The organism is Aliidiomarina sp. (assembly GCF_047920995.1).
GTDB lineage: Bacteria > Pseudomonadota > Gammaproteobacteria > Enterobacterales > Alteromonadaceae > Aliidiomarina.
The window spans coordinates 1-57671 of sequence record NZ_JBLRWZ010000011.1 but is presented as its reverse complement, the minus strand read 5'-3'; the positions used below and the strand labels follow the sequence as shown (position 1 = coordinate 57671).

The 57671-nt window shown below is 46.8% G+C and carries 56 protein-coding genes and 1 tRNA gene (1 of these 57 running past the window's edge); 14 read left to right on the top strand and 43 right to left on the bottom strand.

The window, feature by feature from the left end; genetic code table 11:
- The 15 genes from ACNA7P_RS04630 to dusA all read right to left on the bottom strand — a co-directional run.
- Positions 1-709 carry the 5' portion of a carbohydrate porin gene (locus ACNA7P_RS04630; protein ID WP_416257447.1) on the bottom strand. Its footprint begins 548 nt before the window's first position, so the window shows 709 of its 1257 coding nt (coding positions 1-709); its start codon is at positions 707-709; its stop codon lies off the left edge, out of view.
- Positions 710-829: 120 nt separating this feature from the next.
- Positions 830-1093: a 30S ribosomal protein S17 gene (rpsQ, locus tag ACNA7P_RS04625; RefSeq protein WP_416257446.1), complete on the bottom strand. Its 264-nt coding sequence runs from the start codon at positions 1091-1093 to the stop codon at positions 830-832.
- Positions 1093-1284, bottom strand: coding sequence for a 50S ribosomal protein L29 (rpmC, locus tag ACNA7P_RS04620; RefSeq protein ID WP_416257445.1), 192 nt, complete (start codon positions 1282-1284; stop codon positions 1093-1095). The genes rpsQ and rpmC overlap by 1 nt, the downstream gene beginning before the upstream one ends.
- The gene (gene rplP, locus ACNA7P_RS04615; RefSeq protein WP_416257444.1) at positions 1284-1697 is read right to left on the bottom strand and encodes a 50S ribosomal protein L16; all 414 of its coding nucleotides are present in this window, start codon (positions 1695-1697) and stop codon (positions 1284-1286) included. Before rplP ends, rpmC begins: the two co-directional genes overlap by 1 nt.
- Before the next feature lie 11 nt (positions 1698-1708).
- Positions 1709-2398, bottom strand: a complete 690-nt coding sequence (rpsC, locus tag ACNA7P_RS04610; RefSeq protein WP_416257443.1) for a 30S ribosomal protein S3 — start codon at positions 2396-2398, stop codon at positions 1709-1711.
- A 10-nt stretch (positions 2399-2408) separates the two neighbouring features.
- Entirely contained in the window at positions 2409-2741 is a 333-nt protein-coding gene (gene rplV / locus ACNA7P_RS04605) for a 50S ribosomal protein L22 (protein ID WP_416257442.1), read from the bottom strand.
- 12 nt (positions 2742-2753) lie between these two features.
- On the bottom strand, positions 2754-3032 hold the full coding sequence (rpsS, locus tag ACNA7P_RS04600) for a 30S ribosomal protein S19 (RefSeq protein WP_143236539.1): 279 nt from the start codon (positions 3030-3032) through the stop codon (positions 2754-2756).
- A gap of 18 nt (positions 3033-3050) precedes the next feature.
- A complete protein-coding gene (gene rplB / locus ACNA7P_RS04595; RefSeq protein WP_416257441.1) occupies positions 3051-3875 on the bottom strand; it encodes a 50S ribosomal protein L2 in 825 nt (274 codons plus the stop codon).
- 17 nt (positions 3876-3892) lie between these two features.
- A complete protein-coding gene (gene rplW, locus ACNA7P_RS04590; RefSeq protein WP_416257440.1) occupies positions 3893-4195 on the bottom strand; it encodes a 50S ribosomal protein L23 in 303 nt (100 codons plus the stop codon).
- Positions 4192-4797: a 50S ribosomal protein L4 gene (gene rplD, locus ACNA7P_RS04585; protein WP_416257439.1), complete on the bottom strand. Its 606-nt coding sequence runs from the start codon at positions 4795-4797 to the stop codon at positions 4192-4194. The genes rplW and rplD overlap by 4 nt, the downstream gene beginning before the upstream one ends.
- A gap of 18 nt (positions 4798-4815) precedes the next feature.
- Positions 4816-5454, bottom strand: a complete 639-nt coding sequence (gene rplC / locus ACNA7P_RS04580; RefSeq protein WP_416257438.1) for a 50S ribosomal protein L3 — start codon at positions 5452-5454, stop codon at positions 4816-4818.
- A gap of 36 nt (positions 5455-5490) precedes the next feature.
- The gene (gene rpsJ, locus ACNA7P_RS04575; protein WP_416257437.1) at positions 5491-5802 is read right to left on the bottom strand and encodes a 30S ribosomal protein S10; all 312 of its coding nucleotides are present in this window, start codon (positions 5800-5802) and stop codon (positions 5491-5493) included.
- 451 nt (positions 5803-6253) lie between these two features.
- Positions 6254-7462: a dipeptidase gene (locus ACNA7P_RS04570; protein WP_416257436.1), complete on the bottom strand. Its 1209-nt coding sequence runs from the start codon at positions 7460-7462 to the stop codon at positions 6254-6256.
- Between the two features lie 146 nt (positions 7463-7608).
- On the bottom strand, positions 7609-8028 hold the full coding sequence (locus ACNA7P_RS04565; protein ID WP_416257435.1) for a VOC family protein: 420 nt from the start codon (positions 8026-8028) through the stop codon (positions 7609-7611).
- 67 nt (positions 8029-8095) lie between these two features.
- Entirely contained in the window at positions 8096-9079 is a 984-nt protein-coding gene (gene dusA / locus ACNA7P_RS04560; RefSeq protein WP_416257434.1) for a tRNA dihydrouridine(20/20a) synthase DusA, read from the bottom strand.
- A gap of 143 nt (positions 9080-9222) precedes the next feature.
- Between dusA and zur the strand changes: the two genes are divergently transcribed.
- Positions 9223-9702, top strand: coding sequence for a zinc uptake transcriptional repressor Zur (gene zur / locus ACNA7P_RS04555; RefSeq protein WP_416257433.1), 480 nt, complete (start codon positions 9223-9225; stop codon positions 9700-9702).
- A 94-nt stretch (positions 9703-9796) separates the two neighbouring features.
- Here zur and alr read toward each other — a convergent pair whose 3' ends face one another.
- The 9 genes from alr to rnr form a co-directional block, all read right to left on the bottom strand.
- Positions 9797-10903 carry an alanine racemase gene (gene alr, locus ACNA7P_RS04550; RefSeq protein WP_416257432.1) on the bottom strand — a complete coding sequence of 369 codons (1107 nt, stop codon included), beginning with the start codon at positions 10901-10903 and terminating at the stop codon, positions 9797-9799.
- 60 nt (positions 10904-10963) lie between these two features.
- A complete protein-coding gene (gene dnaB / locus ACNA7P_RS04545) occupies positions 10964-12361 on the bottom strand; it encodes a replicative DNA helicase (protein ID WP_416257431.1) in 1398 nt (465 codons plus the stop codon).
- A gap of 104 nt (positions 12362-12465) precedes the next feature.
- Complete coding sequence (gene rplI / locus ACNA7P_RS04540; RefSeq protein ID WP_416257430.1) at positions 12466-12918, bottom strand: 50S ribosomal protein L9; 453 nt, start codon at positions 12916-12918, stop codon at positions 12466-12468.
- Positions 12919-12932: 14 nt separating this feature from the next.
- Positions 12933-13160, bottom strand: a complete 228-nt coding sequence (gene rpsR, locus ACNA7P_RS04535) for a 30S ribosomal protein S18 (RefSeq protein WP_007419241.1) — start codon at positions 13158-13160, stop codon at positions 12933-12935.
- A gap of 12 nt (positions 13161-13172) precedes the next feature.
- Positions 13173-13499 (bottom strand): primosomal replication protein N, encoded by a 327-nt coding sequence (gene priB, locus ACNA7P_RS04530; RefSeq protein ID WP_416257429.1) that lies wholly within the window; start codon positions 13497-13499, stop codon positions 13173-13175.
- Entirely contained in the window at positions 13499-13888 is a 390-nt protein-coding gene (rpsF, locus tag ACNA7P_RS04525) for a 30S ribosomal protein S6 (protein WP_416257428.1), read from the bottom strand. Before rpsF ends, priB begins: the two co-directional genes overlap by 1 nt.
- A gap of 134 nt (positions 13889-14022) precedes the next feature.
- On the bottom strand, positions 14023-14472 hold the full coding sequence (locus ACNA7P_RS04520; RefSeq protein ID WP_416257427.1) for a hypothetical protein: 450 nt from the start codon (positions 14470-14472) through the stop codon (positions 14023-14025).
- Positions 14469-15239, bottom strand: a complete 771-nt coding sequence (rlmB, locus tag ACNA7P_RS04515; protein ID WP_416257426.1) for a 23S rRNA (guanosine(2251)-2'-O)-methyltransferase RlmB — start codon at positions 15237-15239, stop codon at positions 14469-14471. Before rlmB ends, ACNA7P_RS04520 begins: the two co-directional genes overlap by 4 nt.
- Before the next feature lie 33 nt (positions 15240-15272).
- Positions 15273-17636 (bottom strand): ribonuclease R, encoded by a 2364-nt coding sequence (gene rnr, locus ACNA7P_RS04510; protein WP_416257425.1) that lies wholly within the window; start codon positions 17634-17636, stop codon positions 15273-15275.
- Between the two features lie 307 nt (positions 17637-17943).
- On the opposite strand from rnr, the gene ACNA7P_RS04505 reads away from it, so the two are divergent.
- Both ACNA7P_RS04505 and ACNA7P_RS04500 read left to right on the top strand, forming a co-directional pair.
- On the top strand, positions 17944-18198 hold the full coding sequence (locus tag ACNA7P_RS04505; RefSeq protein ID WP_416257424.1) for a TIGR03643 family protein: 255 nt from the start codon (positions 17944-17946) through the stop codon (positions 18196-18198).
- Complete coding sequence (locus ACNA7P_RS04500; protein WP_416257423.1) at positions 18198-19655, top strand: FAD-binding domain-containing protein; 1458 nt, start codon at positions 18198-18200, stop codon at positions 19653-19655. Before ACNA7P_RS04505 ends, ACNA7P_RS04500 begins: the two co-directional genes overlap by 1 nt.
- Positions 19656-19716: 61 nt before the next feature.
- On the opposite strand, the gene ACNA7P_RS04495 is transcribed toward ACNA7P_RS04500, so the two are convergent.
- A tRNA-Leu gene (locus tag ACNA7P_RS04495) sits at positions 19717-19803 on the bottom strand.
- A 136-nt stretch (positions 19804-19939) separates the two neighbouring features.
- On the opposite strand from ACNA7P_RS04495, the gene ACNA7P_RS04490 reads away from it, so the two are divergent.
- Positions 19940-20503, top strand: coding sequence for an RDD family protein (locus tag ACNA7P_RS04490; protein WP_416257422.1), 564 nt, complete (start codon positions 19940-19942; stop codon positions 20501-20503).
- 97 nt (positions 20504-20600) lie between these two features.
- On the opposite strand, the gene lptG is transcribed toward ACNA7P_RS04490, so the two are convergent.
- Both lptG and lptF read right to left on the bottom strand, forming a co-directional pair.
- Complete coding sequence (lptG, locus tag ACNA7P_RS04485; RefSeq protein ID WP_416257421.1) at positions 20601-21668, bottom strand: LPS export ABC transporter permease LptG; 1068 nt, start codon at positions 21666-21668, stop codon at positions 20601-20603.
- Complete coding sequence (gene lptF / locus ACNA7P_RS04480; RefSeq protein WP_416257420.1) at positions 21661-22794, bottom strand: LPS export ABC transporter permease LptF; 1134 nt, start codon at positions 22792-22794, stop codon at positions 21661-21663. The genes lptG and lptF overlap by 8 nt, the downstream gene beginning before the upstream one ends.
- A gap of 225 nt (positions 22795-23019) precedes the next feature.
- Between lptF and pepA the strand changes: the two genes are divergently transcribed.
- Genes pepA through ACNA7P_RS04465 form a run of 3 tightly spaced genes read left to right on the top strand, consistent with a single transcriptional unit; the run spans position 23020 to position 27820 of the window.
- Entirely contained in the window at positions 23020-24525 is a 1506-nt protein-coding gene (gene pepA, locus ACNA7P_RS04475; protein ID WP_416257419.1) for a leucyl aminopeptidase, read from the top strand.
- A complete protein-coding gene (locus ACNA7P_RS04470) occupies positions 24526-24987 on the top strand; it encodes a DNA polymerase III subunit chi (protein ID WP_416257418.1) in 462 nt (153 codons plus the stop codon). It abuts the gene before it with no gap.
- Complete coding sequence (locus ACNA7P_RS04465) at positions 24980-27820, top strand: valine--tRNA ligase (RefSeq protein WP_416257417.1); 2841 nt, start codon at positions 24980-24982, stop codon at positions 27818-27820. The genes ACNA7P_RS04470 and ACNA7P_RS04465 overlap by 8 nt, the downstream gene beginning before the upstream one ends.
- Before the next feature lie 99 nt (positions 27821-27919).
- Here ACNA7P_RS04465 and rraB read toward each other — a convergent pair whose 3' ends face one another.
- The 6 genes from rraB to nudF form a co-directional block, all read right to left on the bottom strand.
- The gene (gene rraB / locus ACNA7P_RS04460; RefSeq protein ID WP_416257416.1) at positions 27920-28315 is read right to left on the bottom strand and encodes a ribonuclease E inhibitor RraB; all 396 of its coding nucleotides are present in this window, start codon (positions 28313-28315) and stop codon (positions 27920-27922) included.
- A 20-nt stretch (positions 28316-28335) separates the two neighbouring features.
- Positions 28336-29067: a 1-acylglycerol-3-phosphate O-acyltransferase gene (locus ACNA7P_RS04455; RefSeq protein ID WP_416257415.1), complete on the bottom strand. Its 732-nt coding sequence runs from the start codon at positions 29065-29067 to the stop codon at positions 28336-28338.
- Positions 29068-29191: 124 nt separating this feature from the next.
- Positions 29192-31471 carry a DNA topoisomerase IV subunit A gene (gene parC / locus ACNA7P_RS04450; protein WP_416257414.1) on the bottom strand — a complete coding sequence of 760 codons (2280 nt, stop codon included), beginning with the start codon at positions 31469-31471 and terminating at the stop codon, positions 29192-29194.
- 47 nt (positions 31472-31518) lie between these two features.
- Positions 31519-33405, bottom strand: coding sequence for a DNA topoisomerase IV subunit B (gene parE, locus ACNA7P_RS04445; protein WP_416257413.1), 1887 nt, complete (start codon positions 33403-33405; stop codon positions 31519-31521).
- Positions 33406-33485: 80 nt separating this feature from the next.
- On the bottom strand, positions 33486-33938 hold the full coding sequence (locus tag ACNA7P_RS04440) for a DUF1249 domain-containing protein (RefSeq protein ID WP_416257412.1): 453 nt from the start codon (positions 33936-33938) through the stop codon (positions 33486-33488).
- Complete coding sequence (nudF, locus tag ACNA7P_RS04435) at positions 33935-34558, bottom strand: ADP-ribose diphosphatase (RefSeq protein ID WP_416257411.1); 624 nt, start codon at positions 34556-34558, stop codon at positions 33935-33937. Before nudF ends, ACNA7P_RS04440 begins: the two co-directional genes overlap by 4 nt.
- Before the next feature lie 271 nt (positions 34559-34829).
- Between nudF and tolC the strand changes: the two genes are divergently transcribed.
- Complete coding sequence (tolC, locus tag ACNA7P_RS04430) at positions 34830-36182, top strand: outer membrane channel protein TolC (RefSeq protein WP_416257410.1); 1353 nt, start codon at positions 34830-34832, stop codon at positions 36180-36182.
- Positions 36183-36300: 118 nt separating this feature from the next.
- Positions 36301-37266, top strand: a complete 966-nt coding sequence (lpxL, locus tag ACNA7P_RS04425; RefSeq protein WP_416257409.1) for an LpxL/LpxP family Kdo(2)-lipid IV(A) lauroyl/palmitoleoyl acyltransferase — start codon at positions 36301-36303, stop codon at positions 37264-37266.
- A 4-nt stretch (positions 37267-37270) separates the two neighbouring features.
- Here the strand turns inward: lpxL and glnE are convergent, their stop codons facing one another.
- Positions 37271-40153: a bifunctional [glutamate--ammonia ligase]-adenylyl-L-tyrosine phosphorylase/[glutamate--ammonia-ligase] adenylyltransferase gene (gene glnE, locus ACNA7P_RS04420; RefSeq protein ID WP_416257408.1), complete on the bottom strand. Its 2883-nt coding sequence runs from the start codon at positions 40151-40153 to the stop codon at positions 37271-37273.
- Positions 40153-40806, bottom strand: coding sequence for an inorganic triphosphatase (locus ACNA7P_RS04415; RefSeq protein ID WP_416257407.1), 654 nt, complete (start codon positions 40804-40806; stop codon positions 40153-40155). Before ACNA7P_RS04415 ends, glnE begins: the two co-directional genes overlap by 1 nt.
- 230 nt (positions 40807-41036) lie before the next feature.
- Between ACNA7P_RS04415 and putA the strand changes: the two genes are divergently transcribed.
- On the top strand, positions 41037-44201 hold the full coding sequence (gene putA, locus ACNA7P_RS04410; RefSeq protein ID WP_416257406.1) for a bifunctional proline dehydrogenase/L-glutamate gamma-semialdehyde dehydrogenase PutA: 3165 nt from the start codon (positions 41037-41039) through the stop codon (positions 44199-44201).
- Between the two features lie 67 nt (positions 44202-44268).
- Here the strand turns inward: putA and ACNA7P_RS04405 are convergent, their stop codons facing one another.
- Positions 44269-44448 carry a PLD nuclease N-terminal domain-containing protein gene (locus ACNA7P_RS04405; protein ID WP_416257405.1) on the bottom strand — a complete coding sequence of 60 codons (180 nt, stop codon included), beginning with the start codon at positions 44446-44448 and terminating at the stop codon, positions 44269-44271.
- Between the two features lie 128 nt (positions 44449-44576).
- Between ACNA7P_RS04405 and rlmD the strand changes: the two genes are divergently transcribed.
- Positions 44577-45968, top strand: a complete 1392-nt coding sequence (gene rlmD / locus ACNA7P_RS04400) for a 23S rRNA (uracil(1939)-C(5))-methyltransferase RlmD (protein WP_416257404.1) — start codon at positions 44577-44579, stop codon at positions 45966-45968.
- Between the two features lie 2 nt (positions 45969-45970).
- On the opposite strand, the gene ACNA7P_RS04395 is transcribed toward rlmD, so the two are convergent.
- From ACNA7P_RS04395 to ACNA7P_RS04385, 3 genes are all read right to left on the bottom strand, one after another.
- Positions 45971-47404 (bottom strand): diguanylate cyclase domain-containing protein, encoded by a 1434-nt coding sequence (locus tag ACNA7P_RS04395; protein WP_416257403.1) that lies wholly within the window; start codon positions 47402-47404, stop codon positions 45971-45973.
- A 122-nt stretch (positions 47405-47526) separates the two neighbouring features.
- Positions 47527-49305, bottom strand: coding sequence for an acyl-CoA dehydrogenase C-terminal domain-containing protein (locus tag ACNA7P_RS04390; protein ID WP_416257402.1), 1779 nt, complete (start codon positions 49303-49305; stop codon positions 47527-47529).
- 167 nt (positions 49306-49472) lie between these two features.
- Complete coding sequence (locus ACNA7P_RS04385) at positions 49473-51620, bottom strand: AAA family ATPase (protein WP_416257401.1); 2148 nt, start codon at positions 51618-51620, stop codon at positions 49473-49475.
- A gap of 110 nt (positions 51621-51730) precedes the next feature.
- On the opposite strand from ACNA7P_RS04385, the gene ACNA7P_RS04380 reads away from it, so the two are divergent.
- Positions 51731-52858: a multifunctional CCA tRNA nucleotidyl transferase/2'3'-cyclic phosphodiesterase/2'nucleotidase/phosphatase gene (locus ACNA7P_RS04380; RefSeq protein WP_416257400.1), complete on the top strand. Its 1128-nt coding sequence runs from the start codon at positions 51731-51733 to the stop codon at positions 52856-52858.
- A gap of 91 nt (positions 52859-52949) precedes the next feature.
- Here ACNA7P_RS04380 and folK read toward each other — a convergent pair whose 3' ends face one another.
- Complete coding sequence (gene folK / locus ACNA7P_RS04375) at positions 52950-53468, bottom strand: 2-amino-4-hydroxy-6-hydroxymethyldihydropteridine diphosphokinase (protein ID WP_416257399.1); 519 nt, start codon at positions 53466-53468, stop codon at positions 52950-52952.
- A gap of 25 nt (positions 53469-53493) precedes the next feature.
- Positions 53494-53859, bottom strand: coding sequence for a dihydroneopterin aldolase (gene folB, locus ACNA7P_RS04370; RefSeq protein WP_416257398.1), 366 nt, complete (start codon positions 53857-53859; stop codon positions 53494-53496).
- Between the two features lie 159 nt (positions 53860-54018).
- On the opposite strand from folB, the gene plsY reads away from it, so the two are divergent.
- On the top strand, positions 54019-54651 hold the full coding sequence (gene plsY / locus ACNA7P_RS04365; RefSeq protein ID WP_416257397.1) for a glycerol-3-phosphate 1-O-acyltransferase PlsY: 633 nt from the start codon (positions 54019-54021) through the stop codon (positions 54649-54651).
- A 35-nt stretch (positions 54652-54686) separates the two neighbouring features.
- On the opposite strand, the gene tsaD is transcribed toward plsY, so the two are convergent.
- Positions 54687-55700, bottom strand: a complete 1014-nt coding sequence (gene tsaD, locus ACNA7P_RS04360; RefSeq protein ID WP_416257396.1) for a tRNA (adenosine(37)-N6)-threonylcarbamoyltransferase complex transferase subunit TsaD — start codon at positions 55698-55700, stop codon at positions 54687-54689.
- A 66-nt stretch (positions 55701-55766) separates the two neighbouring features.
- Entirely contained in the window at positions 55767-56795 is a 1029-nt protein-coding gene (locus tag ACNA7P_RS04355) for a type IV pilus twitching motility protein PilT (protein ID WP_416257395.1), read from the bottom strand.
- Positions 56796-56840: 45 nt separating this feature from the next.
- Here ACNA7P_RS04355 and ACNA7P_RS04350 point away from each other — a divergent pair, with 45 nt between their 5' ends.
- The gene (locus tag ACNA7P_RS04350) at positions 56841-57584 is read left to right on the top strand and encodes a YggS family pyridoxal phosphate-dependent enzyme (RefSeq protein ID WP_416257394.1); all 744 of its coding nucleotides are present in this window, start codon (positions 56841-56843) and stop codon (positions 57582-57584) included.
- The last annotated feature ends 87 nt before the right edge of the window (positions 57585-57671 follow it).

Here is a 57671-nt window from a genome sequence, read left to right as displayed (position 1 = left end):
TCTCGCCCGCTACTGCCGTTGGCGCGTCGTAAGTTCCTTCTCCCGGCAAACGAATGCCCACTACATCATAGGCGTAACGATCTGCTGAACTTCTCACTCCCCCCGAGGCACCTCCGAGTTCGTCATTTTTTATGAACGCAAAATCAAAGTCCCAAGAATCAGTGCGTTGCAAAAAACGGACGCCCGCACCAGGGTTATCTTCTAGCCCAACATAAAAGTTCGTGCTGAAAAAATAATTGTGGGAATTATAAGGCATGATACCAAAAGGCTGAACTACAACACCTATTTGCCCCTGCCACTCATCGGTAAAATTGTATCCAAAATATGCATGGCGTAACGCTTCCATATAATTAAACCAGCGATACTGGGCCGATAAAATAACATCACCCATTTTGCCATTCAGGTCGAGCCTGAAAATATCAAAATCGAGGTCGCCGCCGCGGTCGCGTTGGTCGGAGTTATAATCCGTTATTTGGTATTGAAATCTTACGGCGCCACCAAGCGTGATGCCATCTTCATCTGCGGCACCAACATCACTTTCTACTACTTGTTTCAGATCCTGGTTTTGCTGTCGAACAACACGGATTTCACTTTCTAGAGCTTCAATTCTATCCTCTAATGACCGCTCTTCTGATTCTTGAGCAAGTCCTGAGAATGGGATCAAAGAGCTCACGATGGCTAAGCTCAATAAAGTTCTTTTTGTTCGCATAATTACTCCTCAGCTATGGAAACATTCATGTTTCTAAGAACTTAGTATAGTAACACATCTCGCAAAGGCAAAAAAAAACGACCCATAAGGGTCGTTTTTAACTAGCTTTTAAGCCGCGGTTTAAATTTCAGCGCCACGCTCAATAACTTCTACCAAGGCCCATGATTTAGTTTTCGATACCGGGCGAGTTTCCCGAATCGATACTAAATCACCTTCCCGGCACGTGTTATCTTCGTCGTGCGCATGAACTTTAGTGGTCCGCTTAATGTACTTACCGTATAAAGGGTGCTTAACCCGACGCTCGATAGCAACTACGATAGATTTATCCATCTTGTTGCTTACTACGCGCCCTTGTAAAGTACGGATAGTTTTTGCTTCACTCATTACGCGCCTGCCTTCTCATTAAGCAATGTTTTAACTCGTGCGATATCTCTACGCACTTGTCTCAACAGATGAGTTTGATTCAGTTGGCCAGTGGCTGATTGCATGCGCAAGTTGAATTGCTCACGCAATAAGCCTAGTAGCTCCTGATTCAGCTCTTCTACGCTTTTTGCTTTCAGTTCGCTTGCTTTCATCACATCACCGTCCGAATAACAAAGGTTGTTTTGAATGGCAGTTTGGCAGCCGCTAATTTGAATGCCTCACGTGCCAGCTCTTCAGATACACCATCCATCTCGTATAAAACGCGACCTGGTTGAATCAGAGCAACCCAGTACTCTACGTTACCCTTACCTTTACCCATCCGCACTTCTAGAGGCTTCTTAGTAATTGGCTTATCAGGGAAAACGCGAATCCAAATTTTACCTTGACGTTTAACATGACGTGTCATCGCACGACGGGCTGCTTCGATCTGACGCGCAGTCATACGACCGCGTTCAGTAGCCTTAAGGCCATAAGTACCGAAGCTGATTTTGTTACCCGATTGCGCTAGGCCGCGGTTACGGCCTGTATGTACCTTACGAAATTTCGTACGCTTAGGTTGTAACATGATGCCTCTCCTTACTTACGACCTTTGCCGCGCTTGTTAGCCGCTGGCTTTTCTTCAGCTACCACTGGCATACCGCCAAGTACTTCACCTTTGAAAACCCAAACTTTCACGCCAATGATACCGTAAGTAGTAGCTGCTTCTGCAGTTGCGTAATCGATGTCAGCACGTAAAGTGTGCAATGGCACACGGCCTTCACGATACCACTCGGTACGTGCGATTTCTGCACCACCAAGACGGCCGCTTACTTCTACTTTGATACCTTTAGCACCTAGGCGCATTGCGTTCTGAACAGCGCGCTTCATAGCACGACGGAACATTACACGACGCTCAAGCTGGCCTGCGATGTTTTCAGCAACTAGCTGAGCATCTAACTCAGGCTTACGTACTTCAGAAATATTAATCTGCGCAGGTACACCTGTCAGCTTAGAAATTTCTTGACGTAGCTTCTCAACATCTTCGCCTTTCTTACCGATCACCACACCAGGGCGAGCAGTGTGAATAGTCACACGAACACTCTTGGCTGGACGCTCGATAACGATACGTGATACTGACGCACCTTTCAGTTTCTCTTTAAGGAACAAACGAACCTTATGATCACTGTGTAGGTTGTCAGCGAAATCCTTGGACTCCGCGAACCAGGTAGCATTATATGGCTTGGTGATACCTAGGCGAATACCATTAGGATGTACTTTCTGACCCATAACTTATCTCCTAGCTATCCGAAACAACCACAACAATGTGGCTGGTGCGCTTCAAGATACGATCCGCACGGCCTTTGGCCCGCGGCTTGATTCGCTTCATCGTTGGACCTTCGTCGATCATGATAGCTGAAACTCTCAACTCATCAATGTCGGCGCCCTCGTTGTGTTCAGCATTTGCAATTGCTGATTCAAGAACTTTCTTAATCAAGCTTGCCGCTTTCTTCGGGCTATAAGCCAAAATATCAAGCGCTTTTGCAACTGACTGGCCACGAATCTGGTCTGCAACCAGACGACCCTTCTGCGGAGAAAGGCGGGCAAATTTATGTTTAGCAATCGCTTCCATTGTATTCACCTCTTACCGTTTCTTAGCTTTCTTATCTGCAGCATGGCCGCGATAAGTGCGAGTCGGAGCGAATTCGCCAAGCTTGTGTCCAATCATTTCTTCTGAAACGAAAACTGGAACATGCTGACGACCGTTATGAACAGCGATGGTCAAACCAATCATATCTGGAATGATCATTGAACGACGGGACCAAGTTTTAATTGGTTTCTTGTCCCCGCTTTCCATCGCCTTCTCCACCTTCTTGAGTAGGTGAAGGTCAATAAATGGACCTTTTTTAAGAGAACGTGGCATTTTAAAACCCCTTGCCTATTACTTCGTGCGACGACGCACAATATACTTGCTAGTACGTTTGTTCTTACGAGTTTTGTAACCTTTCGTAGGAACACCCCATGGAGAAACCGGATGACGGCCTCCTGAAGTCCGGCCTTCACCACCACCATGTGGGTGATCAACCGGGTTCATTGCAACACCACGAACGGTAGGACGAACACCGCGCCAGCGTTTAGCACCCGCTTTACCGAGTTGCTTAAGCATGTGCTCAGCGTTGCCAACTTCACCGATAGTAGCACGGCACTCCGATAGGATTTTACGTACTTCACCTGAACGCAAACGCACAGTAACGTACATGCCATCACGCGCAAGAAGCTGAACTGAAGCACCAGCTGAACGAGCCAACTGTGCACCTTTACCAGGCTTCATTTCAATTGCGTGAATTACAGAACCTACTGGGATATTGCGCAGTGGTAACGTGTTACCTGGTTTAATAGGAGCATCAGAACCTGATACTACTTTATCACCAGCAGTTAAGCCTTTAGGGGCTAAAATATAACGACGCTCACCATCAGCGTACAATACTAAAGCGATATTAGCTGACCGGTTAGGATCATATTCAATACGCTCTACAGTTGCTGGAATACCGTCTTTGGTGCGTTTGAAATCAACCAAACGATAGTGATGCTTGTGACCACCACCAATGTGACGAACGGTAATCCGGCCATTATTGTTACGGCCACCATTTTTGCTGTTTTTCTCCAGCAATGGGGCATACGGCTTGCCTTTGTACAGGTCTTGACCAACGACTTTAACGACGTGGCGACGACCCGGGGACGTAGGCTTACATTTAACAACAGCCATTTTAATAATCCTCCTGTTTACTCAGCGCCGCCGACGAAATCGATGTCAGCACCTTCGCTCAGGGTTACGTATGCTTTTTTCCAATCGCTACGTTTGCCTGTGCGCGTACCGAAACGTTTGGTTTTACCTTTAACATTCAAGGTACGCACGCCGGTTACTTCGACTTCGAACAGTTTCTCTACCGCAGCTTTGATTTCTGATTTAGTTGCATCTTTCGCTACTTTGAAAACCATAGTGTTTTGGTTTTCAGCAGCCAAAGTTGCTTTTTCAGAAACGTGAGGCGCCAGAATGACTTTCAATAAACGTTCTTCGCGCATCATGATAATGTCTCCTCAAGCTGCTTAACTGCGTCCGCAGTGAACAGAACCTTATCGAATGCGATCAAGCTGACCGGATCGATGCCCTGAACGTCACGAACATCAACTTTATGCAGGTTGCGTGAGGCAAGGAACAAGTTCTCATCAAGATCTTTAGTGATGATTAGAACGTCGTTCAATTCCATCTCTTTCAACTTAGCAACCAACTGCTTGGTTTTTGGCGAATCAATACCGAAGCTCTCTACAACTATCAAACGGTCCTGACGAACCAGTTCAGATAGAATGCTTTTTAGAGCACCGCGATACATCTTCTTATTTACTTTTTGTGCGTGGTTCTGTGGCTTCGCTGCGAAAGTTACACCACCAGAACGCCAGATTGGGCTACGAATCGTACCCGCACGAGCACGGCCAGTACCTTTCTGGCGCCATGGCTTTTTGCCACCACCAGAAACTTCTGAACGTGTTTTCTGCGCTTTACTACCTTGACGTGCGCCTGCTGCATAGGCTACTACAACCTGATGCACCAAAGCTTCATTGTATTCACGTCCAAAGGTAGCTTCGGAAACTTCAAGAGCGCCTTTCGCGTCTTTTAATGCTAATTCCATCACTAATCTCCTCAGACGTTACGCTTTGACCGCAGGCTTAACGATTACGTTGCCACCGGAAGCTCCAGGGACAGCACCTTTAACCAAGATCAAATTGCGCTCAGCGTCAACACGGACAACCTCAAGGGACTGAACAGTAATCTGCTTGTTACCCATTTGGCCGGCCATCTTCTTACCTTTAAATACTTTACCAGGTGACTGGTTCTGACCGATTGAACCTGGAGCACGATGCGACAACGAGTTACCATGCGTCGCGTCTTGCATGCTGAAATTCCAGCGTTTAACGGTACCAGCGAAACCTTTACCTTTAGACGTACCCGTTACATCAACGAGTTTAGTGTCTGCGAAAATATCTACAGTCAGCTCAGATCCAACCTCGAAGTCCGCGCCATCATTTTCATTTAAGCGGAACTCCCACAAACCACGGCCTGCTTCTACGCCAGCTTTGGCGAAGTGCCCAGCTTCAGGTTTGGTTACACGGTTAGTTTTCTTGCTGCCAGTAGTCACTTGAAGCGCTTGGTAACCATCAGTTTCCAAAGTTTTCACTTGGGTAATGCGGTTTGCCAGCACTTCGATCACAGTCACTGGAACTGATGCGCCATCTTCTTGAAAGATGCGAGTCATTCCTACTTTCCGACCGACTAGACCAATAGCCATTGTTAAAACCTCTTATCTTAGAATCTTGTTTCTCACTTAGCCCAAGCTAATCTGAACGTCAACGCCAGCAGCTAGGTCCAAACGCATCAAAGCATCAACAGTTTTATCTGTTGGCTCGATAATATCGATAAGACGCTTGTGGGTGCGGATCTCGTACTGATCACGGGCGTCTTTATTCACGTGCGGAGAAATAAGCACGGTGAAACGTTCTTTGCGCGTAGGTAGTGGAATTGGACCACGAACCTGAGCACCAGTACGTTTCGCTGTATCTACGATTTCCGCTGTGGACAAATCGATCAAGCGGTGATCGAAAGCTTTTAAGCGAATTCGAATTCTTTGACCAGACATAAATCAAAGCCTCATATAAAGAGCATTTAAAAAAGAGCATAAAAAAACTCGCCTCTTGAACAACCCTTGGGGTTGAAAGAGGAAGTGTTTTTAACCACCATTCGACCCCCAATCGGGGCCGCTGTTGAAGTATCTGTAGTAACCAAGAACTAGCTCGAAAGCCTTATTATTCTTGCAACTACGATACTTATTGCTAAAACAATTATGTGCGTTAACACAAACTGCTCGAACAAACGCCTAATAAGACGTGGGCGAGATTATACGGATATACAGGCAATAGTCAACTAGAAGTGCGACAAAGGTGAGGTATGTTACTAAATAGGGCAGCACATTACTGCTCTTCACATTACTGAGCGGTAACCGCGCAAGCTTCTAATAAAGGTACATGCAGCATCCGTATAAAGAAAACGCCGCCCATATCATTAGTTATAAGCGGCGCGGGTAAGTTCAATTATTGGTTTGCTGCTGCGTAAGCCTCAACTGCTCGCCAAGCGCGAACGGTATTTGCGAACAAGATCTTATCAATATCCTCTTCGGAATATCCTCGATCCAATAACCCTTGAATTAAGTTTGGAAACGTACGTACATCTTTTAAACCAACCGGCAGAGTATCGCCAACACCATCATAATCTGAACCGATACCAACGTGATTGATACCAACTAGCTCAACAATGTGATCTATATGATCTAGTACATCTTTTAAGGTAGCAAATGGATATGGATTTTCTTCACGCATACTGGCCACGGCTGCTTGAGCTTCCTCTGTACCCTCGCCAAGCCGCTGATTGATTTCGCGAGTTAAGCGCTGAATCCGCGCCCGATGTTGGTTGGCTTGTTGCGTAACAAATGTAGAGCCGAAGGTAACTTGAATAACCCCATCGTTTTCGGCTAACGCTTTAATCATGTCGTCATTCATATTGCGCTGCCATCCAGGTGTAAAACGGCGGGCTGAGGAATGAGTGGCGATTACCGGCACTTTGGTAATTTCCAATACATCGTAAAACGCTTTATCCGAGATATGCGACACATCAACCATCATACCAATGCGATTCATTTCTACCACAAGCTCTTTCCCGAACGGGCTTAAACCACCCCAGGTGCCGCGAATATCATAGGAAGAATCGGAAATGTGATTATCTTCTGAATGCGCCAGTGTAATGTAACGAACTCCTCGATCGAAAAAGTGCTGTAGTTTCTCGAAACTACCTTCGATAGGAGCGCCGTTCTCCATGCCCATCGCTAAAGACATCAAGCCCGCTTCTGTATGAGCGAACAGATCATCAACGGAGTGTGGAATCGCGAATTTTTCTGGAGCGCGATACACTAACGCTTCCATAAAATCGATTAAATGGTTAGCTAAGGTGTAGGCACCATTGTCTTCATAGCTTGAAGGAATATAAATCGCCATGAAAGGTGCGTTTAAGCCACCCGCCACAGCACGTTCATAATCAAAATCTCCACGTTGAGTGGCCTTACTAACATCTTCCCAATCATTGATTAAACGATACGGAACATCAATATGGGTATCAATGATCATCGATTCTTGAGCAATACGAATTGCCCGCTCACTCGCCGTAATATCGGTAGCATGAGCTGAAACTGAAAAGCCAACGACTGCCAGGGTTAACGCGGCAATAGAGGCGCGGGTTACATTTCTCATAATTCCTAATCCGTTTTCTAATTGTTGTGTGAACATCTACTCGACAATAGCAAAGAAGCCTTTGGGGCGCGAATATATTGCCTAGAAGCGCTGCTTTACAATGCATTATTTTCTGAAAAACATTATCGTTATTATTAGTTTCGAAATTACCAGCTTCCCACGTTTTCCATCGATACCCATGGTTCGCAAGGCTCTAACGCATCTCCTTGTTGCAACAACTCGATGGAAATACCATCGGGGGAACGCACGAACGCCATATGCCCATCACGAGGAGGCCGGTTAATTGTAATACCCATTGCTTGTAAGTGCCCACATACTTGATAAATATCATGCACTCGGAATGCTAAATGGCCAAAATTACGTCCGCCGGTATAACTTTCTGGATCCCAGTTATAGGTAAGTTCCAGCTCTGCATCTAGGCTTTCTGGAGCGGCTAAAAAGATTAATGTAAAACGTCCTTTCGGTACCTCTTTACGGCGCACCTCTTGTAAGCCCAACCCATCGCAATAAAAACGTAATGAGGCATCTAAATCGCTAATTCGCACCATCGTATGTAAGTATTTCATTTTTTCTCCCCCTAATGCGGCGTACACGAGCCGCATTGTTACCGCTGAATATGCTTTACAGTGCCAGTTATAGCTGTGATTCACGCTCTGCAGCGCGCGCATACTCTGCATCAATTATCGCTTTTGCTGTTAATAGTGGCGTAGCATCATCTGCTCTCGGGCCAAGTTCACTCAATGTTCTACGCCATTGGCGGGCCCCCGGGCAATTCTGGTATAAACCAAGCATATGGCGGGCCACATGCCAAAAGCGCCCACCCGCACGAATATGTTCTTCAATGTACGTGTGCATTTGCGCCAAAACTTCTTCCTTACTTGGGGCTCTATGCTGTACACCGAGCAGCTCATCTACTTCGGCTAATAACCACGGGTTTGAATAGGCAGCTCTACCGATCATCACTCCATCTACATATTGCAAATGTTGTTGTGCTTCTTGTAGGTTATTAACGCCCCCATTTACATGAATTTCCAGCGTTGGGTAATCACGTTTTGCCTGATATACGCGCTGATAATCAAGTGGCGGTATCTCCCGGTTTTCTTTTGGGCTTAAGCCCTGCAACCACGCCTTTCTTGCATGCAAAATAACACGTGGGCATTCGGCTTCAGCAAGAGGCGTAAGTAATGCTTGTAAAAACTCGTAGCTATCCTGCTCATCAATGCCGAGCCTAGTTTTAACTGTAACCGGAACCTCTGGCGCAGCATCTTGCATCGCTTTAACGCAATCTGTAACTAAGCTCGGTTCGGCCATTAAACAAGCTCCAAAACTGCCGTTTTGTACGCGATCAGATGGGCAGCCTACATTCAAGTTAATTTCATCATAGCCTCGCTCGGCAGCGAGCTTTGCGCATTTAGCCAGCGCCTGCGGATCACTTCCACCGAGCTGTAATGCAACGGGATGCTCTGCGTCGTTAAAGGCCAGGAAATCCTGTTTACCGAATAAAATGGCACCGGTAGTTACCATCTCGGTGTATAACAGCGCATGTTCGGATATTTGCCGATGGAAAAACCGACAGTGGCGGTCGGTCCAATCCAGCATTGGGGCTACAGAAATCATTAACTACTCCTAAAAAATCATTCCCCTATTCTACGTGAAATCATTAGTTAGCAACAGTAATGCGAAGGTTGTGCTTTTTTGTTGCGCCAAGAGAACGTATGCTATGTATATAAAGAACATTATCACTTAGGGTTGCAAAGAATATGAAGCAACAAAGTACGCAAAAACAAAGTACCCAAAAACAAAAAACCGAGCAGCTCCTGCTGAGTGCAGAATTATTGTGCCAGCGCAGAGGCGTAAGGCTAACGCCTACTCGCCGTGAAGTATTTTCGATTTTAACGGAGCAAGACGGTGCTGTTGGTGCCTATGATTTACTCGAGATGCTGAAAACAGAAGTGCCGAATGCCAAGCCACCAACAATTTATCGTGCGTTGGAGTTTTTACAAAATCAGGGCTTTGTACACAAAGTATCGTCGTCAAACAGCTATGTTTTGTGTTCCCACTTTGAAAAGCAGCATCCAGTGCAAATGTTAATTTGTGGGCACTGCGGTAATGTGCAGGAAATTCATTCCAGCGGTATTCATAAAGAATTTTTAGCGCAGGCAGAGAAAGAAGGGTTTACGGTGCAGCAACAAACTGTGGAAGCGCTGGGGATTTGCGCCAACTGCCAGCAAGCAGATTAAATAACACTTACTGGCATTTGCATGGTTAATTTGCGGTTCGGTATAAATATGCGCAGTAATTGCAAAGCACAGCTTTCGTATTATTAGCCACCCATTATTCTACATAATCCAATTGTACGCGGCGCGCCACGTTACACAGTAACTCATACGGAATGGTTCCTACCGCCTTTGCAACGGTTTCTACCGGTAAATCTTTACCCCATAGTTGCGCGGTGTCGCCAAGCTCAACCTCAAGGTCAGCCCCAAGATCAACCGTTAGCATATCCATAGCTACTCTTCCCACTAATGGGAAACAGCGGCCATTGATGTGCACTGGAGTGCCTTCTGGTGCATGCCGCGGATAACCATCACCATAACCAATGGCTACAATACCAATATTGGTATCTGCTTTTGGTTGCCAAGCAGCGCCATACCCTACGGTTTCCCCTGCCGCCACTTTTCGCACCGAAATAATACTGGCTTGTAAGGTCATTACCGCTTTTAGCCCATGCTGTTCGCCGCACTCATTCGCAAATGGGCTAATACCATACAAGGATAACCCCGGGCGCACCCAATCAAACTGAGGGGCCATGTTACTAAGTAGCGCTGCGCTATTCGATAATGAAGTAACAACCTCGCCATGGGCTGCGCTTAAATCGCTATGCAACTGCGCGAACATTGTTATTTGGCTAGTGTTCTTAGAATGATTCGGCTCATCGGCACAAGCAAAATGGCTCATTAATATTGGCTTACCCTGTACTTGCGCCAACTCGCATAAACGCTGATAACAAGCACTTACATCCTTGGGCTCCAGGCCAAGCCGGTGCATACCTGTATCAACCTTCAGCCATACTTTTATACAATCGGTTAAGTTAGCAACCTCGGCTAGTTGCTGAAGCTGCAGGGTACTGTGCACCACAGGCTCAATATTACTTGCTGCAAGAACTGGGATTTGGTCAGCAGAAAAGAATCCCTCTAGTAATACAATTGGCTTAGTTACGCCGGCATTACGTAACTGCAATGCTTCATCTAATCGGGCAACACCAATCGCATCGATATCAGTTAGCGCCTGTGCAATACGCGTAAGGCCATGCCCATAAGCATTAGCTTTCAAAATTGCGAGCACTCGATTGTTACCCGCAAAGCCCCGAATTGCGCGCAGGTTATGGGCTAATGCAGGTAAATCAATACTTGCCCATGCCGGGCGCATCACTTTGCTCATTAGTGGGCCCTACTCCAAAGGCGGTTGCACAATCCGCCCTCGCCGAACACGGCAATAAGCTTAATAATCTTCGTCATAGCTCTCGCCAGTGTAATTATCAAAGCGCGAATACTGGCCGTGGAACATTAGCTTCAATCTACCAATTGGGCCATTTCGCTGCTTACCGATAATAATTTCGCTCAAGCCTTTATCGTCTGAATCCGGATGATAAACCTCATCGCGATAGATAAACATAATCAAATCGGCATCTTGCTCAATAGATCCAGATTCGCGTAAATCTGAGTTAACCGGCCGTTTATCAGAACGTTGCTCCAATGACCGATTCAACTGAGAAAGCGCTACAACTGGGCACTTCAGTTCTTTCGCTAAAGCTTTCAATGAGCGCGAGATCTCAGCAATCTCTAAGGTACGGTTTTCCGACATGCCAGGCACTGTCATCAGCTGTAAGTAATCCACCATAATCATACTTACGCCGCCATGCTCACGCGCGATTCGCCGGGCACGTGAGCGCACCTCGGTTGGCGTAAGGCCAGAACTATCATCAACAAATAGTTTGCCTCGCTCTTTCAGCACGATCATGGTTGAACTAATGCGATCCCAATCTTGGTCACTAAGTTGCCCCGTACGTACTTTGGTTTGATCAACTCTACTCAGTGAGGCTAACATCCGCATCATGATTTGGTCGGCTGGCATCTCCAAACTGAACACTACTACCGGCTTTTCTTCATGCATCATAGCGTGTTCAACCAAGTTCATCGCGAAGGTGGTTTTACCCATGGATGGCCGAGCGGCAACAATAATCAAATCGGAAGGCTGCAAACCAGTTGTTTTCTTATCAAGATCCGTAAAGCCGGTTGAAACACCGGTAACACCGCTATAATTTGTTTGCTTACTGAGAAATTCAATTCGATCTAAGGTTTTATCTAGGATGCTTACCAACCCTTGTGGGCCATCGCTACTGCTACTACGTTTTTCAGCAATCCCAAACACCGTAGATTCCGCGAAATCTAGTAATTCTTTGCTATCCCTACCTTGTGGATCAAAACCGGCTTCAGCTATCTGATTCGCAACACCAATCATTTCTCGCACCAAAGCACGCTCTCGCACAATATCTGCGTAAGCTAAAATGTTAGCCGAGCTGGGCGTGTTCTTTTGAATTTCTAGCAGGTAGGCTGCGCCGCCCGCCCGATCTAGCTCGTTGCTTAACTCAAGCCGCTCAGAGAGGGTTACAAAATCTATTGGCTTACCTGCTTCACTTAAGTACGCCATCGCGCCAAAAATAAAGCGATGGGAAAGCAAATAAAAATCATCCTGAATCACCCGTTCGGCCACATTATCCCACGCTTCGTTATCCAGCATGAGGCCACCAAGTACTGATTGTTCAGCCTCAATTGAGTGGGGTGGTGTTTTTAGCGCATCGAGCTTAGCATCTGAAGATTTTTTATTTTGAGTTGCCACGCGAATTCCATCTGCAGTTATTTCAGAACAATTGATGATACACAGACCGCAAAAAAAAAGCAGCACCAAAGGTGCTGCTTTTCAATTAAAGAGAGTGTAATTGCTTATTCGCCAGCTTCTACTTGCAAAGTAATAGCGGCTAACACGTCTGCGTGCACTTGCAACTCAATTTCAAACTCCCCTACTTCACGGATAGTACCGTGCGGCATAAGGATTTCACTCTTCTCAACTTCTACGCCAGCTGCAGTAACTGCATCAGCGATATCGCGAGTACCAATTGAACCGAACAACTTACCTTCATCGCCTGCTTTAGAGGTGATAACGATAGCGTTTAGTGCATTGATTTTCTCAGCACGTTCTTGAGCAGCTTTCAGGTCAGCAGCTAATTTAGCTTCTAACTCTGCACGGCGCTGTTCGAACATTTCAACATTCGCTTTGTTAGCTGGTACGGCTTTGCCTTGTGGGAACAAGTAGTTCCGAGCGAAGCCAGATTTCACGTTAACTTGGTCACCCAAGCTACCTAAGTTCGCAACTTTATCTAGAAGGATAATATTCATCGTTAAAGTCTCCCTTACTTGTGGCCATCAGTGTATGGCAGCAAGCTCAGGTAACGGGCACGCTTAATTGCACGAGCCAGCTGACGCTGATACTTTGCTGAAGTACCGGTAATACGGCTTGGAACTATTTTACCAGTTTCAGTGATATAGTTTTTCAGCGTAGCGATATCTTTGTAATCGATTTCTTTTACGCCTTCTGCCTTAAAGCGGCAGAATTTACGACGACGGAAAAAACGAGCCATGGTGTTCTCCTATTAAACCTGTTTTATGTTCTGGGCGTGAAGTACTAAGCGAGGAACACCGTTAGCGTTCTCATGACGCTGAATAAATCCAGCTACTTCTATTTCACTACCCATAGTAAGTTTTGTTGACCAAGATTCGGCCCAATCTCCGCTCACCACCACCTGAATTCGCACATAACACTGTCGTGTTAAATCTGCTTCTTGCTGCAATGAACGATGTTCAAGAGCGAGGAGTAGATGCGAAACCCCGGCTGGGCTGCGTTTCATTCTCGGCTCTTTTACAAGAATACCGCGAATGATGAGTTGGTTAATTGCTGAACCTTGAGCTGTAGCCGACATCACTCAGCAGATGCAGTCTCTGATTCTGATTCTGTCTCTTCAGCTCTGCTTTCACGGCGATCTTCACGCTCTTTTGGCTTACCAAAAGGTGAAGGCTCGTTAATCGCTTCGTCCTTACGCATAACCAGGCTGCGTAATACCGCATCGTTGTAACGGAAGTTAGTTTCTAACTCTTCAATCACTTCGCCAGTTGCTTCTACGTTCATTAGTACGTAGTGAGCTTTGTGCAGCTTGTTGATTGGGTAAGCTAGTTGGCGACGACCCCAATCTTCTAAACGGTGAATAGTGCCACCATTAGAAGTAACAGTTTCGCTGTAACGCTCAACCATTCCTGGAACCTGTTCACTCTGGTCCGGATGAACCATAAATACGATTTCATAATGACGCATAATTGCTCCTTATGGATTAAAGCCTGAGTTCAGCTCAGCCCGGCTGACGTATAGGCAAGGAACTTGAAATTAACTTTATAACATTAACTGTAAAAGTTAGTTGGGCTGATTCAAGCCGGCGGATTGTACGTGAACTAACCAGTAATGGCAAGCTCTCGCAAGCGGGTATTTACTAATGAAAATAGCTTTGCAGAAAGGTTGATGGCCACTTCAGCAGGGCCTTCAACCACAATAGTTTGGTTTTCTCGGGAAGTTTGTTCGGTTTCGCTGGTTGAATTCGCTGCGCGAATCGTTGCGGTTAATATGAGTTGCTCACTACTGCGGCGCACCTCAACTTCCACATGCGCAGCAACCGCATCTTCCGCCGAACTGGCGATCCGATACTGATGATGGGTTTGCATACGATAAATAACATCGTTTACCACTTGCCGCTGCACACGATCACTTTCACTGAAGGTAAACGAAACATCGATCAATGGCCGGTACTGTGTTTGTGGGTTACTCGCAGGGCCTAGCCAAGAAAGCACCATAAACACCATAACCGCTGCTGCAATCAGCAGCAACGGTAGTATTTTCTTGATCACTTAGCGCTTCCCTTGCCAGCCTGTGCTGCACGTTGGCGAACCACTTCGAACAAGCATACGCCGGCGGCAACAGAAACATTTAAGCTACTTACCGTACCCGAAAGTGGAATCGATACTAAATCATCACACAACTCACGGGTTAGGCGGCGCATGCCAGTGCCTTCAGCGCCCATAACAATCGCTACTGGGCCAACAAATTTATTCTCGTAAAGGCCTACTGTTGCCTCACCGGCAGTACCGGTAACCCAAACACCTTCATCTTTCAATATACGTAACGCGCGCGCTAAATTCGTAGCCGTTACTAAAGGTACAATTTCCGCAGCGCCACTGGCCACCTTGCGCACGGTAGCATTCAAACCTGCCGCTTTATCTTTTGGTACAATTACCGCAGTTACCGCAGCTGCATCGGCGGTACGCAAACAGGCACCTAAATTGTGCGGATCCGTTACTTGATCGAGTATCAAGAACAGCGCTTTTTGCCCCGCTTGCTGCGCCAATTCTGGAAGGTCATTTTCTTGATAGGCACGCCCGGGGGTAACCAGCAGCAGAACCCCTTGATGAGTAGAATCTTTATCCACGCGCTCATCCAGGGTTTTGCGTTGGCAAAACTGAGGGCGAACGCCAGCTGCGCGAGCGGCTTTTACAATTTCCTGAATGGCAGGATCATCACGATCTTTTTGCACAAACAATTCAAGTGCCCGTTCTGGGGCGTGTTGCAATACGGCTGTTACCGAATGAATACCAAATACCGCTTCATTTTTGCTCATTAACTACTACTCATTAAAATTTCACAGGTAAGTTTATCGTTTCTTGCTGCTGCTCGAGCGCTTTCCAGCGCCTTTACTTTTTCCTTTAGCACCCCCCTTGCCCGCAGGTTTGCTTTTGCTACCTTTGTGCTTGTTCGGTTTGCCTGCGCCTTGGCCACCGCCTTTACCACTTTTCCGCGAGTGTTGTTGCTTCACTCTACGTTTTGGAGCGAGTGCTTTTGATGTTTGCTCAACGTGCAGCAACTCGAAATCAATCTTGCGCTCATCAAGGCTTACGGAAGCCACTTTCACGCGGGCTTTATCACCTAGGCGATAAACATTGCCGCTGCTTTCACCAATCAATAAATGGCGCTCAGCATCAAAGTGATAGTACTCGCTGGTTAAATTAGAGATGTGCACCAAACCATCAATCATATAATCGCTTAAGCGCACAAATAAACCAAAGTTGGTAACCGCCGAGATCACCCCCTCAAATTCATCGCCCACGTGATCAAGCATGAACTCACACTTCAACCACTCATCCACTTGACGCGTTGCGTCATCAGCGCGGCGTTCTGTTTGCGAACAATGCGGGCCAAGCTCAGCCATTTGCTTCGGATTATAGCTATATGCACCTTCTACACCCGGCATATTTGGCTCTTTTTCAGCCAAAATGCGTTTGATTTCACGATGTAGTACTAAATCTGGGTAACGCCGAATGGGTGACGTAAAGTGTGCATAGGCATCTAACGCCAAGCCAAAGTGGCCACGATTTTCCGCACTATAAATTGCTTGCTGCAACGAACGCAGAAGCATTGTTTGAATAAGCTCTCGATCTGGACGATCCGCTACTTGCTGCAAAACCTCACCAAAATCAGCGGGCGATGGTTCATCTCGTAACGGCATCGAAAGGCCCATTTCACCGAGCACTAACCGAAACGCCATAAAACGATCTTCATCGGGTGCATCATGCACTCGAAATAACGCCAAGCCTTTGTTTTTCTCGACAAACTCGGCAGTAGCAACGTTCGCCATGATCATACATTCTTCGATCAACATATGGGCTTGATTGCGATATACCGGCACAATTTCGGATATTTTCCGTTCTGCGTTGAATATGAAGCGGGTTTCTACCGTATCAAAATCGATGGCACCGCGGCGTTCACGGCTAGCGCGCAGAACATGATAGAGCGCTTGCAGGCTTTCAATATGCGGCACTACCGCCTGATATTGGCTGCGGAGTTCTTTATCGCCCTCTAGAATAGCGGCAACCTTGGTGTAGGTGAGGCGCGCATGAGAATTCATTACTGCAGGATAGAACTTCGATTCAATCAGCTTACCACGAGGGCTAATCACCATTTCCGCAACCATACACAGGCGATCTACCTGCGGGTTTAACGAACACAAACCATTGGAAAGTGCTTCCGGCAGCATCGGAATTACATGATTTGGGAAGTATACCGAATTACCGCGGCGTACCGCTTCTCTATCCAGTTCGTTACCTGGGCGCACGTAATGGCTAACATCCGCAATCGCTACCCACAAACGGAAGCCTTTCTTATCAGGCTCGCAATATACTGCATCATCGAAATCACGCGCATCTTCACCATCAATGGTTACTAGCGGCAAGTTACGTAAATCTACTCGGCCCTGTTTATCCGTTTCTGGCACTTCCGCTGGAATGGCTTGCGCTTCTTTTTCCAAAGCAGCAGGCCATTCATGCGGAATATTGTGCTCACGAATCGCCACTTCGATTTCTATACCCGGAGCCATGTGATCACCGAGAATTTCAATTATTTTTGCTAACGGCGATGCTCGGCGGCTCGGCCGAGAAATAATTTCAGCCGTTACTATTTGGCCATGGCGAGCACCATTCACATGCTCTGGAGGAATAATTAAATCTTGGTTTAGACGCGTATCATCGGGTACTACAACTGCAATACCATCTTCAAAAAAGTAACGCCCCACTATCTGCCGCACTGCATCGTTTACAGTGCGCACAATACGGGCCTCTTTCCGGCCTCGTGCATCTGTTGAGCCAGCTTTCACTAATACACGATCACCGTGCATTACTAGCTGCATTTGGTGATATGGTAAAAATAGATCTGGGCCGCCCTCATCAAGACGCACAAATCCGAAGCCATCACGATGGCCAATTACTTCACCTTTCTTTAAATCCATTCGCTCTGGCAAGCCATAGCTATCGTTACGGGTATACACCAATTGGCCATCCCGTTCCATGGCACGCAAGCGCCTTTTTACCCCAATATGCTGCCGTTCATCAGTTAACTTAAAGTGGCTTAAGATATCTTGATAAGCTACTGGCTTCACTGCGTTTTGCACCACTTCTAACATGGCTTCCCGAGATGGGATCTCCACATCATGCTGCAGTTGCGCTGGGGGTGTTTTATCATTCATTTTAGTAATAATTTTTCTCTTCTTTTGTTTTGTTGGCCTTATGTGGCCGATTATTTTCCGATGTATTCGGCAGCTAATGTTTAGCGCACCTCGATTACAAAGGTAGTACAAATTTGTTTCGTTTTGTGTACTCAGTATATCACTGAGTTGAAATTATAGATAACCGCCAATTTCTATTCTAGCGCGGCCCCTTATATCGCTTCAGCGCTAATCTATATTTGCCGATACAGCGTAATCATTGCTATCACAATATCGCCTTGATAACAGCTCTTCCTGGGAGAGCATCTTTTTAGAGTACCGCTAATCTATGCAAGCATTTACAGCACACGAACTATCTCGGATTATAGAAATGGCATGGGAGGATAGAACCCCATTTGAAGCCATTGAGATTCAGTTTGGCCTCGCTCAAGCGCAAGTAATTCAATTAATGCGCAAAGAGTTAAAACCCAGCTCATTTCGCTCCTGGCGGCAACGCACTCAAGGCCGAAGCAGCAAGCATTTAGCAAAACGCAATCCGGCGATAAGCCGAGGTTATTGCCCTACCCAATATAAACAACGCTAATGAATCTGGTTTGGTTAAAGCGTGATTTACGGCTTACCGATCATGCCCCACTGCAAGCAGCTATAGCAGCTAATAAGCCTTTTATGGTGTTGTTTGTGGTAGAAGATTTCTTGCTCAATGATGTGCACTTCTCTACTCGCCATTGGCGCTTCATTTGGCAATCACTACAGGAATTACAAATCCAGCTCAATGGCAGGTTAACCATCACTACTGGTAGGCTTTCCGATGTATTACGTACCGTGCATCAACAGCATAATATAGAAACTATTTTTAGCCACGAAGAAATTAGCATCGCAACCACCTTTGCTCGCGATCGCGCTCTGCAGCAATGGTGCCAGAAACATCAAGTGCAATGGCAAGAGTTCCCTTACGGCGCTGTAGTTCGCAAACTACATAACCGCAATAATTGGGATCAACATTGGCAACAGGTAATGCGCCAACGCATTCATAATGTAAGCTCAGCGCAGCTTGCCACAGCAAACATCTTGATACCGCAGCTGCCGCAGTTCACACCACCGGCTGATTGGCTACAGCATCAGCATCCTGAACAAATCGGCGGGCCAAAAGCCGCTTGGCGAGTGTTAAGCGAATTTTTTCAAGGCCGCGGAAAACGTTACCACTTCGATATTTCCAAACCTGGATTAAGCCGTGTTAGTTGTTCGCGTATCTCGCCGTATTTAGCATGGGGGAATATCTCCATTCGCGAAGTATGGCAATACAGCTTAGCGCATCGTGAAAACCTTCCTGCTCGCGCTTGGCAAGCCTTTAGCTCCCGTTTGCACTGGCGTTGCCACTTTATCCAAAAATTCGAGAGTGCTTGTAGTATGGAATTTGCTCATTTAAACCGAGGGTATCAGGAGTTTCCTTATCGCGATGATACCAACGTAGCTGCACATTTAAGTGCTTGGCAGCAAGGCAATACCGGTATTCCGATGGTAGATGCCTGCATGCGCAGCTTAAACACCACTGGGTACTTAAACTTTCGTATGCGCGCCATGCTGGTAAGTTTTCTCTGCCATCACTTAAATATCGATTGGCGCCTTGGAGCCCCGCATCTTGCCCAACAATTTCTAGATTTCGAGCCTGGCATTCACTATCCGCAACTCAACATGCAAGCTGGTGTTACCGGTATTAATACCATTCGTATCTACAACCCCGTTCGGCAAGGTGAATTACAAGATGCCCAAGGGGATTTTGTGCGGCAATGGGTGCCTGAACTAGCCGCTTTGCCAAATAGCCTTATCCACAAACCTTGGTTACTTACCCCAATGGAAGAACTACTGCATAACGTGCAATTAGGCCGCGATTATCCACACCCCATTTGTGATGTTGAAACCGCTGGGCGTGCAGCCCGAGAGCGGCTATGGGCTTGGCGAAAACGAGCTGAAGTAAAGCAACATAACGGCGCCATATTGGCACAACATGTTCGCCAAAAGGCGCATCAAACACGGAAATAGTTCTAAATCTGGGTGGCGTTGCTAATACTACGAGAGGCTTAAAACATGTGCGAACTGAAGATGGTGCCCGGGGCCGGACTCGAACCGGCACACCATTTCTGGCGGCGGATTTTGAATCCGCTGCGTCTACCAATTTCGCCACCCGGGCATATTCAAGGGGCTACATCTGAATCTCTCAGACGCAGCGCATTATACTCAGGCGGAAGGATGTTGCAAGCATGGATGATAAAAAAGAATGCTTCATGCTATGATCTTGCAATCGTTAGCTCAGGATTTATACAAAGATGCCCAAAAAAGCGACAAAACCAGCCAAACAGCCAGTAGCGCTGGATAACCATGAAGAAACCAACAACAGCAATGCAGAAAACGAGTTTGTGCCTGTACAGCGCGCCGGTTTTGGCCGCCGTATGCTGGCCATTCTGTATGATTCACTGGTTGTTACTGCAGTAATTATGTTTGCCTTCGCTGCCCTACTCGCCTTTATTGCGCTAGTAGTAAAAACTGGCCTTATTAGCCTTCCGGAAGGCGGCGATCATGCCAGTTTATTGCAAGGTAATCCGCTTACTACACTGTATTTAATTGCGGTGGTGCTGTGGTTTTACGTTGGCTTTTGGGCCCGTGGTGGGCAAACATTAGGCATGCGCACATGGCGATTGCGAGTGCGCAACACTGATAATTCCCGGATTACCCGCAAGCAAGCACTGATTCGAGCAGTTACCGCCCTATTTGGTTTGGGTAATTTGTGGGTGTTGTTTGGCAAGGATAAACTTGCCTTACAAGATCGCCTAGCAAAATGCGAAGTAGTAGTACTTAGTGCAGAAGCCAACCAGTTTAAAAACTGGAAGTAGCCTTAAGCGTATCAAAGAAGTAACGAGAGGCCGTATAGCTAGGCCTTGGGAACACTACGAATTAACAATCAAGGGAGCAATCAACTTGCTCCCTTTTTTATACCCTATCGCGCGTAAGAATGTACAACGCGGCTGTTGCAAACACCATTCCGGGCAGCAGCGCTGCCAGCAAGGGCGGGATATTGTACACCTGTGATATAGGGGCAAATACTTCATTGAACACGTGGAAACTGAAGCCCGTTATTACCCCAAGTAAAATACGTGCGCCCATGGTTGTTGAACGTAATGGCCCAAAAATAAATGATAAGGCCACCAACAGCATTACGGTTACAGTAAAGGGCACCACTACTTTTCGCCAAAACGCCAGTTCATAGCGGCTAGAATCTTGCCGGTTGGCCTGTAGATAGTTTACATATGAGCGCAACCCGCTAATCGATAAAGATTCTGGGCGCACCGTTACTACACCTAATTTATCGGGCGTAAGGGTTGAGCGCCAGGTCCAGCTGGCAAGTTGATAGTTGGCCACGCGATCTGGCGATACTTCGGTATACTGCGCATCATGTACGCGCCAGTTCGGGCTGATATAGGTGGCGCGCGCGCCGTGTATTACTTTCTCTAGCTCACGGTTATTGAACTCATAAATCGTTACATTGCGCAGGTTGCCGGTATCTTCTACCTCACCAATATGAATAAAGTGATTACCATCCTTTGCCCACACGCCATGTTCGCCAGAAATTAAACTTCCACCCGATACCGCTTGTGCACGAAGTTGGCGAGCCTGAGCTTCGGTATTCGGGGCTACCCATTCGCCAATCACAAGCACAGCGAGCATCATTAATATCGCCGATTTCATTACCGAGCCAATTAACTCTAAGCGTGAGCGCCCTGCGGCCATCATTACTGTAAGCTCGCTGTTGCTAGCCAATAACCCCATACCAATTAAACCACCAAGCAAGGCTGCGATAGGAAAGAACATTTCCACATCTCGGGGCACGCTAAGAAGAATAAACGCAATTACATCAGGCATGGCGTAATTACCACGGCCAATAGCGCGAATTTGCTCTACAAACCGAATTAGTGCACTTAAACCGGTAAGTACTACCAAGCTTAATAGCGTTGTGATCAGTACGGTTTTACCGATATATCGATCGAGGATACTAAACATTAGCAGCCTCCGCTTTCTTACCGAGCTTAAACATCGCGAGTAGTTTGTAACCTGCGGGCCGCTCTTTGATCAGCATGGAAATACCAATTAGCGCTAAACAGCCATGTATCCACCAAAGCCCAAGCCCTACTGGAACCGAACCATCAGCCAATGCCCGTTTGGTGGCCATTAATACCATGAAGTAACCGAGGTAAATTAATAACGCCGGCCCCATACGGGCGAACTTCCCTTGCCGTGGATTCACTCGGCTTAGCGGCACCGCTATTAAAATCAGCAACGGCATTGCCAATGGAATAGCAATCCGCCATTGCAATTCAGCTGCAGCAGCATAGCTATCATCATTCCATAGTTCTCGCGTAGGAATAGCTTCTTCGCGGCGGCTACCTTCAGCTATCTCTTGTTCGCGAATTTGCAATTGATATTGTTCAAAGCTCATTACTTGATGTTCAAGGCTCCCCAACGATTGCGCGTAGCGCCGGCCCTCTTCAAGCACCATCATTTGCGCACCGTTGGCTGTGGTTTCAATGCGCCCACGAGCGGCCATTACCACACTAGCCTGTGCATCTGTGGCATTAAGTTCGCTACGCGCAGGTAATTGCGCCACAAACACCTCTTGCAGCTCGCCACCCTCGCCTTGGCGCTCAATAAAGATCACCGCCCGTTGCTGCACGGCTTGCTGGAAGCGCCCGGCCTGTAAAACAGATACGCCAGATTCGCTGCGTACCCGATCGGCAATGTTTTGCTCTTGCGCCATCGCCCAAGGGCTAAGCCATAGGGTTAGTAAAGCAGTAAGAATTGCCAATACGCCAGCAAACGCCAGCGTAACCCGAGTGATATACCACTCGCTTACACCACAGGCGTGAAATACAGCCATTTCATGATCGGCATATAAACGGCCTTGCGCCATTAACACCCCTAAGAATAAGCTAATCGGCAGTAGTAATGCAGCAAGGCTCGGTAATTGTAAACCGAGCACCATCATAATCAGCTGCGCTGGAAGCTGCCCCTCAGAGGCCTCTGTAAGAATTTGCACAAACTGCTGGCTGACAAAGATAACGAGCAGCACTAGGAATATAGCCATTTGCGCTTTGAATGTTTCACGAATAATGTAACGAAATATGAGCACTGCCCCAACCCTTAACTTCGCTTTTTACTGGAAATCACTGAATATTTCAGTAAACTTTGTGTTTTGATAAGTTATATCTGTGATTCTAAGGTAAATACCGCAAGTTCGCTGCAACTTTTTTGCAATCTAATTACGAGCAAGCGGGTTTTCTTATTGCGATTAACACCGTAGAATTTCACTAATAATGCCATGCCCGGCATAAATAAACCAGAAATGGGAGTATGCATGGAATTCAGTGTAAAAAGTGGTAGCCCAGAGAAGCAACGTTCAGCATGTATTGTTGTTGGCGTTTTCGAGCCCCGCAGACTATCACCTGCAGCGGAACAAATCGACAAAATCAGCGATGGCTACTTAAGTAATCTACTCCGTCGTGGTGATATTGAAGGCAAACCGGGCCAAGTGCTTTTACTGCACAATGTTCCAAATGTGCTCAGTGAGCGCATTCTATTAGTTGGCTGTGGTAAAGAGCGCGAACTTGATGAGCGCCAGTACCGCCAAATTATTAGCAAAACCATTGCTACGTTGAATGATACCGGCGCCATGGAAGCTGTATGCTTCTTGAGCGAATTACATGTAAAAGGCCGCGATACCTATTGGAAGGTACGCCATGCAATTGAAGCTGCACAAGCTGGCTTATATGTATTCGATCAATTAAAAACACATCGTGAAGAACCTCGCCGGCCACTGCGGAAAATGGTATTTAACGTGCCTACACGGCGCGAATTGCCTATTGGCGAGCGCGCTGTAGCACACGGTTTAGCCGTAGCAAAAGGGGTGAAAATTGCCCGTGATGCCGCTAACATGCCACCGAATATCTGCACGCCAATGTGGCTCGCAGAACAAGCTGAAGTGGTTGCCGAAAACTACGCCAATCTCAGAATTGAGCGTATCAATGAAAGCGATATGGCTGAACTTGGTATGAATGCGTACCTCGCAGTGAGCCGCGGTTCTGATAACCCAGCCGTAATGACCTTAATGCATTATCAAGGTGCTGGCGATGATCGCGCCCCTATTGTTTTGGTAGGTAAAGGCCTTACGTTTGATTCCGGTGGTATTTCCATTAAGCCATCAGAAGCGATGGATGAAATGAAATACGATATGGGTGGTGCTGCTGGTGTTCTTGGCACCATGCAAGCCCTGGCAGAATTGCAATTGCCTGTGAACGTAATTGGTATTTTAGCTGGTTGTGAAAACATGCCTGATGGCCGTGCTTACCGCCCGGGCGATATTATTAAAACCATGTCTGGGCAAACGGTGGAAGTGTTGAACACCGATGCCGAAGGCCGTTTGGTATTATGCGATACGCTTACATACGTAGAGCGCTTTAACCCAGAATCAGTAATTGATATTGCTACGCTAACTGGCGCCTGTGTGATTGCACTTGGTGCTCATGCTACCGGTATGATGAGTAATCATAATCCGCTAGCACATGAACTTTTGAACGTATCCAAGCAAAGTGGTGATCGTGCATGGCAACTACCATTATGGGATGAATATCAAGAAATGCTAGATAGCCCATTTGCCGACATGACCAACCTTGGTGGCCGCCCAGCAGGAACCATTACCGCGGCATGTTTCTTATCGCGGTATACCAAGAAATATCACTGGGCACATCTAGATATCGCAGGAACCGCGTGGAAAGGCGGCAAAGACAAGGGTGCAACGGGCCGTCCGGTACCTATGCTTACCCAGTTTTTGCTAGCGCGCGCAGGCGCAGCACAAGGCGAGTAAGTGGCTAAAGTAACTTTTTATGTGCTCCCTAGCTCCGGGGAAGCTGCATTGGCGAAAGCGGTGGCCACCATTGTTGGCCAGCTCGCCAAGCAGCGGCGCCGTGTAGTGGTGATTGCAAGTAATCAAGCACAAGCCGAATTAATTGATGAAGCCCTTTGGCAAATACCTGCGGCGCAATTTATTCCGCACAATTTAGTAGGCGAAGGGCCAATTGCTGGAACACCGGTATTGATTGGCTGGGAGCAAAGTGCTGCTGAACTTTGCAAGCAACGTAACGTTGTTTTGAATCTGCAGCCCGTAGTACCCGAGCTTACTCGCCAAATTCAAGTAATTATAGATTTTGTTCCCGCCGATGATGCGGGTAAAGAACAAGCGCGTGAACGGTATCGGCACTATCGCAGCCTTGGCATGCAGCTTGATACCCAACCCGCTCCCGAAGAAAACGAAGGACACCATGGATAAAACCTACTCCCCACAAAATATTGAACAACGTTTGTACGAACATTGGGAACAGGCCGGATATTTTCGTCCATCAGGCCAAGGCGAATCCTATTGCATTATGATTCCACCGCCAAATGTAACTGGCAGCTTGCATATGGGCCATGCGTTTCAACATACGCTGATGGATACCTTGGTGCGCTATAAGCGAATGGATGGTTTTAATACCCTATGGCAAGTGGGTACCGATCATGCCGGTATCGCAACACAAATGGTTGTGGAACGGAAACTTGCTACTCAAGGCTTGGATCGGCATACACTTGGCCGAGAAAGTTTCATTGATAAAATTTGGGATTGGAAGGCTGAATCAGGCGGTACTATTACGCAACAAATGCGGCGTTTGGGAGATTCGGTAGATTGGGATCGTGAGCGCTTCACCATGGACGAAGGCTTATCTACTGCCGTACAAGAAGTGTTTGTGCGCCTGTATGAAGACAAGCTCATTTACCGTGGCAAACGTTTGGTAAATTGGGATCCCAAGCTAAAAACAGCGATTTCCGATCTCGAAGTAGAGAATAAAGAGAGCAAAGGCAGCATTTGGCATCTGCGGTACCCACTTGCAGATGGCGCAACTACTGCCACTGGCAAAAATTATGTAACAGTTGCCACCACTCGCCCAGAAACCATGTTGGGCGATGCTTGTGTTGCGGTGCATCCGAAAGATGAGCGTTACGCAGATCTGCATGGTAAGTTCATTGAATTACCGCTCACTGGCCGGCGTATTCCCATCATTGCCGATGATTATGTAGACCAAGAGTTTGGCTCTGGCTGCGTAAAAATCACGCCGGCACATGATTTCAATGATTATGAAATTGGCAAACGCCACGATCTTCCACTGATCAATATTCTTAGCGATGATGCGTATATTTTAGGTGCGGCAGAAGTATTTAATGTGCAAGGCTTGCCGCGCACTGATGTTGATACCAGCTTGCCGGGCGAATTTGCCGGCTTAGAACGCTTTGCTGCGCGTAAGGCAATTGTTGCCGCTTTAGATGAACTGGGCTTGTTAGAAAAAGTAGCCGAGCATGATAACAAAATCCCCTATGGCGATCGCTCAGGTGTAGTAATTGAACCCTACCTTACCGACCAATGGTATGTGCGTGTTGCGCCACTTGCAGAAACTGCCACTAAAGCTGTTGAAAATGGTGATATTCAATTCGTACCAAAGCAATACGAAAATATGTACTTCAGTTGGATGCGGGATATTCAAGATTGGTGCATCTCGCGGCAATTGTGGTGGGGGCACCGTATCCCCGCTTGGTACGATGCAGAAGGCAACATATTTGTAGGCCGCGATGAAGCAGAAGTGCGAGCTAAACATAACCTTGGTGATCGTGAGCTACAGCAAGATAACGATGTACTGGATACCTGGTTCTCATCTGCACTGTGGACCTTCTCAACCTTAGGCTGGCCGGAAGATACGGAAGCACTGAAAACCTTCCATCCTACCGATGTATTGGTTACGGGCTTCGATATTATTTTCTTCTGGGTAGCTCGCATGATTATGATGACCATGCACTTCCTAAAAGATGAGGATGGCAAGCCACAGGTACCGTTTAAAACCGTGTACGTAACCGGCTTAATTCGTGATGAGCAAGGCAATAAGATGTCGAAATCCAAAGGCAATGTAATTGACCCGCTGGATATGATCGACGGTATCGAGCTGCCTACCCTACTTGAGAAACGTACCAGTAATTTGATGCAAGAGAAGCTTGCCGAGCAAATTGCTAAGCGTACCCAGAAGGAGTTTCCAGAAGGTATTTCTGCGCACGGCACCGATGCATTACGTTTCACGCTAGCGGCGCTCGCCTCTACTGGGCGTGATATTAACTGGGATATGAAACGCCTAGAAGGCTATCGTAACTTCTGTAACAAGCTTTGGAACGCTAGCCGTTATGTATTAATGAATACGGAAGATCAAGATTGTGGTGCCAACGGCGGCGAAATGCAGCTTTCATTGGCTGATCAATGGATTATTGAACGTTTCAATGGCACCGTGCAGCAATTCAGAAGCGCGCTCGATAACTATCGCTTTGACCAAGCCGCAGCAATTGCTTACGAATTCACTTGGAACCAATTCTGTGATTGGTACTTAGAACTTACTAAGCCAGGTTTGCAACATGGTACTGCCGCCCAGCAACGTGCTACCCGCTATACCTTGGTAAACGTACTGGAACAGCTGTTGCGCATGTTACACCCGTTGTTACCTTACATTACCGAAGAGATCTGGCAGCGAGTAGCACCACTGGCAAACAAACAAGCAGACACCATTATGCTGCAACCATACCCACAAGTTCGGCCTGTGCAGTATGCGGCTGCCCAAGACGACATGGAATGGTTAAAGCAAGTAATTGTTGGCATTCGTAACGTGCGCGGGGAAATGGATTTATCGCCAAATAAAGCGCTCCCTGTATTGATCGCGAATGCTGATGAAGTAGCCATGCGCCGCTTACAGGAAAATGAAAGCTTCCTAAGCGCGCTAGCAAAGCTAGAATCGGTAACCTTCCTAGCTGCTGGCGAAGAAGCCCCCGCAAGCGCTACGGCGCTGGTAGGCCGCATGGAAATCAATATTCCGATGGCTGGCTTAATTGATACCGCGGCAGAACTTGCGCGGCTTGATAAAGCAATTGAAAAAGCACAAAAAGAACTGCAACGGGTTAGCGGGAAACTATCGAATGAAAACTTCGTTAGCAAAGCGCCAGCTGATGTTATTAGCAAAGAACGTGCTAAACAGGCAGAAGCGCAAGAGCTTGTTGATCAGTTACAGCAACAGCGCCAGCGAATTGCTGCTATCTAGCTCCAGTGCTGAATAACAAAAACCCCCGGTAATTTCTTATCGGGGGTTTTTTAATGCTTCGCTTGCGCGTACTACATTAAGCTAATGCAGTAGAGGCTTTCATTCTAACTCGGAATCGTCGTACTCTTCCCAGTCTACTTCACCTTCGTCATCATCGCCTAAGAACGTTCCCCAGCCATCATATTCAACGCCGCAGGCATCTGCTACTTGGGTAATTTCTCGGGTTTGCGTTGCCAAAACACTTTTATCTAACGCTGTTTCAGTAACCGCAGCAAAGTAGAAACATGGTTTGCCATCATCTAGTTCAAACTCTTCAGCTTCATCTACGTGATAGCCCAACTTAACAATCTCTACCGCTGCTTTTTCTAATCGGCTAAAATCACTGCTCACTAAGTGATGCTCTATTTCGAGCTCATCTTCTATGGTAAGCCCTGCTTCTAGAATTGCATCAATGGTTGCATCGCTTTGCGCCAATAAGGCTTCTAAATCGTTCACGAGATTTAATCTCCTCGCTGCTACTCGGCAGCTTTTTCGCGGTTGAGTTCTTCGTCTAAGGCTTCAATTTTATCATGCATTAGCTGATAGGTTTCGGCAATCAACGAACGAATGCTTTCTCGCGAATACGTATCGGTAGCGATTGGCGGAAGCATCTCAATAATGATTTTACCATTATTCCAACGGTTCAGTTTAATCTTTTTGTGCGTAGAGCTCATACACACCGGTACAATGGGCACGCCAGCTTGCACTGCCGTATGAAATGCTCCAGTTTTGAAGGGCAATAAACCGCGGCCATAGCTGCGTGTGCCTTCGGGGAACATCCAGATAGAAAGCTGTTTTTCATTAATCGCTTTTACCGCTGTATTAATGGTGCCATGGGCACGCGAACTATTCGCGCGATCAATCAAAATATTGCCCGAAAGCCAGTATATTTGGCCAAAGAACGGAATCCATTTTAAGCTCTTTTTCCCAATGCTCACTGTGCCTTTGCGCAATGAACGGCTCATGGTAAAAATATCCCAGCTGTTTTGGTGATTCGCAACATATACAAACGGCCCTCCCGCTTGTACGCTGGCCGGCACGCGAATTTCGAGTTTAGTACCCAAGAGCTGGTGCATACTCCCAAAAACACGGGCGGCAACATGGGTATTATCCCGATGAAATGGACGCAACAGCAGTAGTAGCGAGCCAATAATGCCCACCAAAACAATAAACACACCCAAAATCAAAATACGAATTACAGCTAACATGCGTACACTCACTTAAAAATTTAGCGCTCAGTATAACGTGCTAAAAAAGAAATTTCTCAAAAAATAAAGGCCTCTCTGGTAAAACTAGAGAAGCCTTTGAGCGTACAGATGTTTATCGTAAGGGTTACAATTCTGGCTCTGTACCTTCTTCCGGCGCAACCACTGTTTCCTCTACTAGCAACGCGTCTACACGCTGCAAGCCGCGCGGTAGTTTATTGCCACGGCGGCCACGATCACCACGATAGTGCTCAATGTCGGCTGGTTTCAGCTGTAATTTCCGTTTACCGGCAATTACTGTAAGCACGCTATTCGCTGGCATTACCGCAATAGCTTGCAGATATTCCTCACGCAACTTCGCCCGGCTAGAAGGAATACTGATAATCTTATTCCCTTTACCTTTGCTTAATTGCGGTAAATCTTTCACTGGGAACACCAGCAAGCGCCCTTCATTAGACACCGCTACTACTAAATCTTCGGAGAGATTATGAATGGGTTGTGGCGGCAAAACTTTCGCAGAACTTGGTAGGCTTAATAGCGCCTTACCGTTCTTCACTCTGCTTTGCATATCACTATACGGAGCTACGAAACCGTAACCGGCATCAGAAGCCAACAGCCACAACTGATCATCTTTACTCATCAATACTTGGCTAATGCTCTCACCAGCTACTAAGCTAAAGCGCCCCGTAAGTGGTTCACCTTGGGTTCTTGCAGAAGGTAAGGTGTGTGCCTCGCAACTAAAGCTTCGGCCACTGCTATCAATAAATACTACCGGCTGATTACTGCGCCCAGAAGCCTGAGCTAAATAACCATCTCCCGCTTTGTAGGCGAGCTTTTCACCTTCTACATCATGCCCTTTCGCACAACGCACCCAACCTTTTTCTGAAAGTACTACCGTTACCGCCTCTGAAGGCGTTAGTTCGCGCTCTGATAACGCCCGCGATTCTTTCCGTTCAATCAATGGCGAACGGCGATCATCACCGTATTTCTCAGCATCGGCCAGTAGTTCTTTCTTCACCAATGTTTTCAAACGACGTTCAGAATTAAGCAGCAAGTTTAAAGCATCACGCTCTTTTGCTAATTCTTCTTGCTCACCGCGCAGCTTCATTTCTTCAAGCTTCGCTAAATGACGTAGTTTTAACTCTAAAATAGCTTCTGCTTGCGTATCGGAAAGCCCAAAGCGGCTCATTAATACTGTTTTTGGATGATCTTCCCGACGAATAATTTCGATCACTTCGTCTAAGTTAAGGTAGGCAACCAACAAACCTTCCAAAATATGCAAGCGCCGCTCTACTTTATCCAAACGGTATTGCAAACGGCGCGTAACCGTTTGTATTCGGTACTGTAACCATTCGTTTAAGATACGCAGCAAAGGTTTCACTTGTGGGCGGCCATCAAGGCCAAGCATATTCAAGTTTACTCGGTAACTTTTCTCAAGATCTGTGGTAGCAAATAAGTGCGCCATAAGTTGCTCAACATCAATCCGATTTGAGCGTGGAACTACTACTAAACGTGTGGGGTTCTCATGATCTGATTCATCGCGCAAATCAGATACCATCGGCAGCTTTTTCGCTTGCATCTGCGCGGCAATTTGTTCTAAAACGCGATTACCTGAAGCCTGATGTGGCAATGCATCAATAATCACTTCACCATCTTCAACAAAGTAGCGCGCGCGCATTTTAATACTGCCGCGCCCGGTTTCGTAGATTTTACGAATATCTTCAGCAGGTGTAATTACTTCGGCATCCGTTGGGTAATCAGGCCCTTTTACATACTCAAGAACATCTTCAAGAGTTGCTTTCGGGCTTTCTAACAACATCGCACAGGCGTTGGTAATTTCCCGCACGTTATGTGGCGGTATATCAGTAGCCATACCCACTGCAATACCGGTAATACCATTCAATAAGATATGTGGTAAACGCGCCGGTAATATTTTCGGCTCTTGCATGGTGCCATCAAAATTAGGCACCCAATCTGATGTGCCTTGGCCAAGTTCACTAAGCAGAACTTCACTGAAACGTGACAAACGCGCTTCCGTGTAACGCATGGCTGCAAACGATTTCGGGTCATCTGCAGAACCCCAGTTTCCTTGCCCGTCTACCAATGGATAACGATAGGAGAATGGCTGCGCCATTAACACCATGGCTTCATAACATGCGGAATCACCGTGCGGATGAAACTTACCTAATACATCACCCACCGTACGGGCGGATTTTTTGTATTTTGCTAATGCCGAAAGGCCTAGCTCCGACATTGCGTAAATAATTCGCCGTTGCACCGGTTTTAAGCCATCACCAATGTGTGGTAATGCCCGATCCATAATTACGTACATCGAATAATTCAGGTACGCATCTTCGGTAAACTTATGCAGTGGGAGCTGTTCGATATTCTCGATTGGTACGCTCATCTACTATCCTGTTTATTCTTATTAAAATTTATCTGCGTTGTTGGCGGTTATAGTAACTCTACTAAATTACCTTTGCTTTCTAACCATTCACGGCGATCCGGGGAACGTTTTTTCGCCAACAACATATCCATTAATGTTTCGGTATCTTGGGTATCATCAACGGTTAACTGCACTAAACGCCGAGTATTTGGGTCCATGGTAGTTTCCCGTAACTGCAAAGGGTTCATTTCACCCAAGCCCTTGAAGCGCTGCACATTCACTTTACCTTTGCGTTTTTCTGCTTCGATACGATCCAAAACACCCTGTTTTTCGCTTTCATCAAGCGCGTAAAACACCTCTTTACCCACATCAATACGGTACAACGGTGGCATTGCTACATAGATATGCCCGGCCTCAACTAAAGGCCGGAAATGTTTTACAAATAAAGCGCACAATAGAGTGGCGATGTGTAAACCATCCGAATCAGCATCCGCTAAGATACAAAGCTTGCCGTAACGAAGTTGCGATAAATCGATGGCGCCGGGATCAACGCCTAAGGCTACCGATATATCGTGAATCTCTTGCGAGCCTAAAATCTGATCTGGGTCTACTTCCCAAGTATTCAAAATCTTACCGCGTAAAGGCATAACCGCCTGAAACTGCCGATCTCGTGCTTGCTTCGCTGAGCCACCAGCAGAATCACCCTCAACCAAAAAGAGCTCACTACGGTCTGGATCTTGGCTGGCGCAATCCGCTAACTTACCCGGCAAAGCTGGGCCTTGGGTAACCCGTTTACGAATTACTTTCTTTGCGGCTTTCATACGGCGTTGAGCGCTAGAGATACAGAGATCAGCGATTTGCTCTGCTAAATCCGTATGCTCGTTAAGCCACAGGCTAAAGGCATCTTTTACTACGCCAGACACAAACGCCGACATCTGCCGCGAACTTAAACGCTCTTTCGTTTGCCCAGAAAACTGTGGGTCTGCCATTTTTACCGATAAAATATAACTACAACGATCCCATACATCTTCTGGCGTTAACCGCACTCCGCGGGGCAGTAGATTACGAAATTCACAAAACTCACGCAGTGCCTCTAACATCCCTTGGCGCAAACCATTCACATGGGTACCGCCTTGGGCGGTTGGAATTAAATTCACATAGCTTTCCGCAAGCCCTTCACCACCTTCCGGCAACCAAGTTACCGCCCATTGCGCCGCTTCTTCAGTAGCACTGAACTCACCGATAAATGGCTCTTCTGGTAAACGTGGTAAATCATGCAAGGCTTCTACTAAATAATCACGCAAGCCACCCTCATACAACCAGGTAATGCTTTCACTATTAATGTGGTCTTTGAAGGTAATGGTAAGCCCAGGGCAAAGCACTGCTTTTGCACGTAACTGATAACGTAGCCTGGTTATCGAGAATTTCGGAGAATCAAAATATTTAGGATCGGGCCAGAAGCGCAAGCGAGTACCGGTATTGCGTTTACCGCAGGTACCGGTAACTTCTAAATCGGTTACCTTGTCACCATTTTCGAACGCCATTTCATGCACTTGCCCATCCCGGCGCACGGTAACATCAACCCGGGTAGATAATGCGTTCACCACACTGATACCTACACCATGCAAGCCACCGGAGAACTGATAGTTTTTGTTCGAGAACTTACCACCAGCGTGCAGCTTCGTCATAATCAGCTCTACGCCAGGCATTCCCTCGTCGGCATGAATATCAACAGGCATGCCACGGCCATCATCAATTACTTCTAAAGATTGATCGGCATGCAGTATTACTTCAATGGTTCGCGCATGGCCGGCCAAAGCCTCATCTACGCTATTATCAATTACCTCTTGCCCCAAATGATTGGGCCGAGTGGTATCGGTATACATGCCGGGGCGCCGTTTCACCGGTTCGAGGCCGTTGAGTACCTCAATGGAATCAGCTTTGTAATCTGTCATAGTGAGCGTTACCTAATATTCTTGTTCTTTCGGCTATCCTGAAATGTTCGCTAGCAAAAGGCAAGCTTGATTGTTCGATATTATCGATTTAGCAAACAATTTAATGCCAAAGGCGATCTGCCACGTGCAAAGCATAGCCGCAACCACGCAGCGAGATGTTGGTTAAGTTGCAGTTTTTCATCTTTACGATGGCGTATATCTCGCAAGTTTGCTGGCTGCAACGCGGTTAAGCGTTCTTGCCCCTGGCAATCAACAATCTCTGCCATACGCGCATCGTGATACAAACGCACCAAAAAGCGCGCTTGTAGGTATTCTGCTACATTTGGTGCCACTTGGGTAACCAGCAAATCCGTAGTGTAGCGAGCTTGGGCTGTTGGCTGTAAGGTAAACGCCATTTGCTCGCCCACTTCAATACACTTTGCTGCCGAACTCTCTGTTACTTGTGCCACACCAAATAGTTTCGCCAGCGCGGAATAATTCCGTTCCGCCAAACTATGTAGCTCTTGTAAGTTCGGAACATAACGTTTATTCACGAAATCTCCTCATAGCCCCACTCGCGGCGGAATCGATTTAAATGCAAACCAAGCCACTGCATACCAATAACAGAAGCAGCGTTATCAATAGTGCCATCTTCGAGCATCTGCATCACTTCGGTGCGCGGTAATCGTTCTACTTTTATATCTTCATGTTCACTGGCAAGGCCACCATAGTGATTCGCTTCACTACCATCTACCTGCGCCAAATAAATAAAAATCCGCTCTGTCATGCCGCCAGGGCTGGATAAATAGCTTAACGCATAGTGCAACGATTTGGCGGTTAAGCCAGCCTCCTCCTGCAACTCACGGGCCGCAACATCAATCTGTTCTTCGCCCGGCTCAACCATTCCCGCCACTAATTCTCGTAGCCATGGTGTGGCGCTGCTAGCGATAGCGCCTACTCGAAATTGCTCGAGCAACACTACTTCATCGCGCACAGGATCATATGGAATTACCACTACCGCATTACCGCGGTCCATAATTTCTCTGCGCATTACTTCGCTCCAGCCACCGGCGAATAATTTATGCCGCAGCGTGGCTACTTGCACTCGAAAAAAACCTCGATAAACCTCGTCCGTATTAATAATTTCCACGTCCTGCTGGGTAAATTCAGACAAAAGATACTCCTTGATTAAACCATAAAAGGTATTTATTACGTATGTTGCTGCTGAATTAGATGTTTAAGCTCACACATACGTGTACCGCAGGAATGCTGCATATTACCGAGTTAAGCAAAGCATAAGCAAGAATTGCCACAAACAATCTGTTACACTTCGCCGCATTCGAACATAGCCTTTAAGGCTTATCAAACGCGCAATAAGTGGCTAGAATAAGCGCTGTTTAGATTGCTATCAGCTGTACCTTTTATGACAAAGGAAAATGACACTCATGAAAATCAAATTCTTGGCAGTTGCACTTACCATGGGATTGGGTTTAAGCACCGCGCCAGCTCAAGCAACAGACCTTTCTGATATCTATCGTTTAGCGTTAGAGAATGATCCACGATTATTGCGTGCTGCGGCCGAGCGTGATGCGGCGAAATCGGGCGTAGATATATCACGTGCCGATTGGTGGCCACAAATCAATTTCGGTATGAGCTATTCTGATACCAGTTCAGATAACGTTACCACCACTGAAAGCGGCTTTATTACCGGCAAAGTAGATACCACTTCATTTAGCCAAGAAGTTTCATTGTCGCAAACTGTGTTTAATCTTGGCACCTGGAAAGCAACTGCAATTACTGAGAAACAAGCATATCAAGCGGAAGTAAATTACTTACTGGCTCGCCAACAGTTAATGTTACGAGTAACCGACGCTTATTTCGCCGTATTGCAAACACAAGACAGTTTAGAATTCGTACAAGCGGAAAAGCGTGCTATTGAGCGTCAGCTAGAACAAACCAAGCATCGCTTTGAAGTAGGTTTAACCGCAATCACTGATGTTCACGAAGCCCAGGCGCAGTTTGATAATGCCATCGCACGGGAGATTCAAGCTGAGAATGCGGTTGAAATTGCACTGGAAGGCTTACGGGAAATTACTGGTCGCCAACATTATGATATCGCCCGCTTAAACACCGAGCGCTTCTCTCCTGTGCGTCCAAACCCACAAGGTGTTGAGCAATGGATCCAGTTAGCCCACGATCGTAACCTGCAGTTACTGATCAGCCGCACTGGCTTAGAAATTGCTGACCAACGTATCGAGCTTGCTCGCACTGGCCATTACCCACGCGTTAGTTTGAACGCAAGTTACTCAAACCGCGATCAAGATACGAGCCGTGCTGGTAACTCAACCAACGTAAATGGCTTAAATTCTCGCAACGTTGGTTTACAGTTAACATTGCCGTTGTATTCTGGTGGCAGAACAATTGCCAGTACTGAACAAGCACGTAACGATTATGTTGCCGTAAGCCAAACATTGGAAGAAAACCGCCGTATCGTAGAGCGCACAGTGCGTAGCGCTTATTTCGATGTAGTAGCAAGTATTTCCAGTATCCGCGCTTTTGAGCAAGCTGTTGTTTCAGCAGAAAGTGCGTTGAACGCAACACAAGTAGGTTTAGAAGTGGGTACTCGTACCATTGTAGATGTGCTTGATAGTACGCGGAACCTATTCAATGCGCGCCGTAATTTATCAGAAGCGCGCTACACTTATGTGAATCGTATTTTAGCGCTGTATCAAGCTGCAGGTATGATTTCAGAAAGTGATTTGCTCACCATTAATGACGGCTTAGCTCGAGTAAATTAATCTCGGAAAATATCCACCGTTGTTTATATTGTGTTCTTGAAGCCGGCCATTTGGGTCGGCTTTGCTTTTTGTGCTAGCACTCAGTTACAATCATGCGAAATTGTTTAAGGTATCACTCGTGCAATCGAATCATAAAAATCAACCTAAAAATCAGCACTCTGTTGCCATGCCCCGGTTCCGCTTGTACTTCTTTCACCCTAAATTTTGGGGCACTTGGTTGTTGGTTAGCGTGTTATACCTCATTTCTTGGTTACCATTCCGGTTACAGCTGCTGCTCGGCAAGGGCATTGGTAAATTGCTGTATAAGCTGGTACCAAAACGCACCAAAGTAGCACGGCGCAATCTCCAGCTAGCGTTCCCAGAAATGCCGGAACATGAGCGCGAAGCACTCATTAAGGAAAACTATCACAACATGGGCATCGGTTTGCTAGAAACCGGCATTGCTTGGTGGTGGCCTAATTGGCGCATTCGCCGCAAGTTGCATGTAGAAGGCTGGGAGCATATCGCCAATGCGCAAGCTGAAGGCAAAGGAATATTTCTGGTGTTATTCCACTTTCTAAACCTTGAAGTACATGCCCGCATGGTTGGCCTAGTGCAGCCTGGAGTAGGTTTATACCGCCCCCACAACAACGCACTAATGGAGTATCTGCAAACCAAAGGCCGTAACCGTAGCAATAAATATATGGTTCGGAAAAGGGATGTGCGCGGCATGCTAAGAGCGCTGGATAGCGGTGAGCTTTGTGGTTACTTGCCAGATCAAGATTATGGCCGCAGCCGTTCGGTTTTTGTGCCTTTATTTGCGGTTCCTGATGCAGCAACTACCACAGGAACAACCATCTTTGCCGCTACAGCGAACTGTACAACGCTTATTAGTACGCTCGAACGCTTGCCGGGTACACAAGGTTATAAGCTGCGTATCATGCCGCCGCTGACCGAAATTCCCAGTGGCGACGCTACGGAAGATGCACGGCGCATTAATAAAGAAGTTGAACGGGCAGTAAACACTATGCCCAACATGTATATGTGGGTGCATCGGCGCTTCAAAACTAGGCCCTCAGAAGATATGCCAAGCTACTACGAGTAAGAGCTTAAGTGCTTTCTAAAAGTTGTTGCCATACCGCTAATACAGCTTGTTGATCAGCACCAAAATCATGCTCACTCAAGCGGCCAGCTTCCGCAAGCGCCAACCGATGAATTTCCGCCCGATAGCGTTGAAACGCATTAATCAGAGCTTGCGTTTGCGCCCTGCTAATGAGCTGCAGCTGCGCCGCTGTTTCCAGAATCCGGGTATTATCGGTCCATACGGCAAGGTCACCAGCTTGATGGCCATAAGCGAGCACCAAAAATTGCGTGATAAACTCGATATCCGCGATACCACCAGGCATCTGTTTAATATCGCTCTTACCCGCAACTTGTTGCCACAAATGGTCCCGCATTTTGGCACGCATTTTTAGAATGTCTGCGCGAAGCTCAGGCAGAGCACGATGTTTACATAAAATATTTCGCCGCACCGCAGCAAAACGTTCAAACAAATGCGTTGCCCCGAACACCATTCGCGCCCGAACTAAAGCTTGCTGCTCCCACGTCCAAGCATCAGTTTGCAGGTATTCTTGGTAAGTGCCGATACGCACCACCAACAGCCCTGCTTGCCCCGATGGCCGCAAGCGCATATCCACATCATACAGCACCCCGCTCATGGTGCGCGTTGTAAACAGATGTAAAACACGCTGCGCCAATCTTAGGTAAAACTGTTGCACTTCAATGGGTTTCAGCCCATCCGTTTCGCCGCTTACATCATCGTCACAAAGAAATACTAAATCTAAGTCGGAGCCGTAGCCCAATTCGTAGCCACCGAGCTTGCCATAGGCCACTACGGCAAAACCAGTATCGCTCTCATCACGCCCCGGCGGCGCGCCATGGCGCTCGCATAATTGCCGCCACGCCAGCGTAACCACATGCTCAATCATGGCTTCCGCTAAATACGTTAGATGATCACTCACACGCATTAAATGAACGCCTTCATTTAAATCAGCCGCGGCCACTTTTAGCTGAAAAATCTGCTTCACTTGCCGCAGCGCATCCATCTGTGCCTCGGCATCATCATTGGGTAAGCGCATTAAATAATCGGCTACGCGAGAACGATACGATTCCACATCTGGAAGCTGGTACAGCTGGGTTGGATCAATGAGCTCATCTAACAATAATGGGAATTTGGCAATTAAATGAGCTATCCATGGGCTAGCGCCACATAGAAACACTAATTGTGTTCGCGCATCCGCATTTTGGCATAGCAGCTCCAGGTAGGTAGTGCGCGAACTAATCTGCGCCAGCACCTCAAAACTACGAGCTAAGGTTAAATGGGCGTTTGGCTTCGCTAACGCCAACTCGATCAGAGTAGGCAATAAAATAGCCTGTAATTCACGGCCTCTCGGGCCTGAAGGGCGTTTACGTAGTAGCAAACGAAATTCTTGAATAGCTTGCCAACACGCATCCGGCTGCTCTGCACCCGCTTCGCTAAGCACCTCCAGCGCGGTTTCGTCGGCAAGTAAATCCTGCCACAAAATAGTATATTCACTATCTTCGCTGGCTAACATATCTTGCTCACCGCCAATTACATCTAAAAACTCTTGGTGTACGCCTTGCATTGCCTTATGGGTAGCCGCTGTAAACGCCTGCCAGCCGCTCTCTGATTGAGGGAATCCAGCGGCCGCCAGCACTCGCATTTTGGTAAGTTCATCCGAGGGTAATTGCTGGGTTTGCTCATCGTTAATTTCTTGCAAGATATGCTCCACCTTGCGCAACAACGTATACCCATCGATAAGCGCAACTATCGCTTCCTCAGATAGCGTTTCATGGCGCAGGCAAGCTGTTAATGCAGCGAGCAGCGAGCGGGTTTGGAATTCATGTTCACGGCCACCACGAATTAATTGAAATACTTGGGCAACGAATTCCACTTCGCGAATGCCACCCAGCCCAAGCTTAATATTATCTGCTACGCCTTTGCGGCGAGCTTCTTGGTTAATTAACAGCTTCATTTTCCGCAATGCATCTATGGCGCTGTAATCAAGGTAACGGCGATAAATGAAGGGCCGCAACAATTGCTGTACTTGTTGTTCCAGTTCCGCTGATGTATTCAACACCCGCGCTTTAATAAGCGCATAGCGTTCCCACATTCTACCCTGCTCATGATAATAATCTTCGAGCGCAGCAAGGCTGGTTACCAACGGGCCGCTCTGGCCAAATGGCCGCAAGCGCATATCAATTCGAAAGGCTCGGCCGTCTACCGTAGGTTGGTCGAGTAACTTAATCAGCATTTGTGCATAGCGATTAAAATAAATCGCCACATCGGTGTTTTGCCGGCCGCCCTTGGTTTGCCCGGGCTCTGGGTACGCAAAGATTAAATCAATATCAGACGAGAAATTAAGTTCGCTACCGCCGAGCTTACCCATTGCTAAAATAATTAATGGCTGAGGATTTCCCTCACAATCCAGCGCTCTACCGAAACGCCCGGCAAGTTGCTGTTCGGCATATTGGGCAGCGGCCATAATTAACATATCAGCAAGCAAAGAGTTTTCTTGCAGCATTCTCCCCATTGGCAAGCTACCGAGCAGATCGAGCGCCGCTATACGCGCCATCTCAATGTGGCGAAACTGGCGGATAACCGCCATCGCTTGCGCTTCATTACTGGCATCACATAGCTTTTCTTGAATATCGATAGGCTCCGCTGCCATTGGCGCAAACATACGCCGCAGTGCTGCCTCCCCATAACGTTGCACCACCCGCGCAATAAACGGGCTCACTTGCACAAGCCACTGCAAATCTAGTTTTTGCTTAGCGCTCAACCATACACTACTGGTGGCCAGCAATTCTGTCACTTGGCTGTTTGCGTTCGCGGAATCCGCAGTAATCAACGAATGTAGTTCTCTACTATCGAGATTCGGTTGGAAAGATGGCAACGGTAACTGCAACATCAATCAATTCCTCTGCTCGTTGCTGCTTGCGTGGCCAATGCAAATCCGCGCTGTGCTTTGCTCAGCGTGCCCGCTGGCAGTGAAAATTGCTGCTGCAGTTCATTCGCCCACGCTAAAAGCCCTTCAGCATCGCCATCTACTAATTCAACTTCAAGTTCGCAGATCGCTTCTTGTAACGAACCTGCTCGTATTGCGCCAATATCAATTGCAACTTCAAAGGTGGCACCTGATTCCTGCACAAGCCAGCGTTGGCGTTGAAAATCAACTTGAAACTGCTGCTGTAAGTTTGTTTGTAACTCGGCTATGGAAATACTTGCCGGCCATATATCACTAGGAAATAGGGCTAAATTAGGCGCACCGTGCAGTACCTCGGATCGTTGCAAAGGAGCATTGTATTCTGGCCGAATACTCATGGCACCAACCTGCTCACCAGCGAACTTTACAGTTTGCTCTAACTGGTCATTCCAGCGCCGAATACGTAAACCAATCTTATGGTTATGGAGTACCCTTTTAGGTGTATCAAAATATTGATTCGTTAATGCGAGAGTTTCATTCGCTGCTCCGCAGCGCTCAACATACGCTTTAATATCATCTATTTGTTCCTTTTTTATCAAGAACTTAAACTCTATTTCCGCTGTTTTCGCAGTGGCCATAATTAACTCCATCAGCCAGCATGTAAGCACCTATTCTGAACACTGCACATGGCACTGGTCAACACTCATATTCAACTGCGTAAGTATTGAACATGTAACAGCGAAGAAGAAAGTTGCAAAATCGTACTTACAAAGCTTTACGCGGCGCAAAATAACAATACAATGACGGCCATGCCCCTTGGGGTTTTGCGGTATCGGTTATACGCCGAATAATGGTTACAGGAGACGCAATGTTCAAAGCCAGCCAAGTGTTAACGCAACACTATCAGGCGAACCAGCTTCAAGAGTTACGCACAGCCATTACTGAGAACTATTCAGTAGATGAAAATGCGTATCTTGAAGAACTGATCAAACTGGTTCCCAACGATCAGGACACCGTTAAGGCGCTTACTGAAGCGGCCCACGATTTGGTGCATCGCGTACGCGAAAAAACCGAGGGTGGAGATGGTGTAGATGCGTTTTTGCAGCAGTACAGCCTAGATACAGAAGAAGGCATTATTCTAATGTGCCTAGCTGAAGCCTTGCTGCGCATTCCCGACAGTTTTACTGCGGATGCCTTAATTCAAGATAAACTCAGTAAGGGTGCCTGGAAAGATTACATGAAGAAGAGCGAATCCATTCTGGTAAACACTGGAACATGGGGCTTGAACCTTGCCAACAATGTAATCAACCCACATGGCCGTGAGCGGGATACCGCAATTTCGCGTTTTCGCCGTTTGGTGAAGCGTGTTGGTGAACCGGTGGTGCGCAAAGCTACTTATCAAGCAATGAAGCTGATGGGTAAGCAGTTCGTACTGGGCCGCAATATTGATGAAGCCCTAAAGAATAGTAGCAGTAAGCGTGAGATTGGCTATACCCATTCATACGATATGCTAGGCGAAGCAGCCCTTACCAGTAAGGATGCGGAGCGCTACAAGCAGGCTTATGTAAACTCAATTCAGCGTGTTGGCAAAGAGGATTTTGTGAATCCGAATGTGCCGCGCCCCACTATCTCGATCAAGCTTTCAGCATTGCATCCACGCTATGAAGTAGCGCATAAAGAGCGAGTTCTAAGTGAACTTGCAGCAACACTTACCGATTTAATCACTTTAGCCAAGCAGGCTAACGTGGGCGTAAGCATTGATGCGGAAGAAATGGATCGCTTAGAGCTGTCTTTAGAGCTATTCGAGAAAGTTTACCGCAGTGGCGTATGTAAAGATTGGCCCTACTTCGGCATGGTAGTGCAAGCCTATTCCAAGCGTGCCCTCCCTGTGTTGTGCTGGATTAATGCACTAGCCAAAGATGGTGGCGATGAGATTCCTGTACGGTTGGTAAAAGGCGCTTATTGGGATACTGAAATTAAACATTGCCAGCAGTTGGGTACGTCCGGATACCCGGTGTTTACCCGCAAAGCTAGCACCGATGTTTCCTATATGGCGTGTGCTAGCTTCCTGCTAAGCGATGATACTAAGGGTTTTATTTATCCTCAATTTGCTACTCACAACGCGCAAACCATTATGGCAGTTCAGAAACTAGCGGGCGAAAGACGCTACGAGTTTCAGCGCTTACATGGCATGGGTAAAGATCTCTATGACGAATTTCTCGTTAACAACCCAGGCCGCACAGTGCGCATTTACGCGCCAGTAGGTGCGCATAAAGAGTTACTGCCATACCTAGTGCGGCGGTTACTTGAAAATGGAGCAAATAGCTCTTTCGTGCACAAATTACTTGATTTAAAAGTGCCAATTGAGAATCTAGTTGAGCATCCATTGGTTAATCTGCGCAAAAAACCAAGCTTAGCGAACGACAAAATTCCGCTTCCTGCTGATATCTTCGGCAAGCGTAAGAATTCGATGGGGTTAAATATGAATATTGAATCACAAGGTGCTGAGTTCTTAGAAAAAGTTCGCAGCTTCCAAAACAATCAGTGGCAAGGTGGCCCAATTGTTAATGGTAAATTGGTAGAAACTGGCCAACGCGTAGGTGTAACCTCGCCGCAGCAAAGCACTCACCAAATTGGTACGATTGGCTGGGCCGATGCCGACCTTGCTGCAGAAGCTCTGCAGTTAGCCAATAGCGCCTATCAACGATGGACCGATACCAACGTAAATGTGCGTGCTGAAGCACTAGAAAAGCTTGCCGATGCATTGGAAGAAAACCTGCATGAGCTTATCGCGCTGTGTACTTTAGAAGCCGGTAAAACCATGCAAGATGGTATCGACGAAGTTCGTGAAGCTGTTGATTTTTGCCGTTACTACGCCCTACAGGCGCGTAAATTAATGGGTGCTGGTGATAAACTTCCTGGCCCTACTGGCGAAACCAATGAGTTATTTGTGCAAGGCCGCGGTACCTTCATCTGTATCAGCCCGTGGAACTTCCCATTGGCTATTTTTTTGGGCCAAGTGGCTGCAGCCCTTGCTACGGGTAACTGCGTAATTGCTAAGCCTGCCGAACAAACTGGTTTAGTTGCCTATCGTGCGGTGCAGTTAGCCATTGCAGCTGGCATTCCTGGTGATGTATTACAATTTTTACCAGGTAAAGGTGCCGAAATTGGTTCGTTCCTTGTAAGCCAAGAAGAAATTGCTGGTGTTTGTTTTACTGGCTCAACGAATACAGCGCAGGCAATTAACCGCGCGCTTGCTGCCCGAACGGGTGCATTGGTGCCACTAATTGCTGAAACTGGTGGCCAGAACGCCATGCTAATCGATTCTACAGCCTTACCTGAGCAGGCCGTAACCGACATCATGGATAGTGCCTTCAAGAGCGCCGGACAGCGTTGTTCTGCTTTACGCGTATTGTATGTGCAAGACGATATCGCGGACCGGATTATCGATCTCCTAAAAGGTGCCATGCAAGAGTTGTTAGTTGGTGATCCTATCGAATACAAAACCGATGTAGGCCCTGTGATTGATGGCATTGCCAAAACCAACCTTGAGCAACACATTATCGATATCCAACACGTTGGTAAACTATTGGCAGAAGCACCTATGCCCGAGTATACCAATGGCGGCACCTTCGTGCGCCCAACAGCCATTGAAATTGATTCCATTGGCCAGTTAGCGCGGGAAAACTTTGGCCCAATTCTGCATGTTATTCGCTTCAAACGTGAAAATTTAGATCAGGTAATCGATGATGTGAATAACACTGGCTTTGGTTTAACCTTCGGTATTCATAGCCGTAATGAAACCTTTGCCTATGATGTTGCTAAGCGCATTAATGTGGGGAACGTGTACATTAATCGCAACCAAGTTGGTGCGGTAGTTGGTGTGCAACCATTTGGTGGTAGAGGCCTATCTGGTACAGGTCCGAAAGCTGGTGGCCCGCATTACCTATATGCGTTTATGACAGAAAAAACTTTTACCGATAACATTACTGCGGTAGGTGGAAACGCCACGCTGTTATCACTCGGCGATTAAGTAAAACTATTAATCAATGAGCAAAAAAACAGGGGGCTTACGCCCCCTGTTTTTTTAATTATTTGCGTTAGGGTTTCGGCCCTAACAAGAACCATAAAATAACACCCACGATTGGAAGCAATATTACCAATACGATCCAGAGAACTTTATTGCCTGTAGAAGCTCTGCTTTGTATCGTTTGCACAATCGCGTAGATATCAAGTATTAAAATAATCAAACCTAATAATCCAGACACTTCGACTCCCATTTTTCTTCTCCATACAGATCCGTGTGAAGTTATTACTCTTCAAAGGTAGCACAGGTTTCCAGTAGTGAAAGTTAAATTAATGGTAAACTAAGCTTGGATTTCTCATTACTAGCGGATAAATAAACGTTATGGCTTCATTGTTCGATCGTTACCAGAAAGAAAAACGGCTAAAAAAACAGGTAGGGAAAAAGCCTGTGCATACCCCTAGCGCAACTGCCAAAAGTACTGGTAACACCCTCACTATTGAACGATTAAGCCATGAAGGCCGTGGTGTAGCGCGCGATGCCCAAGGTAAAACTGTGTTTGTGGCAGGCGCATTGCCAGGTGAGCTAGTAACAGCCCAAATTAATCATAGTAGGAATCGCTATAACGAAGCCGAAGTGAGCACCATTCAGCGCCCGAGTGCGCATCGTGTTGCACCGCCCTGCCCACATTACCAAGAGTGCGGCGGCTGTAACTTGCAGCATTTACAGTACAGCGAGCAAGTTAACTTCAAACACACTATGATTACAGAGCATTTTAAACGGGAGCACGTTGTACTGCCGGCCAGTGCGGAACCGGCAATTTTGTCGCAAGAATATGGTTACCGCCGCAAAGCCCGTTTGGGTGTTACCAGCACCAAATCGCAAGGATTAGTGATCGGCTTTCGCAAGCGCAATAGTAATAAGCTTACCCCTATTCAGCATTGTTTGGTTTTAGAACCCGGCTTACAGCCTTTACTCCCTGCATTACACGCGCTGGTTCCAACATTGCGAGGCAAAGGTAATATTGGCCATATCGAGTTGTTAGCTGATGCAGCAGGAAGCCACGCCGTAATCCGTTTTACCAACGCAGTAACTAGCGAAGATAAAGAAAAGTGGCAGCGATGGGGCGAGCAAAATAACGTAACCTTATGGGCAGAAAACAACCACAGCGATGTTGCGCCAATGTTCATGGATTCTATAAACCTAAGCTATCAAATTGGGGCCATCAACTTTAGCTTTCTGCCTACTGATTTCTTGCAGATAAATGCACAGGTAAACCAAGCTATGGTGATGCAAGCTTCCGAGTGGCTGGATTTACAAGGGAGCGAACGGGTATTAGATCTGTTCTCTGGCTTTGGTAACTTCACCCTGCCTCTCGCTCAACAGTGTAGTGAAATCATTGGTGTAGAAGGATTAGCTAGCCAGGTTGCGCAAGCGAAACTGAACGCTACCGATAATGGCATCCATAATGCTAGCTTTTATCAAGCAGATTTAACTAAGCCGCTAACAACCTTTGCCTGGGCAAACGAACCTTTCGATGTTGTGGTTCTCGATCCACCGCGGGCAGGTGCCGAGCTGGTTTGTACCGCAATCGGCGAATTATCACCAAAATACATTCTGTACATCTCGTGTAACCCAGCAACATTAGCCCGCGATGCGGCTTTGCTTACCCGCTTTGGCTATCTCATTGAACGCTATGCTGTGCTGGATATGTTCCCACAAACAGCACATGCGGAAACCATGATGTTGTTCAAGTACGCCCTGCCGACGAGTTAACCTTACGGCGCCCCTGATATTTCCTGCTGCAAGCGCGCTAGTGCTTCATCAACTGATTCGCTCTCGGCAACTTCAATCGTGGCATAGCGAACGTTTAACGCTTCGGTAAACTCTTCTAACGTAATATAACGAAGTTGATTGCCGAGGTGCTCAACAAATCGAGTGGCGCTATCAGCATTTAAACTCGGTAAACATAAAATAAATGCATTACCGCTAAATCGCCCCAATAAATCTGATTGGCGCAATTCAATTTGAATATTATTTGCTACTTTAACTAGCAGTTTATCGCCAATTTCATGGCCATAGGCGTTATTAATCGCCCGAAACTTACGAATATCAAATAACGCGAGGGCCACAGGATATTTCCCTTGTTTGCTGCGCGCCAGCTCTTCTTCTAATGTTTCAATAAAATAACGCCTATTCGATACGCCGGTTAAATGGTCGGTGTTAGCTTGGTATTGCAGCGTATTAGATTGTGCAAGCAACATGGGTACGGCTAAACCAAAATAAACCGTAGATGCGATTACACAAATTGCAAATTGATAAATCATTGCCACTTCCGCTAGCCCAAACCAAGCAACACCAAGGGCCAACGACACACTAAAGATTGCTAAGCTTAATACTGCGCGAAACGCATTCTCGGTATAGGCTATCCACATTTGCGGGATAACTAAGAAAAACACAGCGAAAGCCGCATCGGTATTTTCAAACCACCATGCCACCAAAATAAAGAGATAAAGCATCCCTAGATTCACGCTAAGCTTTATCAAGTACTGGTACATGGGCGTAGGCTGAGTGCTAATGCGCAAATGCCGAATCCAAGCCGAGTAAACCGGCGTTTTCCAACTCAACAAGGCGATAAAGAGCGGCGCCAGCACCAATACACCTACCATATCGCCTACCCACCGCATTAACCAATCTTCATATAGATTGAAAATCGATAGTGAGCCGCTACTAATTTGCACTTGCACACCAAAGAATGCCGCGAGTAATGAAGTGATTACACCGAGCACCAAAAAGCCAAAAATAATGCTCGGCAAACTCCGAATTACATTCATGGTAATAAACTGCCGCAAGAAAAGTGCGCCAATTGCGTAAGAAAAGGTATGTGCCATGGTGGATGAAGTAGCCGTAAATAGCCAAGGTATGAACTCGCTATTCAACCCGTACATGTGATCAATCCAATAGGCGGTTACATAGGAGGCTGCAACTACCGGAATAATCCCCCGCCACCCATATAGCAATATTGCAGCAAAAGTAAGCCCTGCTGGCGGATACCAAATACTTGCAAACGGCCCATACTCAAGTAAAAACGATGCGCGCCAAAGTATCACCCAAGCAAAAAATACCACAAATCCTTTCACCCAACCTAGTTCAGCACCGGGAAGTTGACGATCTTGCGTAAAAGCGTATTCATCATGTTCTGAGGTATGCATCGTTATACTACTCTTTAGGTTCAAAAGTGCTTTGTTTTGTATGTACAAAAAGAAAGCGCCTTGCTGAAAACTTCAACAAGGCGCTGCTAGTTTAACTAAAGTTAGAGAAATAGAAAACTTTGTTAAAACTCACCATCAGAAAAAGCGAACATTGAATCTGAACCTGCCTCAATAGAAGCAACAATGCCTTGAGTTCTTGGCAGAATTTTCGCGAAGTAGAATTTCGCTGTTTTCACTTTGCTCGATGCAAAATCACCAAGTTCAGCTTTTTCTTCAGCTACCTTTGCCATCCGCAGCCACAAGTAACCATAAGCTACGTAACCTACAAGATTTAAGTAATCAACCGCCACACTATTGATGAGGTTCTCATCGCTTTTGAAGTTGCTAAGCACGTGTTTTGATACCCGCTCTAGTTCGGTTAATGCTGCTCCAAGCTGCTTAAACTCCTGTACCCATACGCCAGGTTCAGCGCGCAAGAAAGTTTGTATTTCAGCGGCGAATGGTTGTAATAAAGCACCGCCAGAACCCACCACTTTTCGGCCTAAAAGATCGAGCGCTTGAATACCATTTGTGCCTTCATAGATTTGGGCAATGCGACAATCTCGAACCCATTGCTCTTGGCCCCACTCGCGCACAAAACCATGGCCACCAAGAATCTGCTGGCCCGCTATCGTAGTTTCCAGACCAGTATCGGTCATAAATGCTTTGGCAACCGGAGTTAGCAGCTGCACTTGTGCTTCAGCAGCCTGCCGCTGCTCTGCAGTTTCTGCATACTTCGCCCGATCTAGCTGTTGGCCTACATAACTTGAAAAAGCTCTGCCACCTTCAACAAAAGCCTTCATGGTAAGCAGCATGCGCCGCACATCACCATGCACAATGAGCGGGTCTGCTTCAGCTGCTGTATCTTGGGTTGCTTTGGCACCACGGCCTTGGCGGCGATCAAGTGCATAATCTAATGCTGTACAGTAAGAACGCGCAGCGGCACCTAAGCCCTGAATTCCCACACCTAAACGCTCATAGTTCATCATGGTAAACATCGCCGCTAAGCCACGATGAGGCTCACCCACTAACCAGCCTTGCGCCGCATCAAAATTCATAACACAAGTGGCAGAAGCGTGAATACCCATTTTGTGCTCTACAGAACCCGCTACTGCCGGATTGCGCGCCCCCAATGAACCGTCTTCATTCACTAGAAACTTCGGTACCACAAACAGCGAGATACCTTTTGTACCTGCAGGCGCATCAGGTAACTTTGCCAACACCAAGTGAATAATATTCTCGGTTAAATCATGCTCACCACCGGTAATAAAGATCTTCGTACCGGTAATTGCATAACTGCCATCTGAGTTTGGCACTGCTTTGGTTCTAATAATGCCAAGATCGGTACCAGCATGCGGCTCGGTTAAACACATTGTGCCTGTCCATTCCCCGGCAACCATGCGTGGCAAGTAGATATTCTTTAGTTCCTCACTAGCATGCAAATCCATCGACATGATGGCGCCAGCAGTAAGGCCTGAGTAGAGCGAAAACGAAATGTCAGCAGCACACATCATTTCTTCATATTGCGCTGAAAGTGTTTTCGGCATGCCCATACCACCAAAATCTGGGTTTGCGGTTACGCCAACCCAACCACCTTCTGCTAATGCTTTAAATTGTTCTTTGTAGCCTTTAGGAGTAGTTACCACTCCATTATCGAAGTGAATTCCTTCTTCATCGGCTGCGCGGGCATTTGGGGCAATGAGGTTCGCGGTTAACTTAGCAGCCTCATCAAGAATGGCGCGTGCTGTATCGGGATCAATTACTTCACTCATTTGCGGCATAGTCGCCCAATCAGCACCAACATTTAGCACATCGTGCAGCACAAAATTCATGTCCTGCAAAGCCACGCGATAATCACTCATACTCATACTCCCGTTGATTGTAGCGGCGCAGTGTGTGTACAGCAGCGCTGCGCTCGCTATGGCGCAACGCCTGCAAAACCTGCAAAAAGGAAACCCACCGCAGGTTTTTCAAACGCCTGTTTAACTTTGCGTATCATCGCAAAGGTACAACCAGTTCGCAAGTATTTCTAATCAGTAAAATCTTCTAATGCTTCTACTCTAAAGAGCATGTCGCCAAACCCGAAAATAGTATGTGCCGGCTCAATGGTAACTACGCGCAAGCCGTTTACTAAATCGCCCTCCCATAACATCCGATCATTAATACGTATCCAGCGTTCTTGCGTGCGGCTGCTGTACATATGCGAGTTATAAGTGAAACGAGGTAGGCGCGCCTTTTCTGCACTGGAAAGATCCCGTACATCGCGTAGGGGTTGGGTAGTGGTAACTCTTGCTGGCTCTGGCGCTTGTTCAGGAACATCCGCAAGCCCCACATCGGCCACTGCATCATCAAATAAAGCACGGATATGCGGTGATACTGCATCCAATTCACTGGTTTCCACGCGCTGATGCGGATTAGTAAGCCGCGTACCTTCAGAAACTGTAACGCTCTCTGCTGGCTCTGTATCACTTGCAAGCAAAACAGCTGGCGGAATGGTTAACGATAGCTGCGGAATCATTAGCTCTGCCAAGCGATTGGCAGCTCCAGGATATCGAACTATCGGCTCATCAGCGCTATTAACAGCAAATTCTCTTACCCCATCATCGGTTAGGCGAGGGCCTCGTTGAAAATATGCAGTACTTAGAATAGCCAACTCTACTGCTGCTAAATCGCCCTCATCATGAGTGCTCGGAATACGGCCAGCTTGATTCTGCCGCAGCCATTGCAACTGACGCTCAATATCACGCTGTTGTAACGAGTAAGGAACGCGCTCCGCTAACCCTTCGCGAATAAGCTCCGCTAAATTAGCAGTAAAAGGTACTTGCCATAATATTAACGCGTTACCGGCATACAAGCGGGCAAACTGGGCATCACTTAATAACGCTATCTGATTGCCATCCCATACTTGCCAACCGCCAGATTGCTGCGCTTGATACCCTACAAGCAGATAATATTGTTGCCCTTCCTGCGCACCTTGAATAAGTGCAGGTACGTTAAACTGGCGAAGTTCATTTGTAGTAAATGAACCCCGTAAACAAGCCAAATCCACATCTTCCAGTTGCGCACACGGTTCGGGGCCCGCCGCAAAACTGGCAACATCCCACTCTCCTGCTAACGCACTCATCGCTGTATGCAGCCCCATGCCATTACTTATCTGTAAAGGCTCATCTTGTGCAGCGCTGCGCTGCTCGCCAGAGGCTTCTTGCTGATGCGCATACAACCAATACACACCCGCTACCGCACTCACTGAAATGAGCAGCATACCAAGCGCAACTATAGCTGAAGTGGCTGAAGCAGGCATTTTAAGGCGTGCCAACAACGTTTCAGAACGCGAGCGCTTGCCTGTTGTAGTAAAGCTTAACGATTCAATAGCAGCCTGCACGTGCTTAGTTGTTACTACCCGCACTTCATCTCTTGCTGCAAGTTGCAGTGCCCTATCGCACACTAGGTTAATCAACCGCGGCGTTCCAGAGGAGAAGTTCCAAATGGCTTTCATGGTTGCTGTTGGGAAAGTATCGGCCGTGCCACCCACACATTTTAAGCGGTGCTCAATATACTCCTGCATTTCCGGCCATGTTAGCGGCAATAAATGATAGCGGGCAACAATTCGCTGCGCTACTTGCCGCAGCTCTCGGCGTTGCAATAATTCTTGTAATTCCGGTTGCCCAATCAGTACCACGCTCAGTAACTTGCGCGAATTGGTTTCAATATTCGTTAATAACCGCAGCTGCTCTAATACCGATGGTAACAAATGCTGTGCTTCATCAATCAATACAACAGGCTGCCGGCCTTGCGAGCTGGCTTCTTGTAAAAACCGGCTAAGGTGATCGGTTAAGCGCTTTAAAGATGCTTTTTCATGTCTACCCGGAATTTTAAACTGGTCGCAAATCGTAGCCAACAGCTCTCGCTCACTTAGCATTGGGTTGATTACAAAGGCGATATCTAGGCTATCGCCAATTTGCTCTAGCACAGCTCTGCACAAGGTTGTTTTCCCCGTACCCACCTCACCGGTAAGTAACAGGAAACCGCCACTGCCGGTTAAACCATTGCGTAAATGTTCTAAACCTTCTTTATGCCGTGGCCCAAGAAACAAAAAATCGGGATCGGGCGCAATTGAAAATGGCACTTGTTGAAAGCCAAAAAAATCATGGTACATCGTTTTTTTGCCACTCTTCATGTTGAACTCTTAGTAAAAGCAAAGTAGCAGTACACAACAGTCCTTGCAATGTGTACTAACATTGGCAATCATCACTGCTATGCAACTTATTAAGAGTGAACATAAATTCTATGCAAGTTTATCTGGTGGGTGGCGCGGTGCGCGACGAATTACTTGGGTTGCCTGTGCATGAGCGCGACTATGTTGTAGTAGGCGCTCATCCAGAAGCTCTATTAGAAAAAGGCTTTATGCCTGTGGGCAACGATTTCCCCGTATTTTTGCATCCGCGAACACATGAGGAGTACGCGTTAGCTCGAACAGAACGTAAATCAGGTTCCGGATATACCGGTTTCAGTTGTTATGCTGCGCCTGATGTAACCTTAGAAGATGATTTACTGCGCCGAGACCTCACTATCAATGCTATCGCCAAAGATGAGCATGGCGAATTTTATGACCCTTATAATGGCATTCGCGATCTCACTCATCGCGTTTTACGCCACGTTTCCCCTGCATTTTCTGAAGATCCCCTGCGGGTATTGCGGGTAGCACGCTTTGCAGCGCGCTTTAAAGAGTTTGATTTTCATATTGCCGAAGAAACGCTTCGCCTTATGCAGCATGTAGTTGCTAACGGCGAAATTAGCCATCTCACTGCCGAGCGCGTTTGGTTAGAAACCCGCAAAGCGCTAGCTACGAAGAACCCGGAGGTTTACTTTCAGGTACTGCATGAAGTAGGCGCGCTAGATATCATTCTCTCTGCTACAACCAAGAATCAAGAGCTGCAGCTACCAATGCTCAAAAAACATGCGTTAGCGCAAGATTCAACGCCGGAAACATTGCTGTGGGAGCGTTTTGTGTTAGTGGCTTTTGATTTACGCCAGGAGTTTACCCCGCAACCCAATGTAGCTGAAGCCCTGAAAGTACCTAAGCTATACGCTAAAGCCGCACATGAAACAGAAAAGCTAGTAATGCAGCTGAGTAAACAAGAGTTAAGCGCAGCTGATATTTTAGCCATTTATCACCGTAATGATGCCTTTAGAAGGCCAGAACAATTAGAGCGCGTGATACGTTGTACCAACGTAATACTCGCAAACACCGCTCGTGCCGAGGCACTCGATGTACAGATATTGCAAGTTGCTTTACAGGAGTTAGAGCAAATATCCGTACACGATATTTTAGCTGCCGGTTATCAGCATCGTGAGATCACTGAGCAACTCGATAAAAAACGGCTGCATCATATCGCCTCGCTTTTTCATGTTTAATCATTCAGGCTTAGCTATTCATGCTTAGCTCACATTGGCGAACAGTAATTTAGAGGAGGTAAGTTTACCGCGAGCTCTTGCAAGAACGGGGTTACCAGCGAAACGCAACCGTGTTAAGCGCTTGCCGTTGCCCAGCTTCGCTATGTAAAAATTGTTGCCACAAGTTTTGCAGCGTTTCCTTTTGTACTGGATGCACATGTAACGGATGTAAATCAGCCAGAGGCTTTAATACAAATGCACTGGTTAATACTTCAGCGCGTGGCAGTTCTGGTTCACCATTAGGTTTCGCCGGCTGCACAAGGTTTGCATATAACAACACGTCCAAATCTAAGGTTCTGGAACAGTATTTTTCTGTTTCGCTTGGTTTTCCAAATTGCTGTTCAATTTCTTTGCAATGTTCTTGCACAGTTAACAGCGAATCATGAGTTAAAAAGCTCACTACTAAATTAAAAAATGGCGGGCCCTTAAAACCAAGTGCTTCCGATTCATACACCGGTGAAACTTTAATTTGCTGGTAAAATTTAGTGAGATATTGAACCGCTTTTCGAATATTCTGCTCGCGATTAATATTACTACCGATACCGATGCTTACCTGCTGCAATTTTTCCATTGCTCCACCTAACCTTACTCGTTAACTACTCAGTTTCAGCTTGCGCTCGTACTATTGTAACTGCAACCGTTCGCGCTGCTTTTACCGCTGTTGGCTTGGCAACACGTACTTTAATTGTAGCAACTGAATACATATCAATAATTCTAGCAGCGAGCATTTCCGCCACTTCCTCAATCAATCCCCAGGGTTTTTCATCAATCCACTGCACAACTTTACGCTGCACTGCATCATAATCAAGCGCATCGGCAATATCGCCACTTTGCGCAGCCGGCTGGTTATTCCACGCCATTTCTAAATCAATCACTAAAGGCTGCTGAATGGCTTGCTCCCAATCGAAAATACCAATCACGGCAGGAACTTCCAAACCTTCAATGCTTACAAAATCATTCATGCCTATGCCCTTTAGTTTTTATTTTGTTACAATTTCGGTTGCAGCGCTGTACATTTAGTAAGCAAAAAACACGCTGGTCGGATAGCTTTTAATTAGAAAAGCACGTATTCTCCCTCGCCACCAACCATATTAACGCAACCGGAAGCCGCAAAAAAGCTAATGTCTGCTCTCGCTATATTAATGATTGTTATTGCCTATCTAATTGGCTCTATTAGTAGTGCAGTTTTAATTTGTAGGGCTTTCCGATTAGACGATCCGCGGCTTCGAGGGTCTGGCAATCCGGGTGCTACCAATGTTTACCGGCTCGGTGGCCCAGTTCCTGCAGGGCTAACCCTATTTGCTGATGTACTGAAAGGTATGTTGCCAGTATGGGCGGCCTACTACTTAGCAATACCACCAATAGCCCTTGGCCTAGTTGCAGTTGCCGCTTGCCTTGGCCATATCTACCCTCTGTACTTTAAGTTTCAAGGCGGAAAAGCAGTAGCTACAGCGCTTGGCGCAATGTTTCCAGTAGCATCGGAAATGGCAATATTGCTGATTGTAACTTGGCTACTGGTATTTTGGGTAAGCCGCGTTTCCTCACTAGCGGCATTGATCACGGTAGCCTTATCCCCGGTTTATGCATGGTTTATCAAACCGCAGTATACGATTCCAGCAATTATGCTCGCAGCGCTGATTATTTGGCGGCACCGAGCGAACATTGTGCGGTTATGGAAAGGAACTGAAGTTGGATTCTCGGGTGCCAAGCGCAGTACAAAAAAAACCAAGCCCAACAAAACACCCCACGAATAAACGCAATAACTGCGTTGCTTCTGCCTGTAGTGAACTTACAACGGGCTAAGCTCGGTAAGAGGCCAGCGTGGCCGAACTTTCACTGATAAATCGACACTTTGCTGCGCTGCTAATCGCTGCGCGCCAGCGAACGCTATCATCGCTCCATTATCGGTACAAAATTCTGAACGTGGGTAAAATACTTCGCCACCCAATGCCAACATCGTTTCTTGCAAGGCTTCTCGCAAACGCACGTTAGCACTTACACCGCCCGCCACAACTAAACGCTTCATGCCGGTTTGTTTTAGCGCTCGTTGGCACTTAATAATCAGGGTATCTACTACCGCATCTTGAAATGCCCGCGCGATATCAGCTTGGGTTTGTGCATCTTTACCATTACTGGCAATTGCTTGGGCGGCAGCAGTTTTTAAACCACTAAAAGAGAAATTTAGCCCTGGTTTATCGGTCATTGGCCGCGGAAATTGGAAACGCCCCGCTACCCCAGAGTTCGCTAGCGCAGCTAAGCGTGGGCCACCTGGGTAATCTAAGCCTAGCAATTTAGCTGTTTTATCAAACGCTTCGCCAGCTGCATCATCAACCGATTCACCAAGTAACTGATATTCACCAATACCGTTTACCTGCACCAGTTGGGTATGGCCGCCAGATACCAGTAATGCAATAAATGGAAATTGCGGCTGGGTTTCCTCAAGCATGGGCGCTAATAGGTGCCCTTCCATATGATGCACGCCAACAGCAGGAATATTCCAACCAAAGGCTAAACTTCTACCAATGGTTGCGCCCACCAGCAAGGCCCCGATTAATCCGGGGCCAGCAGTGTAGGCAACACCATCAATATCTGCAGGAGTAAGGTTTGCATCAAGTAATGCTTGTTTAATAAGAGGCAATGTTTTACGTACGTGATCGCGGGATGCCAACTCAGGAACTACGCCGCCATAATCGGCATGTAGTTTTACTTGGCTGTATAAAGCATGAGCTAACAACCCTTGCTCGGTATCATAAATGGCGATACCGGTTTCATCACAAGAGGTTTCAATTCCAAGAACACGCATAATACCCGCCTAGCCCGTTAATTCATTTGCAGAGGCGGGTATTCTATCGAAAGAATGCGTTTATAACTAGCTGATTTGGCCTAGCTTAGTACGCACCTGTTCACCTGAAATTTCGCCGCGCTCGGCTAGTTTATTCAACGATTGTTCCATGGTTTGCATGCCCATAGATGCGCCCGTTTGAATCGAAGAATACATCTGCGCTACTTTGTCTTCACGAATTAAGTTCTTAATCGCAGAAGTTGCCAACATAATTTCATGTGCAGCAACACGGCCACCACCAAGCTTCTTGATGAGAATTTGTGAGATTACTGCTCGCAATGATTCCGAAAGCATTGAGCGAACCATCGATTTTTCATCACCAGGGAACACATCCACAATCCGATCTATGGTTTTCGGCGCAGAGGTTGTGTGTAGCGTAGCGAATACTAAATGCCCTGTTTCAGCTGCAGTGAGTGCTAATCTAATGGTTTCTAAATCCCGTAATTCGCCCACCAGAATTACATCAGGATCTTCCCGCAATGCTACCCGCAAGGCATTTTTAAAACTGAGCGTATCGCGAAACACTTCACGTTGGTTAATTAGGCACTTATTATTTTGGTGTACAAATTCAATAGGATCTTCAATGGTAAGCACGTGGTACGGAAACACGGAGTTAATATAATCAACCATTGCCGCAAGGGTTGTTGATTTACCAGAGCCGGTTGGCCCGGTTACCAACACCAGGCCACGCGGATATTCAGCAATTCGCCGAAGAATTTCTGGGGCGTTTAAATCTTCTAGGGTTTGAATAGTATCCGGAATGGTTCGAAATGCAGCAGCGGGCCCGTTCATTTGCATAAATACGTTCGCACGAAAACGTGCCAACCCTTCAATAGCAAACGAGAAATCAACTTCCAGATGCTCTTTAAACTGTTCTTGCTGACGTTCGTTCATCAGCGAGTTAACCATCAGTTCAACATCTCGAGAGTTGAGCTTCTGTGTGTTAACCTTAACGAGGTCACCGTCGATTCGCACTAACGCCGGAGAACCAGAAGATAAATGTAGATCAGAGGCTTCACTTTGTACGCTATATTCTAGTAGTTGTTTGATATCCATATAAAACTCTTAAGCTATTGAACTGGAAGAAGACACCCAAGCGCTATGCAAAAATCATTCGATCTTGCTACAACAGCAAACCGTTATTTCGAACGTTACAGCGAAGTACTACAGCGTATTGAGCATGCTGCTAATGCTGTACAACGCACTCCTAACACTATAGCACTTCTGGCAGTGAGTAAAACGAAACCTGCAGAAGCAATTGCTGCGCTTTATGCAGCAGGACAACGTGATTTTGGTGAAAACTATGTGCAAGAAGGTATCGATAAAATTCATGAGTTAGAAGAGCTTACCGATATTACTTGGCACTTCGTTGGCGCATTACAATCAAACAAAAGCAAAGATGTAGCTGCGCATTTTGATTGGGTACACAGCATTGATCGCGGTAAAATTGTTAACCGTTTAAATGAACAACGCCCCAAGCACTTACCACCCCTACAGTGTTTAGTGCAGGTTAATATTGATTATGAGCCAACTAAAGCTGGGGTGCAACTGAACGAACTTGGTAAAATTGCTGAGCAAATCGATAAGGCTAGCCACTTAACTTTACGTGGTATTATGGCCATTCCAAATCCTGATGCTACAGAGCAAGAAAAGCATAACAGCTTCCAACAGTTAGAAAATGTAATGCAGGAGCTAAAGGCGAAATACCCAAGTGTTGATACACTTTCATTAGGGATGAGTAATGATTTGGAAGCAGCAATAGCCCATGGCTCAACCATGGTGCGTATTGGTACTGCCTTGTTTGGGAAACGAGAAATTGGGAAACGAGAAATTAGAAAACGATAGATTGGCGAGCACGAAAATAAATAGCGCCGCCCTCTCACAATTCAAGCAATAAAAGGAACTACGATTTATGAGCAACGATATCCGCAC

Bases quoted from the DNA above. Each gene is read 5' to 3' on its own strand.
- rpsQ (WP_416257446.1), bottom strand. From the start codon at position 1,093: ATGAGTGAAGCAAAAACTATCCGTACTTTACAAGGGCGCGTAGTAAGC.
- rpmC (WP_416257445.1), bottom strand. From the start codon at position 1,284: ATGAAAGCAAGCGAACTGAAAGCAAAAAGCGTAGAAGAGCTGAATCAG.
- rplP (WP_416257444.1), bottom strand. From the start codon at position 1,697: ATGTTACAACCTAAGCGTACGAAATTTCGTAAGGTACATACAGGCCGT.
- rpsC (WP_416257443.1), bottom strand. From the start codon at position 2,398: ATGGGTCAGAAAGTACATCCTAATGGTATTCGCCTAGGTATCACCAAG.
- rplV (WP_416257442.1), bottom strand. From the start codon at position 2,741: ATGGAAGCGATTGCTAAACATAAATTTGCCCGCCTTTCTCCGCAGAAG.
- rpsS (WP_143236539.1), bottom strand. From the start codon at position 3,032: ATGCCACGTTCTCTTAAAAAAGGTCCATTTATTGACCTTCACCTACTC.
- rplB (WP_416257441.1), bottom strand. From the start codon at position 3,875: ATGGCTGTTGTTAAATGTAAGCCTACGTCCCCGGGTCGTCGCCACGTC.
- rplW (WP_416257440.1), bottom strand. From the start codon at position 4,195: ATGATGCGCGAAGAACGTTTATTGAAAGTCATTCTGGCGCCTCACGTT.
- rplD (WP_416257439.1), bottom strand. From the start codon at position 4,797: ATGGAATTAGCATTAAAAGACGCGAAAGGCGCTCTTGAAGTTTCCGAA.
- rplC (WP_416257438.1), bottom strand. From the start codon at position 5,454: ATGGCTATTGGTCTAGTCGGTCGGAAAGTAGGAATGACTCGCATCTTT.
- rpsJ (WP_416257437.1), bottom strand. From the start codon at position 5,802: ATGTCTGGTCAAAGAATTCGAATTCGCTTAAAAGCTTTCGATCACCGC.
- ACNA7P_RS04570 (WP_416257436.1), bottom strand. From the start codon at position 7,462: ATGAGAAATGTAACCCGCGCCTCTATTGCCGCGTTAACCCTGGCAGTC.
- ACNA7P_RS04565 (WP_416257435.1), bottom strand. From the start codon at position 8,028: ATGAAATACTTACATACGATGGTGCGAATTAGCGATTTAGATGCCTCA.
- dusA (WP_416257434.1), bottom strand. From the start codon at position 9,079: ATGATTTCTGTAGCCCCAATGCTGGATTGGACCGACCGCCACTGTCGG.
- zur (WP_416257433.1), top strand. From the start codon at position 9,223: ATGAAGCAACAAAGTACGCAAAAACAAAGTACCCAAAAACAAAAAACC.
- alr (WP_416257432.1), bottom strand. From the start codon at position 10,903: ATGAGCAAAGTGATGCGCCCGGCATGGGCAAGTATTGATTTACCTGCA.
- rplI (WP_416257430.1), bottom strand. From the start codon at position 12,918: ATGAATATTATCCTTCTAGATAAAGTTGCGAACTTAGGTAGCTTGGGT.
- rpsR (WP_007419241.1), bottom strand. From the start codon at position 13,160: ATGGCTCGTTTTTTCCGTCGTCGTAAATTCTGCCGCTTTAAGGCAGAA.
- priB (WP_416257429.1), bottom strand. From the start codon at position 13,499: ATGTCGGCTACAGCTCAAGGTTCAGCAATTAACCAACTCATCATTCGC.
- rpsF (WP_416257428.1), bottom strand. From the start codon at position 13,888: ATGCGTCATTATGAAATCGTATTTATGGTTCATCCGGACCAGAGTGAA.
- rlmB (WP_416257426.1), bottom strand. From the start codon at position 15,239: ATGAGCAAAAATGAAGCGGTATTTGGTATTCATTCGGTAACAGCCGTA.
- rnr (WP_416257425.1), bottom strand. From the start codon at position 17,636: ATGAATGATAAAACACCCCCAGCGCAACTGCAGCATGATGTGGAGATC.
- ACNA7P_RS04505 (WP_416257424.1), top strand. From the start codon at position 17,944: ATGCAAGCATTTACAGCACACGAACTATCTCGGATTATAGAAATGGCA.
- ACNA7P_RS04500 (WP_416257423.1), top strand. From the start codon at position 18,198: ATGAATCTGGTTTGGTTAAAGCGTGATTTACGGCTTACCGATCATGCC.
- ACNA7P_RS04490 (WP_416257422.1), top strand. From the start codon at position 19,940: ATGCCCAAAAAAGCGACAAAACCAGCCAAACAGCCAGTAGCGCTGGAT.
- lptG (WP_416257421.1), bottom strand. From the start codon at position 21,668: ATGTTTAGTATCCTCGATCGATATATCGGTAAAACCGTACTGATCACA.
- pepA (WP_416257419.1), top strand. From the start codon at position 23,020: ATGGAATTCAGTGTAAAAAGTGGTAGCCCAGAGAAGCAACGTTCAGCA.
- ACNA7P_RS04465 (WP_416257417.1), top strand. From the start codon at position 24,980: ATGGATAAAACCTACTCCCCACAAAATATTGAACAACGTTTGTACGAA.
- ACNA7P_RS04455 (WP_416257415.1), bottom strand. From the start codon at position 29,067: ATGTTAGCTGTAATTCGTATTTTGATTTTGGGTGTGTTTATTGTTTTG.
- parC (WP_416257414.1), bottom strand. From the start codon at position 31,471: ATGAGCGTACCAATCGAGAATATCGAACAGCTCCCACTGCATAAGTTT.
- parE (WP_416257413.1), bottom strand. From the start codon at position 33,405: ATGACAGATTACAAAGCTGATTCCATTGAGGTACTCAACGGCCTCGAA.
- tolC (WP_416257410.1), top strand. From the start codon at position 34,830: ATGAAAATCAAATTCTTGGCAGTTGCACTTACCATGGGATTGGGTTTA.
- glnE (WP_416257408.1), bottom strand. From the start codon at position 40,153: ATGTTGCAGTTACCGTTGCCATCTTTCCAACCGAATCTCGATAGTAGA.
- ACNA7P_RS04415 (WP_416257407.1), bottom strand. From the start codon at position 40,806: ATGGCCACTGCGAAAACAGCGGAAATAGAGTTTAAGTTCTTGATAAAA.
- putA (WP_416257406.1), top strand. From the start codon at position 41,037: ATGTTCAAAGCCAGCCAAGTGTTAACGCAACACTATCAGGCGAACCAG.
- ACNA7P_RS04405 (WP_416257405.1), bottom strand. From the start codon at position 44,448: ATGGGAGTCGAAGTGTCTGGATTATTAGGTTTGATTATTTTAATACTT.
- rlmD (WP_416257404.1), top strand. From the start codon at position 44,577: ATGGCTTCATTGTTCGATCGTTACCAGAAAGAAAAACGGCTAAAAAAA.
- ACNA7P_RS04395 (WP_416257403.1), bottom strand. From the start codon at position 47,404: ATGCATACCTCAGAACATGATGAATACGCTTTTACGCAAGATCGTCAA.
- ACNA7P_RS04390 (WP_416257402.1), bottom strand. From the start codon at position 49,305: ATGAGTGATTATCGCGTGGCTTTGCAGGACATGAATTTTGTGCTGCAC.
- ACNA7P_RS04385 (WP_416257401.1), bottom strand. From the start codon at position 51,620: ATGAAGAGTGGCAAAAAAACGATGTACCATGATTTTTTTGGCTTTCAA.
- ACNA7P_RS04380 (WP_416257400.1), top strand. From the start codon at position 51,731: ATGCAAGTTTATCTGGTGGGTGGCGCGGTGCGCGACGAATTACTTGGG.
- folK (WP_416257399.1), bottom strand. From the start codon at position 53,468: ATGGAAAAATTGCAGCAGGTAAGCATCGGTATCGGTAGTAATATTAAT.
- folB (WP_416257398.1), bottom strand. From the start codon at position 53,859: ATGAATGATTTTGTAAGCATTGAAGGTTTGGAAGTTCCTGCCGTGATT.
- plsY (WP_416257397.1), top strand. From the start codon at position 54,019: ATGTCTGCTCTCGCTATATTAATGATTGTTATTGCCTATCTAATTGGC.
- tsaD (WP_416257396.1), bottom strand. From the start codon at position 55,700: ATGCGTGTTCTTGGAATTGAAACCTCTTGTGATGAAACCGGTATCGCC.
- ACNA7P_RS04355 (WP_416257395.1), bottom strand. From the start codon at position 56,795: ATGGATATCAAACAACTACTAGAATATAGCGTACAAAGTGAAGCCTCT.
- ACNA7P_RS04350 (WP_416257394.1), top strand. From the start codon at position 56,841: ATGCAAAAATCATTCGATCTTGCTACAACAGCAAACCGTTATTTCGAA.